The sequence below is a fragment of the Ruegeria sp. C5 genome, assembly GCF_056537605.1.
Genome location: NZ_JBQFRX010000002.1, coordinates 739249 through 796148 on the forward strand (window position 1 = coordinate 739249; position 56900 = coordinate 796148).

Annotated in this window: 54 protein-coding genes (2 of these 54 only partly in view); 20 read left to right on the forward strand and 34 right to left on the reverse strand. The window is 58.2% G+C overall.

Translation table 11 applies throughout. The annotated features are described in order from the left end of the window. Window positions 1-1183, forward strand: the 3' portion of a protein-coding gene (pncB, locus tag ACR0AW_RS11325) for a nicotinate phosphoribosyltransferase (protein WP_170733937.1). Its footprint begins 110 nt before the window's first position; only the last 1183 of its 1293 coding nucleotides appear in the window; its start codon lies off the left edge, out of view; it ends in the stop codon at window positions 1181-1183. Here pncB and ACR0AW_RS11330 read toward each other — a convergent pair. The 5 genes from ACR0AW_RS11330 to ACR0AW_RS11350 form a co-directional block, all read right to left on the reverse strand. After that, window positions 1180-2631 carry an aldehyde dehydrogenase family protein gene (locus ACR0AW_RS11330; protein ID WP_170733938.1) on the reverse strand — a complete coding sequence of 484 codons (1452 nt, stop codon included), beginning with the start codon at window positions 2629-2631 and terminating at the stop codon, window positions 1180-1182. The two genes, pncB and ACR0AW_RS11330, sit on opposite strands and share 4 nt — an antisense overlap. A gap of 36 nt (window positions 2632-2667) precedes the next feature. Beyond that, window positions 2668-4266, reverse strand: coding sequence for a dipeptide ABC transporter ATP-binding protein (locus ACR0AW_RS11335; RefSeq protein WP_170733939.1), 1599 nt, complete (start codon window positions 4264-4266; stop codon window positions 2668-2670). After that, window positions 4263-5078, reverse strand: coding sequence for an ABC transporter permease (locus ACR0AW_RS11340; protein ID WP_170408556.1), 816 nt, complete (start codon window positions 5076-5078; stop codon window positions 4263-4265). Before ACR0AW_RS11340 ends, ACR0AW_RS11335 begins: the two co-directional genes overlap by 4 nt. Beyond that, the gene (locus ACR0AW_RS11345) at window positions 5075-6022 is read right to left on the reverse strand and encodes an ABC transporter permease (protein ID WP_170426057.1); all 948 of its coding nucleotides are present in this window, start codon (window positions 6020-6022) and stop codon (window positions 5075-5077) included. The genes ACR0AW_RS11340 and ACR0AW_RS11345 overlap by 4 nt, the downstream gene beginning before the upstream one ends. A gap of 155 nt (window positions 6023-6177) precedes the next feature. Beyond that, window positions 6178-7665 (reverse strand): ABC transporter substrate-binding protein, encoded by a 1488-nt coding sequence (locus tag ACR0AW_RS11350; protein WP_170408558.1) that lies wholly within the window; start codon window positions 7663-7665, stop codon window positions 6178-6180. Between the two features lie 171 nt (window positions 7666-7836). Here ACR0AW_RS11350 and panB point away from each other — a divergent pair, with 171 nt between their 5' ends. The 3 genes from panB to glpK all read left to right on the forward strand — a co-directional run bounded on the left by panB (window position 7837) and on the right by glpK (window position 11073). Further along, entirely contained in the window at window positions 7837-8676 is an 840-nt protein-coding gene (gene panB / locus ACR0AW_RS11355) for a 3-methyl-2-oxobutanoate hydroxymethyltransferase (protein WP_170733940.1), read from the forward strand. Further along, window positions 8673-9524 carry a pantoate--beta-alanine ligase gene (panC, locus tag ACR0AW_RS11360; RefSeq protein ID WP_170514138.1) on the forward strand — a complete coding sequence of 284 codons (852 nt, stop codon included), beginning with the start codon at window positions 8673-8675 and terminating at the stop codon, window positions 9522-9524. Before panB ends, panC begins: the two co-directional genes overlap by 4 nt. Before the next feature lie 70 nt (window positions 9525-9594). Beyond that, complete coding sequence (gene glpK, locus ACR0AW_RS11365) at window positions 9595-11073, forward strand: glycerol kinase GlpK (protein WP_170514141.1); 1479 nt, start codon at window positions 9595-9597, stop codon at window positions 11071-11073. Here glpK and smpB read toward each other — a convergent pair. From smpB to ACR0AW_RS11415, 10 genes are all read right to left on the reverse strand, one after another. Beyond that, window positions 11070-11552: an SsrA-binding protein SmpB gene (smpB, locus tag ACR0AW_RS11370; RefSeq protein WP_170394914.1), complete on the reverse strand. Its 483-nt coding sequence runs from the start codon at window positions 11550-11552 to the stop codon at window positions 11070-11072. The two genes, glpK and smpB, sit on opposite strands and share 4 nt — an antisense overlap. 44 nt (window positions 11553-11596) lie before the next feature. Beyond that, the gene (gene idi / locus ACR0AW_RS11375; protein ID WP_170394917.1) at window positions 11597-12139 is read right to left on the reverse strand and encodes an isopentenyl-diphosphate Delta-isomerase; all 543 of its coding nucleotides are present in this window, start codon (window positions 12137-12139) and stop codon (window positions 11597-11599) included. A gap of 144 nt (window positions 12140-12283) precedes the next feature. After that, the gene (locus ACR0AW_RS11380) at window positions 12284-12697 is read right to left on the reverse strand and encodes a c-type cytochrome (protein ID WP_170394920.1); all 414 of its coding nucleotides are present in this window, start codon (window positions 12695-12697) and stop codon (window positions 12284-12286) included. A gap of 112 nt (window positions 12698-12809) precedes the next feature. Beyond that, window positions 12810-13823 carry a P1 family peptidase gene (locus ACR0AW_RS11385; protein WP_170733941.1) on the reverse strand — a complete coding sequence of 338 codons (1014 nt, stop codon included), beginning with the start codon at window positions 13821-13823 and terminating at the stop codon, window positions 12810-12812. 82 nt (window positions 13824-13905) lie between these two features. Next, window positions 13906-14652 (reverse strand): SDR family oxidoreductase, encoded by a 747-nt coding sequence (locus tag ACR0AW_RS11390; RefSeq protein WP_170733942.1) that lies wholly within the window; start codon window positions 14650-14652, stop codon window positions 13906-13908. A gap of 60 nt (window positions 14653-14712) precedes the next feature. Continuing rightward, window positions 14713-15132 (reverse strand): alternative ribosome rescue aminoacyl-tRNA hydrolase ArfB, encoded by a 420-nt coding sequence (gene arfB, locus ACR0AW_RS11395; RefSeq protein ID WP_170394928.1) that lies wholly within the window; start codon window positions 15130-15132, stop codon window positions 14713-14715. 263 nt (window positions 15133-15395) lie between these two features. Continuing rightward, complete coding sequence (locus ACR0AW_RS11400) at window positions 15396-16043, reverse strand: queuosine precursor transporter (protein WP_170733943.1); 648 nt, start codon at window positions 16041-16043, stop codon at window positions 15396-15398. A 91-nt stretch (window positions 16044-16134) separates the two neighbouring features. Then, window positions 16135-17019: an esterase-like activity of phytase family protein gene (locus ACR0AW_RS11405; protein WP_170733944.1), complete on the reverse strand. Its 885-nt coding sequence runs from the start codon at window positions 17017-17019 to the stop codon at window positions 16135-16137. Continuing rightward, window positions 16992-17855 (reverse strand): penicillin-insensitive murein endopeptidase, encoded by an 864-nt coding sequence (mepA, locus tag ACR0AW_RS11410; RefSeq protein WP_170733945.1) that lies wholly within the window; start codon window positions 17853-17855, stop codon window positions 16992-16994. Before mepA ends, ACR0AW_RS11405 begins: the two co-directional genes overlap by 28 nt. After that, window positions 17852-19219, reverse strand: coding sequence for an MFS transporter (locus ACR0AW_RS11415; RefSeq protein ID WP_170733946.1), 1368 nt, complete (start codon window positions 19217-19219; stop codon window positions 17852-17854). Before ACR0AW_RS11415 ends, mepA begins: the two co-directional genes overlap by 4 nt. A gap of 133 nt (window positions 19220-19352) precedes the next feature. Here ACR0AW_RS11415 and ACR0AW_RS11420 point away from each other — a divergent pair, with 133 nt between their 5' ends. The 3 genes from ACR0AW_RS11420 (at window position 19353) to yaaA (ending at window position 22562) form a co-directional block, all read left to right on the forward strand. After that, complete coding sequence (locus tag ACR0AW_RS11420) at window positions 19353-19640, forward strand: YggT family protein (protein WP_170394943.1); 288 nt, start codon at window positions 19353-19355, stop codon at window positions 19638-19640. A gap of 78 nt (window positions 19641-19718) precedes the next feature. Further along, complete coding sequence (gene recQ / locus ACR0AW_RS11425) at window positions 19719-21758, forward strand: DNA helicase RecQ (protein ID WP_170733947.1); 2040 nt, start codon at window positions 19719-19721, stop codon at window positions 21756-21758. 33 nt (window positions 21759-21791) lie between these two features. Next, window positions 21792-22562: a peroxide stress protein YaaA gene (yaaA, locus tag ACR0AW_RS11430; RefSeq protein WP_170426033.1), complete on the forward strand. Its 771-nt coding sequence runs from the start codon at window positions 21792-21794 to the stop codon at window positions 22560-22562. Here yaaA and ACR0AW_RS11435 read toward each other — a convergent pair. The 6 genes from ACR0AW_RS11435 to ACR0AW_RS11460 form a co-directional block, all read right to left on the reverse strand. Further along, window positions 22553-23014 (reverse strand): VOC family protein, encoded by a 462-nt coding sequence (locus ACR0AW_RS11435; protein ID WP_170733948.1) that lies wholly within the window; start codon window positions 23012-23014, stop codon window positions 22553-22555. The genes yaaA and ACR0AW_RS11435 overlap by 10 nt on opposite strands. Before the next feature lie 9 nt (window positions 23015-23023). Next, window positions 23024-25237, reverse strand: a complete 2214-nt coding sequence (locus ACR0AW_RS11440; RefSeq protein WP_480439070.1) for a response regulator — start codon at window positions 25235-25237, stop codon at window positions 23024-23026. A 67-nt stretch (window positions 25238-25304) separates the two neighbouring features. Then, a complete protein-coding gene (locus ACR0AW_RS11445; protein ID WP_170733950.1) occupies window positions 25305-27347 on the reverse strand; it encodes a hypothetical protein in 2043 nt (680 codons plus the stop codon). Then, on the reverse strand, window positions 27344-30106 hold the full coding sequence (locus ACR0AW_RS11450) for a DUF4159 domain-containing protein (protein WP_170733951.1): 2763 nt from the start codon (window positions 30104-30106) through the stop codon (window positions 27344-27346). The genes ACR0AW_RS11445 and ACR0AW_RS11450 overlap by 4 nt, the downstream gene beginning before the upstream one ends. Then, entirely contained in the window at window positions 30103-30978 is an 876-nt protein-coding gene (locus ACR0AW_RS11455) for a DUF58 domain-containing protein (protein ID WP_170733952.1), read from the reverse strand. Before ACR0AW_RS11455 ends, ACR0AW_RS11450 begins: the two co-directional genes overlap by 4 nt. Next, a complete protein-coding gene (locus ACR0AW_RS11460; protein ID WP_170394959.1) occupies window positions 30975-31982 on the reverse strand; it encodes an AAA family ATPase in 1008 nt (335 codons plus the stop codon). Before ACR0AW_RS11460 ends, ACR0AW_RS11455 begins: the two co-directional genes overlap by 4 nt. A gap of 64 nt (window positions 31983-32046) precedes the next feature. On the opposite strand from ACR0AW_RS11460, the gene ACR0AW_RS11465 reads away from it, so the two are divergent. Beyond that, window positions 32047-32625, forward strand: coding sequence for a DUF1285 domain-containing protein (locus ACR0AW_RS11465; protein WP_480439072.1), 579 nt, complete (start codon window positions 32047-32049; stop codon window positions 32623-32625). On the opposite strand, the gene ACR0AW_RS11470 is transcribed toward ACR0AW_RS11465, so the two are convergent. Beyond that, a complete protein-coding gene (locus tag ACR0AW_RS11470; RefSeq protein ID WP_480439074.1) occupies window positions 32550-33557 on the reverse strand; it encodes a DMT family transporter in 1008 nt (335 codons plus the stop codon). The two genes, ACR0AW_RS11465 and ACR0AW_RS11470, sit on opposite strands and share 76 nt — an antisense overlap. A gap of 179 nt (window positions 33558-33736) precedes the next feature. Between ACR0AW_RS11470 and ACR0AW_RS11475 the strand changes: the two genes are divergently transcribed. Together ACR0AW_RS11475 and ACR0AW_RS11480 are read left to right on the forward strand one after the other, a co-directional pair. Continuing rightward, complete coding sequence (locus ACR0AW_RS11475; RefSeq protein ID WP_170733954.1) at window positions 33737-34492, forward strand: TIM barrel protein; 756 nt, start codon at window positions 33737-33739, stop codon at window positions 34490-34492. A 73-nt stretch (window positions 34493-34565) separates the two neighbouring features. Next, window positions 34566-34796, forward strand: coding sequence for a DUF2798 domain-containing protein (locus tag ACR0AW_RS11480; protein WP_480439076.1), 231 nt, complete (start codon window positions 34566-34568; stop codon window positions 34794-34796). Between the two features lie 45 nt (window positions 34797-34841). Here the strand turns inward: ACR0AW_RS11480 and polA are convergent, their stop codons facing one another. From polA to ACR0AW_RS11495, 3 genes are all read right to left on the reverse strand, one after another. Further along, the gene (gene polA, locus ACR0AW_RS11485) at window positions 34842-37643 is read right to left on the reverse strand and encodes a DNA polymerase I (protein ID WP_170515226.1); all 2802 of its coding nucleotides are present in this window, start codon (window positions 37641-37643) and stop codon (window positions 34842-34844) included. A 104-nt stretch (window positions 37644-37747) separates the two neighbouring features. After that, window positions 37748-38410 carry a YrbL family protein gene (locus ACR0AW_RS11490; RefSeq protein WP_170408578.1) on the reverse strand — a complete coding sequence of 221 codons (663 nt, stop codon included), beginning with the start codon at window positions 38408-38410 and terminating at the stop codon, window positions 37748-37750. Window positions 38411-38454: 44 nt separating this feature from the next. Then, the gene (locus tag ACR0AW_RS11495) at window positions 38455-38640 is read right to left on the reverse strand and encodes a zinc-finger domain-containing protein (RefSeq protein ID WP_170648930.1); all 186 of its coding nucleotides are present in this window, start codon (window positions 38638-38640) and stop codon (window positions 38455-38457) included. An 87-nt stretch (window positions 38641-38727) separates the two neighbouring features. Between ACR0AW_RS11495 and ACR0AW_RS11500 the strand changes: the two genes are divergently transcribed. Further along, entirely contained in the window at window positions 38728-39720 is a 993-nt protein-coding gene (locus ACR0AW_RS11500) for an ABC transporter ATP-binding protein (RefSeq protein WP_170395098.1), read from the forward strand. On the opposite strand, the gene ACR0AW_RS11505 is transcribed toward ACR0AW_RS11500, so the two are convergent. Further along, complete coding sequence (locus ACR0AW_RS11505; RefSeq protein ID WP_170566845.1) at window positions 39717-40184, reverse strand: DUF1203 domain-containing protein; 468 nt, start codon at window positions 40182-40184, stop codon at window positions 39717-39719. The two genes, ACR0AW_RS11500 and ACR0AW_RS11505, sit on opposite strands and share 4 nt — an antisense overlap. Before the next feature lie 196 nt (window positions 40185-40380). Between ACR0AW_RS11505 and ACR0AW_RS11510 the strand changes: the two genes are divergently transcribed. Next, window positions 40381-41319, forward strand: a complete 939-nt coding sequence (locus tag ACR0AW_RS11510; RefSeq protein ID WP_170408579.1) for a DMT family transporter — start codon at window positions 40381-40383, stop codon at window positions 41317-41319. A gap of 54 nt (window positions 41320-41373) precedes the next feature. Here ACR0AW_RS11510 and ACR0AW_RS11515 read toward each other — a convergent pair whose 3' ends face one another. Beyond that, window positions 41374-42486: an S-(hydroxymethyl)glutathione dehydrogenase/class III alcohol dehydrogenase gene (locus tag ACR0AW_RS11515; RefSeq protein ID WP_170394983.1), complete on the reverse strand. Its 1113-nt coding sequence runs from the start codon at window positions 42484-42486 to the stop codon at window positions 41374-41376. A 129-nt stretch (window positions 42487-42615) separates the two neighbouring features. Between ACR0AW_RS11515 and ACR0AW_RS11520 the strand changes: the two genes are divergently transcribed. After that, the gene (locus ACR0AW_RS11520) at window positions 42616-42903 is read left to right on the forward strand and encodes an I78 family peptidase inhibitor (protein ID WP_170733955.1); all 288 of its coding nucleotides are present in this window, start codon (window positions 42616-42618) and stop codon (window positions 42901-42903) included. A gap of 2 nt (window positions 42904-42905) precedes the next feature. On the opposite strand, the gene ACR0AW_RS11525 is transcribed toward ACR0AW_RS11520, so the two are convergent. Next, window positions 42906-43631 (reverse strand): SDR family NAD(P)-dependent oxidoreductase, encoded by a 726-nt coding sequence (locus ACR0AW_RS11525; RefSeq protein ID WP_170514197.1) that lies wholly within the window; start codon window positions 43629-43631, stop codon window positions 42906-42908. Between the two features lie 185 nt (window positions 43632-43816). Between ACR0AW_RS11525 and ACR0AW_RS11530 the strand changes: the two genes are divergently transcribed. From ACR0AW_RS11530 to ACR0AW_RS11550, 5 genes are read left to right on the forward strand one after another with little or no spacing between them, the layout of a single operon-like run. Further along, window positions 43817-45145 (forward strand): FAD-dependent oxidoreductase, encoded by a 1329-nt coding sequence (locus tag ACR0AW_RS11530; RefSeq protein ID WP_170733956.1) that lies wholly within the window; start codon window positions 43817-43819, stop codon window positions 45143-45145. Beyond that, complete coding sequence (locus ACR0AW_RS11535) at window positions 45102-45641, forward strand: hypothetical protein (RefSeq protein WP_170733957.1); 540 nt, start codon at window positions 45102-45104, stop codon at window positions 45639-45641. Before ACR0AW_RS11530 ends, ACR0AW_RS11535 begins: the two co-directional genes overlap by 44 nt. Then, complete coding sequence (locus ACR0AW_RS11540) at window positions 45641-46864, forward strand: MFS transporter (protein WP_170733958.1); 1224 nt, start codon at window positions 45641-45643, stop codon at window positions 46862-46864. The genes ACR0AW_RS11535 and ACR0AW_RS11540 overlap by 1 nt, the downstream gene beginning before the upstream one ends. Further along, the gene (locus tag ACR0AW_RS11545) at window positions 46861-47478 is read left to right on the forward strand and encodes a DUF3833 domain-containing protein (protein WP_170426000.1); all 618 of its coding nucleotides are present in this window, start codon (window positions 46861-46863) and stop codon (window positions 47476-47478) included. The genes ACR0AW_RS11540 and ACR0AW_RS11545 overlap by 4 nt, the downstream gene beginning before the upstream one ends. Continuing rightward, window positions 47475-48017 (forward strand): DUF3833 domain-containing protein, encoded by a 543-nt coding sequence (locus tag ACR0AW_RS11550; RefSeq protein WP_170733959.1) that lies wholly within the window; start codon window positions 47475-47477, stop codon window positions 48015-48017. Before ACR0AW_RS11545 ends, ACR0AW_RS11550 begins: the two co-directional genes overlap by 4 nt. A gap of 36 nt (window positions 48018-48053) precedes the next feature. Here the strand turns inward: ACR0AW_RS11550 and ACR0AW_RS11555 are convergent, their stop codons facing one another. From ACR0AW_RS11555 to ACR0AW_RS11565, 3 genes are all read right to left on the reverse strand, one after another. Continuing rightward, window positions 48054-48842: an ATP-binding cassette domain-containing protein gene (locus ACR0AW_RS11555; protein WP_170395006.1), complete on the reverse strand. Its 789-nt coding sequence runs from the start codon at window positions 48840-48842 to the stop codon at window positions 48054-48056. Window position 48843: 1 nt separating this feature from the next. Continuing rightward, complete coding sequence (locus ACR0AW_RS11560) at window positions 48844-49968, reverse strand: ABC transporter permease (RefSeq protein WP_170395008.1); 1125 nt, start codon at window positions 49966-49968, stop codon at window positions 48844-48846. Window positions 49969-50055: 87 nt separating this feature from the next. Next, window positions 50056-51006, reverse strand: coding sequence for a sugar ABC transporter substrate-binding protein (locus ACR0AW_RS11565; protein ID WP_170395010.1), 951 nt, complete (start codon window positions 51004-51006; stop codon window positions 50056-50058). Window positions 51007-51193: 187 nt separating this feature from the next. Between ACR0AW_RS11565 and ACR0AW_RS11570 the strand changes: the two genes are divergently transcribed. Beyond that, window positions 51194-52198 carry a LacI family DNA-binding transcriptional regulator gene (locus tag ACR0AW_RS11570; protein WP_170733960.1) on the forward strand — a complete coding sequence of 335 codons (1005 nt, stop codon included), beginning with the start codon at window positions 51194-51196 and terminating at the stop codon, window positions 52196-52198. Here ACR0AW_RS11570 and ACR0AW_RS11575 read toward each other — a convergent pair. From ACR0AW_RS11575 to ACR0AW_RS11585, 3 genes are read right to left on the reverse strand one after another with little or no spacing between them, the layout of a single operon-like run. Further along, window positions 52195-53328 (reverse strand): Gfo/Idh/MocA family protein, encoded by a 1134-nt coding sequence (locus tag ACR0AW_RS11575; RefSeq protein ID WP_170514214.1) that lies wholly within the window; start codon window positions 53326-53328, stop codon window positions 52195-52197. The genes ACR0AW_RS11570 and ACR0AW_RS11575 overlap by 4 nt on opposite strands. 13 nt (window positions 53329-53341) lie before the next feature. Beyond that, window positions 53342-54235 carry a sugar phosphate isomerase/epimerase family protein gene (locus tag ACR0AW_RS11580; protein ID WP_170515248.1) on the reverse strand — a complete coding sequence of 298 codons (894 nt, stop codon included), beginning with the start codon at window positions 54233-54235 and terminating at the stop codon, window positions 53342-53344. Window positions 54236-54254: 19 nt separating this feature from the next. Beyond that, window positions 54255-55358 (reverse strand): Gfo/Idh/MocA family protein, encoded by a 1104-nt coding sequence (locus tag ACR0AW_RS11585; protein WP_170733961.1) that lies wholly within the window; start codon window positions 55356-55358, stop codon window positions 54255-54257. A 129-nt stretch (window positions 55359-55487) separates the two neighbouring features. Between ACR0AW_RS11585 and iolD the strand changes: the two genes are divergently transcribed. Continuing rightward, window positions 55488-56900, forward strand: the 5' portion of a protein-coding gene (gene iolD, locus ACR0AW_RS11590; protein WP_170733962.1) for a 3D-(3,5/4)-trihydroxycyclohexane-1,2-dione acylhydrolase (decyclizing). It continues 456 nt past the right edge of the window; 1413 of the gene's 1869 nt are visible here — the first part of the coding sequence; its start codon is at window positions 55488-55490; its stop codon lies off the right edge, out of view.

Consider the following 56900-nt stretch of genomic DNA (forward strand, 5'->3'; position numbering starts at 1 on the left):
TCGAAATAAGCCCCAAACCGATGTGGTGTTTTCGCTGATCAACCGGTCGAATCACGTGCCATTGGCCCGTTTGATCGATGAAGGCGAGCTGCGCGAGCAGTTGGATCACATCCGCTCGCTAAGTCTGAGTCGTGGGGAAAGCACGTGGTTGCGGGGCAATACATTCTACGGCAAGCGTCAGATGTTCCGCCCGGATTTCATGGAATGGTTCGAGAACCTGCGCCTGCCCCCTTACCACCTGGAGCATAAGGGTGATCAGTATGAGCTGACCTTTGAGGGTAAGTGGCACGAGGTCATGCTATGGGAGATCCCGGCGCTGGCCGTACTGATGGAATTACGCTCACGCGCGGTTCTGAACGATATGCGCCGGTTCGAACTACAGGTGCTCTATGCCCGTGCAATGACACGCGTATGGGAAAAGATAGCCCAGCTTCGCACTATTGAGGGGCTTGGGATCGCGGATTTCGGCACGCGGCGGCGGCATTCCTTCCTTTGGCAGGACTGGTGTGTGCAGGCCATGATTGAAGGTTTGGGCTCGTCCTTTACCGGAACGTCCAACTGTCTGATCGCAATGCGACGCGAAGTTGAGGCTATTGGCACCAACGCACATGAACTACCTATGGTGTATTCTGCGCTCGCCGAAGACGACGCCGCGCTTGCGCAGGCGCCCTATGACGTCCTTAGCGACTGGCACGAGGAACATGATGGAAATCTGCGCATCATTCTGCCCGACACGTATGGCACCAAAGGGTTTCTGGACCGCGCGCCTGACTGGCTGGCAGGCTGGACCGGCATTCGCGTTGACAGCGGCGACCCCGCAACCGGCGCAAAAATCGCAATAGACTGGTGGAAATCACGCGGCGAAGACCCGACGCAGAAGCGGGTTATTTTCTCGGACGGGTTAGATGTGGACAAGATACGCGAATTGCACGCTCAGTTCGCGGATCAAACCAATGTCTCGTTCGGCTGGGGTACGTTGCTGACCAATGACTTCCGCGAACTTGTACCGAATGACGCATTGGCTCCCTTTTCGCTAGTCTGCAAGGCGGTCTCGGCCAATGGCTACCCGACGGTCAAACTATCTGACAACCCGGAAAAGGCGATGGGACCCGCCGAGCAGATTGAGCGGTACAAGCGCGTCTTTGGCGTTGGAGCGCAGGAGCCGATCGAAGTGATCGTTTAGCCGTGGTAGGCCGCAACCGTCTTGAGCTGCGAGAACCCATAAAGCGCCTCGAACCCTTTTTCGCGGCCATGGCCGGATTTTCCAACGCCGCCAAAAGGCAGCTCGACACCTCCGCCCGCGCCGTAGTTGTTAATGAACACCTGCCCCGAACGCAAACCCTTAGCCAGCCGCATCTGACGCCCACCATCTCGGGTCCAGACGCTAGCAACAAGGCCATATTCGGTGCTATTTGCTATGGTTAGAGCCTGTTCTTCGGTGTCAAACGGGATCAGAACCTGTACGGGGCCAAAGATCTCATCCCGCGCCAAGGCATGATCGGGCGGCACATCCGAGAACAGTGTGGGCCTGACATATGCGCCGGATTCGGGTGCGCCAGCCGCAATCTGGCCCTCGGCGGCAATCGCCAAGTCCGAGCCTTGGTGAAGGAAACCGGTCACGATTTCTTTTTGCCGTGTTGAGATCAGCGGACCGACGCGCAAATCCCGGATCGCCGGACCAACGGTGAGTTCTTGATAGGCAGTCGCCATACGGGATTTCACCGCATCATAAACACCGCGCTGCACCAGAATGCGCGAAGAGGCCGAGCAGGTCTGGCCCGCATTCTGTATACCCGCATTCACCAGATACGGCAGCGCGGCATCCAGATCGGCGTCATCGAAAACCAGTTGCGGCGACTTGCCGCCCAGTTCCAGTGTCACCGGAACAACGTTTCGACCCGCCGCCTGCTGAACCAACGCGCCAGTCGCGACCGAACCGGTGAATGAGATGTGATCCACACCCGGGTGTGCCGACAGGGCCGCGCCCGCCTCAGCCCCCAGGCCGGGCACCACATTCAGGGCACCAAGCGGAAGGCCCGCCTGTATCGCCAGATGCGCGAAGGCCAGTGCGGTCAGGCAGGCCTCTTCCGCCGGTTTCAGAACACAGGCGTTACCCATTGCCAGCGCCGCCCCGACAGAACGGCCAATGATCTGCATCGGATAATTCCACGGCACGATGTGGCCGGTCACACCGTGGGGCTCGCGCAACGTGTAGACGGTATAGCCATCCAGATAGGGAATGGTCTCGCCCATCACTTTATCCGCAGCACCACCATAAAATTCGCAATACCGCGCCAATGCTACCGCATCTGCCCGCGCTTGGGTCAGCGGTTTGCCGACATCCATCGCCTCTAGCTGTGCCAGTTCATCCACTCGGTCCAGAACCAGTTGCCCCAGTCGGGTGAGAATACGCCCTCGCTCCAGGGCCGTCATGCGACCCCAATCGCCATCGCACGCGGATCGGGCGGCCCGCACTGCAGCGTCGATATCGGTTTCGCCACCTCGAGCGATCTGGCAAATTTCGGAACCGTCCGAGGGATTCACCAGCGGCAAGGTTTGACCTGACGCGGGCATTTTCCATTCTCCGCCGATCAGGCAAAGGTTGGGATCGAACCAGAGGGGGTTAGTCATCGGAAGCTCCAATATCAGGATCTATACAAGGGTTTTTCATGCAGCGCCTCGTCCAGTCTCCGGCAATTTCGGTGCCGCATTGATCAGAGTTCTTGTGTAAGGATGCTGAGGCTCTGTGAAGACTTGCTCGGTTTCACCCTGTTCCACAATCTTGCCGGCCTGCATCACCAACACACGGTCGGTGATGGTTCGAACCACGCTCAGGTCATGGCTGATGAACAGGTAAGTCAGATCGTAAGCCGCACAAAGCTCGGCCAGCAGGTCGAGAATTTGGGCGCGGACCGAGACATCCAGCGCCGAGACAGCCTCATCAAACAGGATCAACTCGGATCGAATAATCAGAGCGCGCGCAATAGCGATACGTTGCCGCTGCCCACCCGAGAATTCGTGAATGTAGCGGCCCGCATCATCGGGGCTTAGGCCAACGGCGGTAAGCATCTCAGCGACGCGATCCTGCCGTTCAGAACCGGTTGGCGGGGTGTCCAGCAAATGAAATGGCTCGGTGATCAGGCGCGCGACCCGGTGGCGAGGATTGAAGCTGCCATAAGGGTCCTGAAACACCACCTGCATCTTGCGTCGCACTGCCAGATTGGGTTTGTGGCCGGTGAAAACAGGCTGACCATCAAGGGAAATGCGGCCTTGCTGCACCTCCTCCAAGCCCAAAATAGCTCGTGTTAGGGTCGATTTTCCACAACCGGACTCTCCTACCAGCCCTAAACGCTCCCCCCGATTCAGGGTAAAGCTGACATGATCGACGGCCCGATGATGACCGGGCGTGGCAAACAGGCGCGTTCGGGGCAGACGGTAGTCCCGCACCACGTTCTCGACCTCAAGCAACGCTCGCGGTGCAGGAGAGGTCGGCAGGTTGACTTGATGCCCCGAAGCTTCGAACAGCATACGGGTGTAAGGGTGCTGCATATGGCGCAGGAGATGATCTGTTGCGCCCGTTTCAACAACCTCCCCATGCCGCATGACCACAATCTGATCCGCCATGTCTGCAACCACCGCCAAATCATGCGTGATCATCAGCAGACCCATGCCATACTCCGACACGAGCCCTTTTAGCAGATCAAGGATTTGCGCCTGCGTGGTCACATCAAGCGCCGTTGTCGGCTCATCCGCGATCAACAGTCGGGGGCGCAGTGCAATCGCCATGGCGATCACCACTCGCTGGCGCTGACCGCCTGACAGTTCGTGAGGATAACGCTTCAACGGAAACCTGTCGGTTGGCAATCCAACCCGAGCCAGAACCTCTTCGGCCCGAGCGCGCGCTTTGGCCGGGGGCATGGCCTTGTGGATCAGGATAGTCTCCATAACTTGATCGCCGATGGTCTTCACCGGGTTCAGGGCAGTCATCGGCTCTTGGAAAACCATTCCGATCGCAGCGCCCCGCAGCGCACAAATCTCGGCCTCAGACCGGTTCAGCAGGTTCTGGCCCTCTAACTCTAGCACCCCATCTACTTCGGCATCGTTTGGCAGCAACTGCATCACGGCAAAGGCTGTCATTGATTTGCCCGAACCGCTTTCTCCGGTCACAGCCACGATCTGCCCAGGGGCAATCGACAGGTTAATCTTCTTTAAAATCGGCGTGCCGTGGATAGCCAACGAGAGGTCCTTGATCTGCAAAAGACTCATGCGCGGGCCACCCGTATCCGAGGGTCCAACCAATCGCGCAAGCCATCACCCAGAAGGTTCAGGCCAAGAACCGTCACGATGATGGCAAGACCCGGAATCAGAGCCAAATGCGGGGCAAAACTAACCATCGTCTGCGCATCGGCCAGCATTCTGCCCCAGCTTGGCGTAGGGGGTTGCGCACCAAGACCGACATAGGACAGCCCAGCCTCGGCCAGAATGCCAAGTGAGAACTGGATTGTTCCCTGAACAATCAGCAGATTGGCGACATTGGGCAGGATATGTTCAGCCGATATCCGTGCCGCGCCTTTGCCTGACACGCGGGCGGCAAGGATAAACTCGCGCTCCCAAAGAGACAAAGCTGCGCCTCGGGTGATGCGGGCAAAAACGGGGATGTTGAAGATACCGATGGCGATGATCGCGTTTATGGCCCCGGCACCAAAGACGGCGGTGATCAGAATGGCGATGACGAGAGAGGGGAATGCAAAGACCAGATCATTGCCGCGCATGATGAATTCATCTAGCCACGATCCACTGCGCGCAGCGGCAGCCAGACCCAAGGGAACTCCCAGCGCCATGCCAATCCCGACCGCGACCAGCGCCACCGCTATCGAGGTGCGCGCACCAACCATGATCATCGAGAACATGTCGCGTCCGAAATGATCGGTACCGAACCAGTGCTGTGCGCTGGGTGGCTGCAGCTTGGCCGGAATGCTCAGCGCGGCGTGGTCGTATGGGGTCCAGACAAAGGACACCAGCGCTGCCAGCACCACCAGTGAGGACAGCGTTGCGCCAAGGATCAGGTTGCGGCTCATGTCCTGCTCCTCAGCCTTGGATCGACTGCGGCATAGGCCAGATCGACAAAAAAGTTCACCATGATGACGGCAAAGACCAGCAGCATAACGACCGATTCCACGACGATCAGATCGCGCGCCGATATGGCCTGAAAAACCAGCCGCCCGAGGCCAGGTAGATAAAACACCTGTTCGATGATGATCGAACCCGCCAGCAGGAAGGAAAATTGGAGTCCAATGATCGTCAGTACCGGGATCAGAGCATTCCGCACTCCGTGTCGCCAAAGCGCCTGCCGACGCGAAAGGCCCTTGGCGCGTGCGGTGCGCATAAAATCCTCGGCCAGAATATCCAACAGAGCCGAGCGCATAACCCGCGCAAGGATCGCCGCTTGCGGCAGGGCCAATGCAATGGCTGGAAGGGTCAGCGAATGTAGACCGGTCCAAATGCCGTTCTCCCAACCCGCGAAACCGCCGGCATTGAACCAGCGCAAATTGATGGCAAAGACCAGCACCAGCATCATCGCGAACCAGAAATTCGGCACCGCGATACCAAGCTGAGTCGCACCCATCACGGTCAGATCACCCGGTTTGCCGCGCCGTGAGGCTGCGTAGATACCGGCGGGGAAAGCAATCAGCGTGGACAGGGTTAGCGCGTATAAAGCCAGCGGCAATGACACCCACAATCGATCTGCGATCATCTGCGACACGGGTGTGCGATAGGTGTAGGACGTACCAAAATCCCCAACCAGCATCCCGCCGACCCAGTTAAAGTACCGCTCGATCTTCGAGACATCGAGGCCCAGTTCAGCTCTCAGCGCAGTCAATGTATCGGCCTGCGCGTTCACGCCCAGCATGAACGACGCCGGATCACCGGGCGCGACCTCGATCACTGCAAAGATGACAACCGAGGCGACAGCCAGGCTCAGGATCAGCGACAGCAGACGTTTGAGGGCGTAGCGGAGCATTTGAAAACGTTAGGGTCACATCCCGTGTGGGTCCAGCGCCTAAGGCACGAGAAGATAGACAAAAAGAAACCCGCCAAACCAGAATCCTTGTGGGTTTCATGGTGCAACAGTTCGCGCCGGGGCGCTGGCCATCGCCCCGGTCCAACTCTGCTCTTCTATTCGGACCAACTGATCCCGGTCAGATCGATCGCTGCCGTGGGTGCATTTTCCCATAGCCCCTCAACACCGGCCTTGGCCACGCCAAGTTTGGCAAGTTGAAACAGGTACCCGTTGACGTAATCGGTCGAAATCAAGCGCTGTGCCTCACCCAGCAAACGTGTGCGCTCATCAGGGTCCGTGGTCGAATTCAGCGTGTCCATCAATGCCTGAAAGTCGGTGCTGTCATATTGGAAGTAATAGTCGGGCCGTGCATAAATACCGATATCCATCGGCTCGGTATGGCTGACGATGGTCAGGCCAAACTCCTTGCCCTTGAACACGCTTTCCAGCCACTGCGCCCATTCCACATTGATGATCTCGGCGGTGATGCCAATATCGGCCAGTTGCGCAGCGATGATTTCACCCCCGCGTCGGGCGTAGGAAGGCGGCGGCAAGTGCAGCGTGGTCTCGAACCCATCGGGATACCCGGCCTCGGCCAGCAGCGCCTTGGCTTTTTCCGGGTCATAGGCCGAATTGCCGGTCAGATCGACGTAAGCCGGGTTATGCGGAGCAAAATGCGTACCGATGGGTGTGCCATAGCCGAACATAGCCCCATCAATGATGGCCTGCCTGTCAATCGCGTGGGCCAATGCCTGTCGGACCAATATGTCATCAAACGGGGCTTGTTTGTTGTTGGTCGACAGAATGGTTTCCCCCTCGGTCGAGCCGACAAGAACCTGAAAGCGCGGATCAGCCTCGAATTGCGGCAGATTCTCGGGTGCGGGGAAGTTGTCGAACACGTCTACATCCTCGGCCATCATAGCGGCAAAGGCGGCGGTCGGATCCGAGATAAACTTAAACGTTGCGGTCTCTAACGCGGGCTGTTCGCCCCAATAGTCGGGGTTGCGATTCAGGATGATGCTGTCACCCTGCAGCCAGTCAGAGAAGGTGAAGGCCCCCGTGCCAACCGGATTGGTCTTGATATTCTCGATGCTTTCGGGCGCAACGATCACCGCGTCACCCCAGGCGAGATTGAAAAGGAAGTTCCCGTTCGGCTCATTCAACGTCACCTGAACGGTCAGGGGGTCCACTACCTCGACACTTTTAATGCCCGCAAACAAAGCCTTCTGCGCATTGGCGCTGTCTTCTGCCGTGGCGCGATCAAGGGTAAACTTGACGTCCTCGGCATCCATCGTTGTGCCATCGTGAAATGTCACACCGTCGCGCAGCTTGAATGTGTAAACGGTACCGTCATCCGAGATTTCCCAGCTTTCGGCCAGCCCCGGCACCACCGAGCCATCCCCCATGAACCGGGTCAGGCCTTCGAAGATATTGGTGTAGACAACCGAATCGATAGCCTGCGCCGCAGCGCTGGTCGGGTCCAGATGCGGTGGCTCAAGCTGCATGGCGATGGTGATGTCAGATTTGGCCATGGCCTGCGTGGCAAACAGGCCCGCGCCAAGGACCAGGGCCGACGCGAACGAGCGAAAGCGCTGCTTTGTCATGAAAATCTCTCCCCACTGAAATTGGCTAGCCCTGCTTTTTTCGGGCCGATCTGCGACCAATGTCCTCGCAAACCCGAGGTCAATCAAGGAATTGTTGGCGCAACCGGGGTTTCTTTGCGCCTGCCGCATCTGCTATGCCGCGCTGCAACATGAACCCTGCGAGGAGCGAGCATGAGCGCCACCGCCCGCAAGAAAGCCCCGAACGCCGAGGATATCCGCGCCCGGAAAGGTACTGATCCTCTGGTCTCGTTGACCGCCTACACAACACCGATGGCGCAGTTGATGGATGCGCATTGTGACTTCGTTCTGGTCGGTGACAGCGTCGGCATGGTGTTGCACGGGTTGACGTCGACTCTTGGTGTGACGATGGAGATGATGATCATGCACGGTCAGGCCGTTGCCCGTGGTCTGGACAAGGCAATGATGGTGATCGACATGCCTTTCGCCAGCTACGAGCATGACCCGGCTCAGGCATTCCGCAACGCAGCCCGGCTGATGTCGGAAACAGGAGCTGGGGCGGTTAAGCTGGAAGGTGGCGTCGAGATGGCTGAAACCATCCGGTTTCTGGTCAAACGCGGGATCCCGGTGATGGCACACATTGGCCTGACACCGCAGTCGATAAACACTTTGGGTGGCTATAAGGTACAAGGGCGCGACGAACAGGCCGATGCCGTATTGGCCGACGCCCGGGCCGTCGCCGAAGCAGGCGCGTTTTCGGTCGTGTTAGAGAAAGTTCCGCAGGGTTTGGCCAACCGGATTACCGCTGAGATTGCGATCCCCACAATCGGCATTGGTGCCTCGGCCGGGTGCGACGGGCAAATTCTGGTGGTGGACGATATGCTTGGCTTTTTCACCGCCTTCAAACCGAAATTCGTCAAACGCTATGCTGATCTTGGCCCGCTGGCCGAAGCCGCCATTGCTGAATACGCAGCCGAGGTTCGTGCGCGAAGCTTCCCGGCAGACGAACATGTCTTTGCCGATGCCGTACCCGACAAAGGACCCAAGTCATGACCGCGCCTATTCTGCGTCGACTGGCAGACTTGCGTGCGCTGACTCGTGATTGGCATCTGAATGGTGAGGTGATCGGAGTTGTCCCCACCATGGGTGCGCTGCACCAGGGGCATCTGTCGCTGGCCGAAGCCGCGAAGACGGCTTGCGACCGGGTTATCGTGACGATCTTTGTAAACCCCAAGCAGTTCAACAACCCCGAAGACCTCGCCAACTATCCGCGCACCGAACAAGAAGACGCGAAAAAGCTCGCGCCTTACAACGTCGATGCGATATACGTGCCCGACCCGGATGAGATTTACCCAGATGGCTTCGCCACCACAGTCTCGGTCTCGGGTCTGACCGACGCGATGGAGGGAGAATTCCGCCCGGGTCATTTCGATGGTGTGGCAACCGTTGTCGCCAAGCTGTTCCTGCAAACGCAAGCGGATCGAGCCTATTTCGGGGAAAAAGACTATCAGCAGCTTATGATCGTCCGCCGGATGGCCCGCGACCTCGATATCCCTATCGAGGTGATTGGTTGCCCCACGGTGCGTGAACCTTCGGGCCTCGCAATGTCTTCGCGCAATCAAAGGCTATCCGAGGATGGTCTGGCCATCGCAGCCGAAAAACATCGTATCATGCGTGCAGTTGTTCAGGCGCTGGAAAACGGCGAAGAATTCGAAGCTTTGGCTTCTCAGGCACAGGCCGATCTTTTGGCCGCCGGCTTCAACGAAGTGGAGTATCTGCAACTACGCTGCGCTGAAACGCTGGAGCCTATGACCCATGCCAAACGACCCGCACGACTGTTTGCGGCAGCCTTGGTCGACGGCGTGCGGCTGATCGACAATCTACCGGTGTCTCCGGTCTGATTTCCCCTCTGGTACGTTTGGTTGTGTTTGCGCTAAAGTCCTGCAAAACCAAAGCGGGAGGGGCGCAGGAATGACCTATATACTGGCAATCGATCAGGGCACCACATCGTCTCGTGCAATCCTGTTCGACGCGCAAATGCAGCGCGTCGGCACTGCGCAGCACGAGTTTACACAGCATTTCCCACAGGAAGGCTGGGTTGAGCATGATGCCGAGGAGATATGGGACAGCGTTCTGACGGTTTGCCGTGAAGTGATGCAAAGGACAGGTGTATCCGCGGCACAGATCGCTGGCATCGGGATTACCAACCAACGCGAAACCACTGTCATCTGGGATCGCGCCACCGGGGCCCCCATTCACAACGCAATCGTCTGGCAGGACCGTCGCACCGCTGAGATTTGCGAGCGTCTTCGCAAAGCGGGATGCGAGGATGACGTAACTGCCCAGACCGGTCTGCTGCTAGATCCTTATTTTTCAGGCACCAAGGTCAAATGGTTGCTTGATACCGTCCCCGGCGCACGCGACCGTGCTGCCGCCGGAGAGCTGCTGTTCGGCACAATCGATACCTTCCTGATCTGGCGACTGACAGAAGGGCGCGTGCACGCCACCGACGCCACCAATGCGGCCCGCACATTGCTATTCGATATTCACAAAGGGGAATGGAGTACCGAGATCTGCGACTTGCTGGACATCCCCCAAGCTTTGTTGCCCGACGTGCGCGATTGCGCCGCAGACTTCGGATCGACCTCCCTGTTTAACGGTAATATTCCAATTCTCGGCGTGGCGGGGGATCAGCAAGCTGCCACCATCGGACAGGCCTGTTTCCAGCCGGGCATGATGAAATCCACCTATGGCACGGGCTGTTTCGCACTACTCAACACCGGTACGCAGCCAGTTGAATCGAAAAACCGGCTGCTAACGACAATTGCCTATCAGTTGGACGGGCAGAAAACCTATGCGCTTGAAGGCTCGATTTTCATTGCCGGTGCGGCGGTGCAATGGCTGCGCGATGCGTTGCAAATCATCGAAACCGCACCGCAAAGCGGTGAACTGGCCGCCAAAGCTGATCCAAACCAGCACGTTGTTCTCGTCCCTGCCTTTACTGGGCTGGGCGCGCCTTATTGGAAACCCGATTGCCGGGGCGCAATCTTTGGCCTGACTCGCAATTCAGGCCGCGCCGAAATCACGCGCGCCACGCTGGAAAGCATCGCGTTCCAGACCCGCGACCTGTGGCACGCCATGCAGGGCGATTGGGGCGCAGAGACTGACGTGATCCTGCGCGTCGACGGCGGAATGAGCGCCTCGGACTGGGCCATGCAGGGGCTTTCCGACATTCTGGGCGCCCCGGTCGACCGCCCGGTGATGCAGGAAACCACCGCGCTTGGTGCCGCATGGCTGGCGGGCATGAAAGCGGGTGTCTACCCGGATCAGGCCGGATTCGCCGAAACCTGGGATCTGGATCGGCGGTTTGAGCCTGCAAAACCCGTAGCTGACCGAGACGCGGCCTATGCACGCTGGCAACGCGCGGTTCAGGCGGCCATGGCGTTCTAACTGTGGTCCTTCATCAAGCGCTGTTTCTGCCGTGACCAGTCGCGCTTGGCCTGCGTTTCGCGCTTGTCGTGCAGCTTTTTACCTTTGGCGATGCCGATCTTCAGCTTCGCCCGACCCTTGTGATTAAAGTAAAGTACCAGCGGCACCAGCGTCATGCCTTTGCGTTGGGTCGCGTTCCACAGGTTCGACAGTTCCTTGCGTGACACCAGCAGTTTACGGCGGCGGCGTTCTTCATGTTTGAAGACCTTGGCCTGCTCATAGGGCGCGATATAGCTGTTGATCAGCCATAGCTCTCCATCATCGACGGACGCATAGCTTTCAGCAATGTTCGACCCACCGGCACGCAGGGATTTGACCTCGGACCCTTCCAGGACAATACCGCATTCGAGATCGTCTTCGATCGCATAATCGAAGCGCGCACGCCGGTTTTCGGCGATCACTTTGTAATTCGGGTCAGTATTCTGCTTCTGCTTGGCCATGACGCGTTGATTTAGGCCGCTTGCGTCCGCCTTGCAAGGCAGGGTTACGAATTGGCCGAGATTATCAGGTCAGGTCCAAATATCGTGTCAGCGTGATTGTGCAGATAAATCTTGAGCCACGGGGTAAAACGGTCGGGATGCCGTTTCACCTCGGCCAGCAGATCGTGGTAATCGACCCAGCGGATATCCATCACTTCTTCCGGGTTAGGCTCGATTTTTAGGGCCCCACGCACATGGGCCAGAAAGACATCGACCACCTCGTTCTCGACCATTCCGTTGCCGACATCGGCGTGATACTCCAATCGATGCCGGTATTCGGGGTAAAGTCCGGTGATGCCCAATTCCTCGCGCAGGCGCCGGACGGCACAATGCGAAGCGCTTTCGTCCCAATCCGGATGCGTACAACAGGTATTCGCCCATAGACCCGGCGTGTGGTATTTGCCCATCGCCCGGCGTTGCAGCAATATCTCGGTCCCGCGCACGGCAAACACGGACACAGCCTTGTGTCGCAGCCCCTTTTCATGCGCCTCCAGCTTGTCGACGGGTGTCAGTTCGCCCTCAACCCAAGCCGGGATCAAGATTCCCATCTGTCGTCTCCTGTTGGCGATCTCCGGTGCACATGGCCTTACCGGTTTTCCCCAAAGTGGCGCTGATTACAATGTCAATCAATCGCACGAAAGGCCGCAGGGGCTGCGGCATTTCGAAGTTCGTCTGTAAACCTGTTGGCGGAGTTACTCTCCCGAAACGCTCACGATATAGGCGTAAACGTCTTCGGCGCCCTTCTTCAGCTTGAAGGTCATTTTCGACTTGGCCGAGGTTTCCCCCAAATAGTCTTTCAAGAATGCTTTGGGGTCTTGGGCGTAGGCCACGAAAGTCTCTTCATCCCAGACCAGACCATTTTCGCCCGCGGCCACGATGCTATCGCCGTATCTGAAGCCTTCTTCAGTGCCGGCGGTGCGGCCTGCGATTCCGTACAGGTTCGGACCCGTCTTACCGCCCTTAACGATAACTTCACCCGCAGGGTCAGCAATCATGTGACAGGATTTACATTTATTGAAGGTCTTCTTACCCGCTTCGGCATCACCTTCTGCATAGACAGGAAGGGCCAGCAGACCGGCAATTGCGGTGGCAAGGATACGATTCATAGCTTTTGCTCCGATATGAATTGGCTGCACCGAATGGATCGCTGGCACAGCAGAGAGTCAACGCGCAGATTGCCGCGCGACGGCACTGTGTCACAGGCGATCGGTGTCGTACTTAACCGAAGTCATGTAACTGCGACCAGCAGGGCAGCAGGTCGCCAGCGCGGGGGGAAGCCAGATAGATAGCCCGTGCAATCGCGCGCGCAAGACAGATCGAGGCCGCATGGCCGATCATCGCCATCGCCTCGGGGCCAACCGTGCGCGCGCAGGTGCTGAGACCGAATACCAGATCCCCATCGCCAGGCGTGTGCGCAGGCACGATGGCGCGGGCGATGCCGTCATGGGCTGCTACCGCCAGACGCTGGCATTGCGGTTTGGTCAGCGCTGCATCAGTTGCAACTATAGCAATCGTGGTGTTTGCGCGATCTGGCGGAGCAGAATGCATCATCTGCGCCTTACGGCTGACAAGAGAAGAACCGAGGCCCGAGGTCGGATCTGGCCCCAATCCACCGAACTCGTCATCGATCTCAAACGGCGCAGCCCAAAAATGCCGATCACCCGGTGTGGTTACGCTGCCAAGCGGATTGGCCGCAACCAGCGCGCCGACGGTTACGCCACCCTCAAGCTTTAACGAAGCCGAGCCTAAGCCACCCTTGTGCATCGCGGCCAATGCGCCGGTACCAGCCCCCACCGAGCCCAGTTCAAATTCTGGTGAGGCGGTCAGATACGCAGACTTCCCTAGATCGCGATAAGGATTTTCGGTCCAGTTCTTATCTCCACCATTGAGTAGATCGAACAGAATCGCGCCCGGCACGATGGGCACGACGGCCGAACCGACCTGAAATCCGCGCCCCTGAGCGCGCAATGCGTCTGAAACGCCCGAGCACGCATCCAGTCCAAAGGCCGAGCCGCCGGACAAAGCAATCGCGTCGACCCGATCAACAGTTTTGTCGACCGCCAGAAGGTCGGTCTCACGCGTGCCGGGGGCGCCGCCCATCACATGAACCGAAGCTGTGAACGGGTTGTCCGCCGTCAGGACAGTTGTGCCTGATTTAAGCGTATCATCGTGCGCATTGCCAACCTTGAGGCCAGCGACATCAGTGATCAGGTTTCTGGGTCCGGGGTTCATTTTCGTCTCGCACACTGGGCCGGAAATCGCGCTGGCGCGCGCTGCCTCCGGCGGAGATATTTATGGCCAGATGAAGGGCGGATCAGATGCATCGGCCTCCGTCCACTTCCAGGGCTGTGCCGGTGATCATGCTGGCCTCGTCCGAGCAGAGGAAACAGGCGGCGTTTGCCATATCTTCGGGGGTTGAGAAGCGACCAAGCGGGATCGTCGACAGGAATTTGGCGCGGATTTCCGGGGTGTCTTCACCCATGAAGGATTTCAGCAGCGGGGTTTCACCCGCCACCGGGCAGATCGCGTTGACGCGCAGGCCCGAGGGGGCAAGTTCGACGGCCATCGTCTTGGTCGCGGTGATCATCCAGCCTTTGGAGGCGTTGTACCAGTTCAGATTGGGCCGCGGCGACAGGCCTGCTGTTGAGGCCACGTTCAGGATCGCCCCCGCGCCACGTGTCTTCATCTGCGGAACAAAGGCGCGCGCGGTCAGGTAAACGGATTTCATGTTCACGGCGAAGACGCGGTCGAATTCATCGTCATCGACGTCCTCAAGTGGGGCCGGCAGGTGCGTCACGCCCGCATTATTCACCAGAATATCAAGCTTTCCGAATTCTTCCGACACCGCATTTGCCATTGCCTGAACCGATGCCGCATCCGAGACGTCAACGTGCTGTGCGATGGCATTCGTGCCGACCGCAGACGCCATGTCGGAAGCCGCTTCGCCATTGATATCTGCGATCATCACGCGGGCGCCTTCGGTCAGGAATTTTTGCGCAATCCCAGCGCCGAACCCGGATGCGCCGCCGGTTACGATGGCGGTTTTTCCCTCAAGCCTCATGGCTTTACCTCCCCTGCGTCTTGCACCGGCAGAGTAGCAACGTGCAGCGAAACTGCCAGATCAATCTTCGGACACTTTGCCTCGCAGGGCTTTGACATCCGCGCGGGCTTTCTTAGCAGCAAGCCTTCGCTTGACCGAACCATAAGTGGGTTTGGTCGCGATCCTGCGCTTGGGATTGACCAAAGCCCGCGTGATCAGTTCAGCCAACCGGGCGCGCGCGATGTCGCGGTTGCGGGCCTGAGAGCGTGTTTCTTCACATTGAATGATGATGGCGCCGTCCTTGGTCCAGCGACGTCCGGCCAGCCGTTTCAGACGTGTCTTGACCGGATCAGGCAAGGAAGGTGAGCGCGCGGCCTCGAACCGCAGCTCAACGGCGGTGGAGACCTTGTTGACGTTCTGCCCACCCGGACCAGAGGACCGCACGAAGCTTTCGGTCATTTCCCAGTCTTGCAGGGCGATATCGTCGGTGATGCGCAACATGGATCGGACCTTACAGGGCGCAGTTGAAAACAAAAAGGGCCGCCCCGGCGGGACGGCCCTTCGAAAGCTCAGGAGGTTGGGTCGGTTAGATCAATCGACCAGCCGGAGCGAGCGCTCCGCCAAGGGCTGCCTTAACAGGCGATCCCCCCGGTTGTTCCAACACCTCTCTCCAATCTCTTTCTCGACACTGGATCACCTCCTTTTCTATCTGTTGCGGTTAACTTTGAGCCTGACACAAGATGCGCCAATCTCAAAGCACTTTTTTATGCAGGCTGCGCGGCGGTCAAACGGGCAACAATCACCTTGAACGGAATCAGGGCGATTAGCGCCAGCGACAGTTTCACCAGCCAGTCGGCGAAGGCCAGCGTTACCCAGAGTGGGGCCATCGGGCCGGACAGCATGAAGGGCACAGGCTCCCACGCCCAGTTGATCGCTGCATCTGCATTGGCACCAAAGACGGTAACCGAGGCCGAGAACGCCAGGGTAAAGAAGATCGCGGTGTCCAGCGCCGAGCCAACCAGTGTCGACACCAGCGGCGCGCGCCACCAGCGGCCACCACGCAGTGAGTTGAACACAGTGACGTCGGTCAATTGCGCAATCAGGAAGGCGGTGCCCGAAGCCACAGCAATGCGCAGCGGTACGGCTGCATAGATAAACCCGTCACCCTGCAGCATGATCTGGCTGCCGATCAGCGAGCAGATGATACCGGTGACAAAACCGGCGAATACGACCTTGCGGGCCGGACCCACGCCATAGACGCGGTTCATGATGTCGGTGACCAGAAAGGCCAACGGATAGGTGAAGGCACCCCAGGTCAATAGGCCATCAAGGATCAGGAACTGGACCAGGATGTTTGAGGCCACGACGATCGAGGCCATGGCAAGGATGCCGGGAATATAAGAGCGTTGCATTTTCAGATGCCCGTTTTGACAAGGTAGCGGCGACTTGGCCCCAGGCTCATCCCGAGGCAGGCCGTGCGTTTAGACCTTTGTATGCGGCCTGTCAATCAGGCAGCAAGTATTCCACCAACTCGGTACGTTGCAAGGAACGAAAATTGTCGTCCGAAACCATGGTTGCGCGCAACCGCCCGTTCTGATCGCGCCAGACCGAAAGACCCTCCAGATTGTCATGGGCCCCGGTAGCGGTTTCAAACAGCGTTTCTTCGGCCTTGGGCACGTCGCCAGAGATCACCCAGCGTCGCAGGCGTGAGCGGAAGCCGATGAAAGCCACCGCACGCTCTAACACATAGAGCCTCCCGTCGGGCCCGAAATCCGCTGCAACCGGTAGGAACTTTCCACGGGGCGGCAACACAAAAGGCGCTGACCAGCGTGCGCCATCCCAGCGATAGACCGGTATATCGCCTCGAACAGTGCGGGTCTTTTCGGTCAGCGTATACAACCGCCCGCGACCATCTATCGCCAGCGCTTCAAATGAGCCGTTGAGGTCCATATTCAGGAACTCTCGCGGGCGCGGCAGAACCCGTCCATTGGCGTCGGGGGCAGTGTAATGCACGACTCGGTGAACGCCTTCGAACGAGACGTAAACGCTGCCATCTGCAGCAACGGCGAGCCCTTCGGAATCCCCTGCCCTCCCCTTCAAGATACGGCCTTTGCTGGACAGAATCGGCCACTGGTCAAGGATTTGGATGTTTCTGATCGTATCTTGATCTCGTTCAATCCGCGCGGTGATCAGTGTTGACCGGTCACTGATAGCGACCATGTTCCGCCCGTTTTCGGAGATATGAATCGCCGAAAATCCACCGAACCAGTTGGCGGTGTCGCGCCAGACATAGCTGTCCAGCAGCGAAGCCTGCTTAAGCTCCATCGCCTGAACAGTCCCTGCCAGCAGAAGCGCCGTGATCAGTTGGATTGCAGAACGGCGGTACATTGCTGGGGTAGATCAGCCAGGCGAAACTCACGACGCTTTTTCGGTGCTGGCGCATTTGGATCAGGTGGCGGTGGGTTCAGAATATTGCGCACCCATTGCTGCGCCTCGGCGCAACCATCACCCTTGGGTGGCGGGTCCTGATTTACACAGCCTTTCGATCCTTTCGGGCATTTCAACCGCACGTGGAAATGATAGTGATGTCCCCACCATGGCCGGATCTTGCGCAGATATGCTTTGTTGCCCTTCTCGTTATTGCACATCTGCACCTTTGCACCCGGGAATACGAAGATCCGGGCAACGCGCTTGTCCTTAGCGGCTTCGCGCAATACCGCATGGTGCTGCTTGGTCCAGTTGCCGTTTACATACGCGCCGTTCGCGCGGCGCAAGGATATAGACGAGATATTCTCGCGTGCTTTGCGGCTTAGGCGCATGTTATCGCCCGGCAGCATCCAGATATCGATATCCAAACCCAACTGATGCGAACGATGGCCCGAGGTCATCGGCCCCCCCCGCGGTTGGCTGATATCCCCGATATAGAGACCATTCCACCCCGGTTGTTTCGCGGCAAACCGGCTGAGATCCTGCACATAGTCGATCGCCTGAGGATGCCCCCAATTGCGATTGCGCGACAGGCGCATGGCTTGCCAAGTTGGCCCGGTTTCAGGGAGTTGCACCGCCCCGGCGGCGCACCCGCGCGAATAACTGCCGAATGCGGCAGATTTTTGCTGCGACCCAACCTTCTGGGCTCCGAATAACTGTTTGGCCAAGGGCTGTGCCGTGGCCGTGCCTGCCAGTTCTATTGCGGCCAGAACGGCCAAAAAACGTAGTAAAATCATCTGCTCTGATCCCCTTCCGGTTTCACCCAGCGCATCAGGACTAGGCCCAGAATAAACAACAGAATGATCGGTGACACCCCCAGTCTTGCACTACCGGTTGCTGCTGTTGCTATTCCGATCAATAGCGGCGCTGCAAAGGCGGTCGCCCGACCCGAAAGCCCGTACAGCCCAAAACTCTCGACCGGGGTGGCGGGATCAGTATGGCGTACCATCATTGAACGGCTGGCGGATTGCAGAATACCTCCCATGCCGCCGATCAGAACTCCGCACCCGAAGAACGCCATGTCCGGCAGGCCCGAGCCTACGGGTAATGAAATTCCGTAGATCTGTGTTCGATCCATCGACACAACCGTTACGCAGACAAAGATCAGAACCCAAATCGCAACCAATATCACCGGTTTAGGGCCGTACTTGCGATCCATCTTGCCCCCGATCCACGCAAAGATGGCCGAGGCCAGAACGCTGACGATTCCAAATACGCCGATTTTTATCAGGTCCCATTCAAGCACCAACCGCGCGTAGACGCCTCCGAAACTGTATAGCCCGTTCAACGCGTCGCGATAGAACATCGACGACCCCAGATAGGTCGCCAGACTGACCCGGTGACGCAAAGCCGCCACGGACTTGCCCAGCAAGCGCAGCGCCTCACCCACGCTACCCTGTTTGTTGGTCTCAGGATCATCCCGAACCCACAGGAAATACGGCACCATGAACAACACGAACCATCCAGCGGTGAAGGGGCCGACAAACCGCGTCCCTTCACGCGTTGCCGCATCCAGCCCGAACAACGGATCCACACCAATCAAGGTCTTGCCGTTGGGCTGTTCAACAAACAGCGCCAGCATGATGGCCAGCGACAGCAGGCCTCCGAAATAGCCGAAGGCGAAGCCCGAACCTGAAATCTCGCCCACTTCTCTATCGTCACCCAGATCGGGCAGCTGAGAGTTGATGAAGATCAGTGCATATTCTGCGCCCACAAAGCCCAGACCAAAAGCCGATAGCATCAACCACATGTTCGAGCCATCGGGCATCGTATACCACAACGCGGCAGACCCCACCGCGTACATCACCGAAAACCCGAGAATCCACGGGATGCGCCGACCCGAAACATCCGCCATCGCGCCCAACAGGGGCGCTCCGAACGCGATGATCAGCCCAGTTATGGTCAGGCAATTCGCCCAGACGGTCTGCGCCTGCGCCGCCGCAGCATCGGTGTCTAATCCGGTATTCGCATAGTATTGAGCCGCCACCCCGGCGAAATAGGGGCCAAAGACAAAGGTCACCAGCAATGTATGGAACGGCTGGCTGGCCCAGTCGAAAAACCACCAGCCCCAGATGCGCTTACGCTTGGAAATCTCCGCCATCTCTGCCCCATATTATTATTGTTGCGATCATAAGACGGGGCTTTGGGTCAATTCGCAAGCGTTCTGTTGGGGCGCACTTGCTCTTTGCGGCTGTGACGCTTAGGTCTCAGGACAATTGACGAACGGAGTGCCCATGCTGTCGCTGATCCAAATCCTTCTGCTGATCCTGGACATTGTCTGGTTCATCATCCTTGCCCATGTGATCATGAGCTGGCTGATCAACTTCCAGGTGCTGAACCTGCACCAGCAACTGGTGGCGCAAATCTGGTACGGACTGAACCGTTTGTTAGAGCCGATCTACGGCCCCATTCGCCGCATTCTACCCGCCATGGGCGGTCTGGATCTGACCCCTCTGGTGGTGCTGATCGGGGTCTATGCGTTGCGGATCATTCTGATCAACAACGCGGTCTATTTCTACTGACCTCTTGTTCACCGAATCTTAGTATGTGATGGTCCTGTCTTAAGAGCAGATAAACCATAAAACAGGACCCTCCGTCGCATGTTCGACTCCGCACCCTTGTTGCGAGACGTTTTCGGATTCGACGACTTCCGCCCCGGTCAGGAAGAGATCGTCGACGCCGTGACCGCAGGTGAAAACGTGCTGGCGATCATGCCCACTGGTGGGGGCAAGTCCTTATGTTTTCAGTTACCTGCGTTGCTGCGAGACGGCGTGACTGTTGTGATCTCTCCGCTGATCGCCTTGATGCGCGATCAGGTGCGTGGGCTGCAGGAAGCCGGTGTCGAGGCGGGCGCGCTCACCTCGGGCAACACCCCCGAAGAAACTGATGCGGTATGGGACGCATTAGAGGCTGGGCGGCTCAAGCTTCTGTATATGGCGCCCGAGCGTCTGGCCGCCGGGTCGGCGCTGGGGATGCTGCGCAGGATTAACGTCAATCTGATCGCGGTGGATGAGGCCCATTGTGTCAGCCAATGGGGCCACGATTTCCGCCCTGATTATCTGCGGATCGGAGAGCTGCGGCGCGCTTTGAATGTGCCCCTCGCCGCGTTCACCGCGACAGCGGATGCGGAAACGCAGGACGAGATCGTCGAAAAACTGTTCGACGGTGTTGAGCCGCGCAAGTTCCTGCGGGGGTTCGACAGGCCCAATATCCATCTGGCTTTTGCCGCCAAGGATGGACCGCGCAAACAGATCCTCGATTTCGCTGCCGCGCGCAAAACCCAATCCGGCATCGTCTATTGCGGGACCCGCAACAAGACCGAGGTGCTGGCGCAAGCCCTGCGCGCCGAAGGTCACACGGCCTGCCACTATCACGGCGGGATGGACGCCGAGGATCGCCGCATCGTGGAAGCTCGGTTTGCGCGCGAGGACGGGCTGATTGTCGTCGCTACGGTCGCCTTTGGCATGGGTATCGACAAGCCGGACATCCGCTGGGTCGCCCATGCGGATTTGCCGAAATCGATCGAGGCCTATTATCAAGAAATCGGTCGCGCCGGGCGCGATGGTGGACCAGCCGAGACCCTGACCTTGTTCGGGCCTGACGATATCCGACTACGACGCTCACAGATCGACGAAGGGCTGGCCCCACCTGAACGGCGCATGGCGGATCATGCGCGTCTTAACGCGCTGCTGGGATTGGCCGAAGCACTGAAATGCCGCCGCCAGAGCTTGCTGGGGTATTTTGGGGAACAGACTGAACCCTGCGGCAAGTGCGATCTCTGCGACAACCCGCCTGAAGTCTTCGACGGCACAACGCCCGTCCGCATGGCTCTGTCCGCCATTCTACGCACCGAGGAATGGTTCGGCGCAGGTCATCTGATCGACATTCTGCTTGCCAACGAGACCGATAAAATTCGCGCACGGCGACACGACAATCTGTCCACCTACGGCATCGGCAAGGACTGGTCGCGCCCACAATGGCAAGCGATCTTCCGGCAGATGATGGGCCATGATTTGGTGCGCCCCGACCCTGAACGCCACGGCGCGCTGCGTATGACAGAAACCGCCAAACCCATCCTGAAAGGTGAGGCGCAGATCGATCTGCGCAAGGATACCATCCGCAAAGCCACCCGACGACCCGCTGTCAAATCGATGGTGTCCGAGGAAGACGCGCCGCTGCTCTCGGCGCTCAAGGCCAAGCGGCGCGCACTGGCCGAGGCCGCTCGGGTCCCGGCTTATGTCATTTTTCCTGATCGCACCCTAATCGAGATGGCAGAAACCCGACCTGCAAATCTGGATGACATGGCGCGGATCAGCGGTATCGGGTCAAAGAAACTGGAGCGCTATGGATCCACTTTCCTTGAGGTGCTGACCGGCGCGGTAGAAGAATTGCACCCGGCGCGGCGCAAGCTTGCCGGCCGCAATCAGGGCGACATTTACGATCAGTTGCTTGAGGTTCAATCACAATTGTCGCGTGGCCCCGACGGGATCGACAAACCGCTAAGCTGCACGGCCTCGCAATTGGCGAAAGTGGCACAACTGCACCCGGATGATCCACGAGCGATGGAGCAGGTTCTGGGTGACCGTCGTCACGAAAGGTTTGGCGCGGCGTTTCTGGACGTGCTGCAACAGGCGGGCTAGATACGCCTGAGCAGGCGAGAAACGAGGGCGGATATGCTGGTAGTGATTTCCCCGGCCAAGCGGCTGGATTGGGCTGAACGAAACGTCGAAGTGACACAACCCGATTTTCAGGATGACGCGATCCGCTTGTCGAAGACCGCACGCAATCTGACATTGGGCGATCTGAAAAAATTGATGGATCTGAGCGATGATCTGGCTCGCCTGAACCGCGACCGGTATCGTATGTTCTCGGACGCGCCCGATGCGGAGACGACGCGCCCTGCCGCACTGGCTTTTGCGGGCGATACCTATCAAGGGCTTGAAGCCGCATCGCTGGATGCCGACGAAATGGCCTGGGCACAGGATCACCTGCGCATTCTGTCCGGGCTTTATGGCGTATTGCGCCCGCTGGATGCCATACAGGCCTACCGGCTTGAGATGGGTAGTAAACTGAAAACCAGACGCGGGAAAAACCTGTACGAATATTGGCGCGATCAGCTAAGCAAGGTGCTGAACGCGCAGGCCGCCGAAACTGACAGCAAGGTTCTGGTGAACTGCGCCAGTCAGGAATACTTCGGCGCGGTCGACCTGAAGGCACTGAAGCTGCCCGTTGTGACCCCGGTCTTCATGGAGGACAAGGGCGGCACCCCCAAGATCGTCAGCTTCTTCGCCAAGAAAGCGCGCGGTGCGATGGCACGCTACATCATCCAGCACCGCCTGACCGATCCCATTGGCCTGTTGGATTTCGACAGCGGTGGTTATGAATACAGGGCAGATCTGTCTGACGACTACAAACCTGTGTTTGTTCGCCCCTATCAGGCCTGATCGAGCAGTGAAGGGTCGTAGGCTACAAGCTCAACGGTGTTCCCTTCGGGGTCTTGGGTGAAGATACCGCGCCAGCCGATCCAGCCGAAATGCTCGACCCGATAAGGCTGGTCGATCTGGTCGTACCAGCGCATGACAGCATCCTGTTCGACAAAGGGCAGCGACAGCGCGATATGGTGCAGGGCCGAGGCGCCCCCTGTTACTGGCACTGCCGCGCCAGTCTGGCCCGATCCACGCTCAGAGCCAACAGATTGGTGAAACAGGGCCAGCACCTGTGTATGTCCACCAAACCCTTCGGCAATCCGAAAAAAGGTGATGGCGCTGTTATGGTCGCCTTGCAATCGCTGCAACCCGATCACCTTCTCATAGAAATACACCATTGCCGCCATATCGGCGCAGCGAATTGCAATCTCACCCAATCCCCGGGGGCGAAAACCGCGCTCATCTGACATAAATCGATCCTATTCCGTACTTTCACCTTCTGCACCGACCAATTGGGCATCGGCTGGACGATGTTCCAGTATCATCTTGTGGATCAGTTTCTTGTGCAACGGTTTGGTCATGTAATGATCAAGCCCGGCTGCCAGTATGCCCTGATCATCCCCTGTCATGGCATGGGCCGTCAGGGCCACTATGGGAACATGTCGATCCGTTCCGATCTCGCGCCGCCGGATTTCACCCGTCGCCTCTTTCCCATCCATCTTGGGCATCGAGATATCCATGAAAATCAGGTCCGGGTCGAAACTGGCGAAGGTTTCGATCGCCTCCAACCCATTGGAGACGAATCTCAAATCGATATTCAGATCTTTGGTCATCTTTTGAAGGATCAGTTGATTGGTTCGATTGTCCTCGGCTGCCAGAACCCGCATCAGCCTCTGATTCTGCGGAACTTGCGCATGAGTCTCGGGATCAGCGACGCAGTCGTCACTGCGATCCGACTTGAATACAGGAGCACCCAGCGCCATCAGCCGTGAATACAGCTCGGCGCGAGGAATGGGCTTTTGCAACACGCCGTCAATCAAGCGATGGGCCGGGTCGGCATGAATCACACCCGGATTGGCCGACATCACCACAATTGGCAGATCACCCCATCCTTTGTCGCGCAGTGTTGTGGCGAGTTCCAGACCGTCCATGTCCGGCAGATCGTGATCGCACAGCACCAGATCAATAGTTTTGTCCATTGCAGAAAGCGCTTCAGCCCCTGTTGAACAGGTGAGCGCCTGAGACCCAAGGCGGCTCAGTTGCTTGGTCAAAATGGCGCGGTTGACGGCCATATCCTCGACCACCAGAACCTGGCCCAACTGCCCCGCCAGATCGGGCGGAACGGGCTGCGGACCTTCGGCCGTGGGCAGCGTGATACGAAAACCAAAGCAAGATCCTTTGCCCGCGTCACTTTCGACCCAGACGGCACCGCCCATCATCGAGATCAGCCGCTTGGTGATTGCCAGCCCCAAACCCGTGCCTTCGAATTGGCGGTTCTGAGCATCCTCAACCTGATTGAATTCACCAAAGATGTGCGGGACCTTGTCGGCTTTGATTCCGATACCCGTATCCTCGATGGCCACGTGGATGTCGCAGGTTTCAGTTGTCGCGTCAGGAACACCGGTCACCCGGATAAGGACATGGCCCTGCGCGGTAAACTTCACTGCATTGCCGACAAGGTTGGTCAGAATCTGCCGAATCCGCCCCGGATCACCCACAAAAAGCGTCGGCAGGAACAGGTCATAGTCCACCAGCAAGGTCAGGCCCTTGTCGCGTACGCTGGGTTGCAACAGCATCGCAACCTCAAGGATACAGCGCTCCAAATCGAACTGTTCGGGGTGCAGCGTCAACTTGTCGGCCTCGATCTTGGAATAGTCGAGAACATCGTTGATGATGACCAGCAAAGCCTCGCCCGAATTGCGAATTGTGCTTACATAGAGCCTTTGTTCTTCGTTCATCGGGGTTTCGGTCAGCAGTTCGGTCATACCGACGATCCCGTTCATCGGCGTGCGAATCTCATGGCTCATATTGGCCAGAAAGGCGGATTTGGCGCGGTTTGCGGCCTCGGCCCGTTCACGTGCAGCGTTTAGCTCGGCCTCATGCCGGACCGAGGCTGTGATGTTCAACGCCAGGCTCAGCACGTCACCGCCGTGGCCCCGCTGATCAATCAGCCGGATATACTGGCCGTTCCACAACTGGATCACCTCGGGTTCGGGGTGCGGTTGCGCCCAGCGTGCAAGCATACGCGCCTGCCAGTCCGCGATATTCTCCGCGCCGATGTCCACGATACCTTCATGGGTCAGAATTTCGAGAATACGCGTGTAGCTGATCCCCGGCGCGACCTCTTCCAGCCCATCGAAAACGCTTAGGTAAGCGGCGTTGGCACCGATCAGTGTGTTGTTGCCGTCGAAAAAAGCAAACCCGTCAGGGATGGTCTGGATCGAATGCCACAGGCGGCGTTCAGCCACTTCGATCTTGGCATTGGCTACGGTCAGATCGGATTTGACCTTTTCGTTTTCATCGCGAACCGTCGCAACCTCGGCCTGAGTCTCATCGATCTGACGTGTCAATGCGATAGCATGACGTCCCAATTTGCGGTTGGCAGCAGACAACTCGGCCTGTTTCAGATGCAACAACCGCTCGGCCGCCAGTCGTGCGCGCCGTTCCTGCGCCAGTTTCTCAGCAAGACTCATGTAAAGTTTTCCCGCGATAATCTGCTCAGAGCATCGCGGTAGAGCATGAAAAAGTGCTTAAGCAGCGTTAGCGACGTCCCTCACGCAACCAACCGACCAAGAGGAACCCGCCGGCCAGCAACAGCACCAGCCAGGGTGGAAGCAACCCGGCCTGTGTAACATCGCGGGTTTCATAGGCGTCGCGCGGGGTCAGACCAATCCAGCCCCGACCTGCTGCCGGTCGGCCCGCACGGACATTCCGGATTGAGGGCAGACCCTCTTCCAACCGGATCGTTCCTCCGCGCAGGCTGGCCAGAACGGGGCTTAGAATCTCATCGGTCGCGATCGTGCGCTCGAATTCCTTTGGTGCAGCAGGGCCAAGACCGATCACGGCAGAATGCGCACCCTCTTCCAGACGGTACAGGCCAATTTCAGGGCCGAAGTACTGCGCCTCGAACCGACCGGGCGAGACTTCGTTTAGCGTAATCTCCAAGGTGTCGCCATTGGGGGGGGTGACGGTGACTGGGCCAACCTCATCCTCCAGCGTTTGACGGATAATGCGCATGGACTGGCCGTTCGCTTCGGCCCACAGCGCCTCTTCCTCAAGCTCGGGTTCTTTCATCATCCAATGCGCCAGCCTGCGGAGTAGTTCCAGCTGCGGGCCACCGCCCTCAAAGCCGCGGCTCCATAGCCAGGCGTGGTCTGATGCCATCAGCGCCACACGGCCTTCACCCACGCGATCCAACAGCAGCAACGGACGATCATCCACGCCGGTCATGAGCATATTGCCGGACAGCTGGCTGACATCGATCTGGCGCAGCCAAGCGCCCCAAGTCTCAGCATCGCCCAGATCAGCGGTAACCGGATGACGCTGGCCCAGATCGGTGACCATGGGCACGTACCGTTCCTCGTAAACCCGCGCACTGGGTTTTGCGGGCAGGACCGGCCCAAGCGGGGATCGGTACAGGCTGTCAGCCGTGGCAAAATCAGGGCCAGCAGCGACCAGCACCGCGCCACCATTGACGATATAGTCGCCAACATTATCCAGATAGATCGCAGGAAGGATGCCGCGCCGTTTGTAGCGGTCAAAGATGATCAGGTCGAAATCATTGATCTTCTCTAGAAACAACTCTCGCGTTGGGAAGGCAATCAGTGAGAGCTCATCCACCGGTACGCCATCCTGTTTTTCCGGCGGCCGGAGGATGGTGAAATGGACCAAATCAACCGAGCTGTCAGATTTCAGCAGGTTGCGCCAAGTACGCCCGCCCGGATGCGGCTCGCCCGATACCAGCAGAACACGCAGGCGATCCCGCACACCGTTCATCTGGATCAGAGCCGTGTTGTTGCGGTCGGTCAGTTCGCCCTCGGCCTGCGGGACCGTGAACTGGATGACGTTCCGACCACCATGCGGCAGCGTGATCGGGAGCTCGACGTCCAGACCGATTGGAATGGTGAACTGCTCGGGTTCACCTCCGTCGACGGAAATCTCAAGCGGAGCGTTAGTAACTCCAGCAGGCGCAGCGCCAGTATCTTCGACGCGCAGGGTCAGGGTCACGGGCTCACCGATAATGGCGAAGGCTGGGGCGTTACGCACGATCAGGCGCCGATCCCAATCGCCTTCGCGCCCGGTCTGCAACAGATGCATTGGAGCAGGCAGGTCGGGTGCCAGGTCTGCATCATGAACGATGCCGTCTGACACCACGATAATGCCCGCAATCCGCGCACGGGGTTCTTCGGCCAGTGCCGCGTTCAGCGCAGCCATGACCTGCGTGCCCTCGTCACCATCGCCGTCACCAACCTGGATGCGGCGCAGCTCGGTATTGTCTCGGGCTTCGATCTCGGTCGCGAGGTCGTTGGCAGCCTGAGCAGTCTGTTCGGCACGATCCGATAGGGTTTGACTGGCGCTTTCATCTTCGATCATCAACACGATGTCGGTAAGCGGCGCGCGATCTTCGACCTGATAGACAGGACCGCTAAGCGCCCCGAGGATGACCAAGGCCGCCAAGCCGCGCAGGGCCCAGCCCGACAGACCGCGCCAAAGCGCCAGAACCACACCTGACATGGCAATCAATGCCACGGCTGCCAGAAACGGCCACGGGATTAGCGGGTCAAAGATGACGGTTCCGGTCATTGTCCCAACCTGTCCAAAAGCGCGGGCACGTGAACCTGATCGGATTTGTAATTCCCGGTCAGCACATGCATTACCAGATTAACCCCAAACCGATTGGCCAACTCGCGCTGTCGTTCTCCGGCATAACCGCGACCCACGGGCAACAGGGACTGACCGTTGCGATCCACCGCCCAGGCCCCGGCCCAGTCATTACCGCCGATCACCACCGGGGTCACGTTATCGTTGAGGTTTCGGAAGGGCATTCCTTCGATCTGCTCGGCATCGGGTGGCGCGGCTTCGACCCAGACCTCGGTGCCAGAATATCGTCCGGGAAAATCCTGCAACAGGTAGAAGGCGCGAGTCAGCACGTGGTCACGCGGAACAGGCTCTAACGAGGGGATATTCAGCGGTGCCGCCAGCTGTTGTAGCTTGCGCCCATTGGGACTGGAGGCCCCGAAACCGGCGATATCGGCATCGCGCGTGTCAAACAGGATCATCCCACCCGACCGCAGATAGGCGTTCAGCTTTGCATAAGCTTCAACCGAGGGCTGCGGCTGGTCCGGAGTGACAGGCCAATAGAGCAGCGGAAAGAATGCAAGCTCATCACGTTCGAGGTCGATGCCAATCGGGTCGGCGGGTTCGACCGAAGTGCGAAAATGCAGCGTCTGCACCAACCCACGCAGCCCGGCCAGCGCGATATCGTCGACCTGAGCATTCCCGGTAAGTACATGGGCCAACACAAGCTCATGCGTCGCGTTCAATGCAAAATCGGTGTCTTCAGGGGTCTGCGCCCGCGCCTCGGGGGCAAGGAACACGGCAGTAAGCGCAAATGCAACAGGGGTTGCCTTGGCCAAGCGCCCCGACAACGCCAAAGACGCAATCACATCGATTGTCAGCAACAACAGTGCAAGGCCAAGCAACAGCCCTTCCAACGGAGTCTCATTGCTGATCTCCTGACCCCGGATTGGGACGTCAGACGGCCAGACCACCGGGGATAGTACAGCATCCTCGGCAAGAACATTCCGCGCCAGTTTCTGCTTGCCGTTTTCATAAAGCCCCGGGCGCAGGTCCGGCCCGATTTGCCCAGAAACCAGTTCGACTCCATCGACACCGGGCAGCGTTCCTGCGTCAGTCAAAACACCGAAGCCATCCATTATTTGAATCGGCTCCCATACGGTGCCCTGCATCTGAGCCTCTTGACGCGATTTGGCAGCAGAGGCAACGGCAAGCCGGTCGAGCATTTCGACAAACAGCCCGGACAGCGGCAGGCTGGACCATTCCGCATCAGCCGTGACATGGAACAGAACCACCTGCCCCAGCCCCAGCGGTTTTCGGGTCACCAATGGTGTGCCATCCGACAGTGACGCAATGACCCGATCCGCCAAATTAGGATCTGGTTGTGCCATGACCTGAGTGCTCACAGAGACGTCCGCAGGAATCTCCAACCCATAGAACGGCGAGTTTTCAGTGAACGGAGCAAGCCCCTTCGCTTCACCCCAGCTCATGGCGCCGCCGACCGAGCGGCCACCGCTACGAAGTCGAACCGGCAACAGTGCATCCTCAGTATCGCGCCCCAGATCGCTGGCGGCCATGCGTGGGCCGGCAAAGCGCAGCAGTAGGCCGCCCTGTTCAACCCATTCGACGACTTCAGCCTGTTCCGACTCGGACAGCTTGGCCACATCCGCCAATACGATCACATCCGGGTTCGCGGGGAGAACCTCGGCCAGGCCGCCTTCGACAAAATCAGCGGTCGGAATCAGCACCTGTGTCAGGTAGTGAAGCGGCGACAGTAACTCTAACCCTTCGCGGTTCAGGGTACCTGCGATCAATGCCACTTCGCGCCGACGCAGGCTGTCATCTGTCAGTGTAATGGCACCGGCAGAGCGCTGGCCTTGAATCTCGAACCGTGTAATGCGTGCGCGCAGTTCCGATGGAAGCGCAAGATCAATTTCCGCCTGCGTAGAGCCGTTTTCGAACTCAAGATTGGTCGATTGCAGCACCCGCATTGCTCCTGCCGGGTCGCGCCCTTGCGCCAGAACGGTGACTCTTTCCTCTGGTCCTGGATTAGCGCGCTGTACGCTGAGTCGGATTGCGCCGTCCTGATAGGTGGCGGGCAAGATCGCGGTAACGGGTGCAGAGGATTGGTAGACAATCACGTCCCCACGCGCCTGCAGGGCAGAAGTCAAACGATCATGGCCGACATAGGACAGACGGTCGCTGAACCAATGGGTGTCGAAGCCACCTTCGACCTGTCCCAACGCGATCAGAGTTTGGTCAATCTGCGCTTCGGTTGGCTGCCACGGCATCGGTGTAAGGCCCGGCAGACGACCACGCCACGCCTCGGCGGCCTGAAACACAGGTGCCTCAGGCTCAGTCAGACGCAAGATCGACACAGGACGACCCGCCCGCCCGGCTTCCGTCAATTGCGCATCAATCTGATCAAGTGTCGAGGACCAACGTGTCGCGCCCCCCCAGCTTGCATCCAGCACCAGCAGAAGCGGCCCGGATCCGGTCTCATCGCGTGAGGGGTTCAGCACCGGCCCTGCCAGCCCGATGATGATCGCTGCGGCTGCCAGCATCCGCAGTAGCAGCAACCACCATGGTGTACGGTCCGAAACGCTTTCATCATCCTTCAATCCCAGCAGCAAGGTGACCGCCGGGAAAAGACGTCGGATCGGTGCAGGTGGGACGGCACGCAGAATCAACCACAAAATCGGAAGGGTCAGAAGACCCAGCAGCACCCAAGGCGCGGTAAATCCGATTCCTGCAAGAACCGTCATTGCGCACCCCCATCTAAGGCGCGATAAAGCCACAACAGAGCCGATTGAGCGCTGTCATCGGTGTGATGGAGCCCCATCTGCCAGCCAGTCGCGCGGCACAGGTGGGTCAGCGCATCCTTGCGCGCCGCTAAGCGATCCAGATAACGATCGCGCAAATCAGCGGCCTTCAAGGTTTCATGTCGAGCGGTGCCACCAACACTTTCAAAAATGGTACGTCCCGAATAGGGAAAGGACTCCTCGCTGGGGTCCAGAACCTGCAGCAACACGCCGCGCACGCCCCGGTCAGCGGCTTTGGTAAGGGCCAGCTCGACCTCGTCCAGCGGCCCAAGAAAATCCGAGATAAACACCGCACGCGCATGCGGGATCATGGCGCGGTGTTCGGGTGGCGCGTAATCGGTTTGCGCATCTTCAGACCAGGCTTGGGCCAGCCGAATGATCTGAGCATTCCCCCTGCGCGGGGGCAGCGTCGTGCCAGTCAGACCAACGCGCTCGCCACCACGCACAAGCAGGATAGCGGACGACAGCCCCAGCAGGCGCGCACGATCGGCCTTGGTCGGCAAGTTCTTGTCCGAAGCAAACCGCATCGACGCGCCCTGATCGACCCAAAGCATGATCGACTGTGCAATCTGCCATTCGCGCTCACGTACAAACTGCTGATCACCACGGGCCGAACGGCGATGGTCGATCAACCGGCGACTGTCGCCAATCTGCGCAGGGCGGTACTGCCAGAAATCATCCCCCAGACCCGAGCGTCTCCGCCCGTGATCGCCCAATAAAACGGTTCCGGCCAGATGCTCGGCCCGCGCCAATAACGGCGGCAACCGGGACGCTTCGGCCTCGGAGCGTTCGCGTAGGGTCTGGGCGGCGCTCACGCCGCGGCCTCAGTTCGGACCAGCCCAGTAGCGGTGGACTCAATCAGGTCAGAGAGGCTGTCACCACGTGCCCGCGCCGCGAAGTTCAACGCCATACGGTGGCTGAGAACCGGACGCGCCATGGTCAGAACATCCTCGGCATTGGGGGCCAAACGGCCTTCCAGCATCGCATTTGCGCGCACGGTCATCATCAGAGCCTGCGCAGCGCGCGGTCCGGGACCCCAGGCAACAGTTTCCTTCACCCGCTCTGACACACCTGCCTCATCCGGGCGGAAGGCGCGGACCAGATCGAGGATCAGTTCGACAACCGACTCTCCTACAGGCATCCGGCGCAACAGAACCTGTGCGGCCAGCAATTCTTCTTTGGTGAAAATCTGATGCGCCTCGGCTTCCTCAACACCCGTGGTAGCCAGCAGAATATCACGCTCGGTCTGGCGATCCGGATATTCCACGTCGACCTGCACTAGAAACCGGTCCAGTTGAGCTTCGGGCAATGGATAGGTCCCTTCCTGCTCAATCGGGTTCTGCGTTGCCAGCACATGGAACGGTACGCCCAATTCGCGGTCTTCGCCCGCGACTGTCACCGTACGCTCTTGCATCGCCTGCAACAGCGCCGATTGGGTCCGGGGACTGGCACGGTTGATCTCGTCCGCCATCAGCAACTCACAGAAAATCGGGCCGGAGATGAACCGGAAATGGCGGCTGCCATCTTCGGCAGTATCCAGCACTTCCGAGCCCAGAATATCAGCAGGCATCAGGTCCGGCGTGAACTGGATGCGGTTGCCATGCAGGCCCATCACGGTCGAAAGCGTCTCGACCAACCGCGTCTTGCCCAGCCCCGGCAGACCGATCAGCAGCGCGTGACCGCCGCACAAAAGCGCGGTCAGGGTCAGGTCCACGACCTTCTCCTGCCCGATAAAGCGGCGGGTGATCGAGGATTTGGCCTCTTGCAGCTTGTTTTCCAGCGCTTCGATCTCGGACACGAGGTCGGCAGGTTCGGACATGAGGTTCCCTTCCGTGGACTGTTATGATTGAAGTGTATCGCGCTGAGAGGAAATGGCAAAAGCAATGAGCGGACAAAAACCCGTGACCCCTTCACCAGACGGTCTGGCGGCTTCGGTCAAAGCGGCCAAAACGCGGGGTTTGCCGCCCGTTCACCTATGGAATCCTCCGTTTTGTGGCGATCTGGACATTCGGATCGCCAAAGATGGCACTTGGAGTTATCTAGGGTCACCGATCAACAGGGTCGAGCTTGTTAAGCTATTTTCCTCAATTCTTAAGAAAGAAGAGGGTGGGTACTTTCTCGTCACTCCCGCTGAAAAGGTGGGAATCACCGTCGAGGATGCGCCGTTTGTTGCCGTTGATTTTGAGCATGAGGGACAAGGCGAAGCCCAACGTCTGACTTTTACGACGCAAGTGGGCGATACAGCCATCGCCGGGCCCGATCACCCGATCCGCATTGTCCTAAATACGGAAACTGATGAGCCCTCACCCTACATATTGATGCGCGCGAATCTTGAGGCGCGCATTGATCGCAAGAGCTTTTACCGGTTGGTCGAGATCGCCAGACATCACGACGGTTGGTTTGGTGTCTGGTCGGACGGCCAGTTTTTCCCACTGATCGCATCTGATGTGCTAGAGGATTGAACCGGTCGCGGCTTGCGGTCCTGCGCCAGCACGACTGCAAGCGCCACCAGCGACGCGCCCAGCGCGCGGGTCCAGTTCCAGTCCTCGCCCAGCGCCATCATGATCACCATCACATAAAATGGTGCGATATTGATGTGGAATGACGCCAGGGCGACCCCTAGTTTTCCCACTGATGCTATGAAGAAAAATTGGCTCAGGCCCAGTGAGAACAGTGCGTAGAACACCAACATACCCATCTGCGCCACATCTACGGGGCGTGTAGGCAAGACCTCTAGCCCCAGCAATCCGGCTAACGGCACCAGAATGGCTGCGGTCGACAATCCTCCGACCAATGTAATGGTGCTACGGCCCAACTGGCTAAGCTCGGGGAAGTCGCGCGCAGTGGCCATGCTGGCCCAACAGAACAGCGCGGTAGACACCACTGCGCACATCGCGCCCAGTCCTAATTGTGCCGGTGCCACCGCGCTGGTGGCAATCAGGCCGCCAATGATTGAAATCACCAATCCCAGCGCAAAACTCCAGCGCAATCGCCGCGTTCCCGCCACAAGCTCCATGATCGTAGCGATCAAAGGCGCACACGAGGCGATAATGGCAACGGTAACTGGGTCGGTCAGCTTCTGCGCTACAAGGATCAGGAACATCCCCGACCCTAGCCCCAAACCGCCGACCAGGAGGGCATGGCCCCAACGGGCGCGCAATACCTGAGCCGGTCCGTCCAGAATCAGCCAGATTGGTACCATGACCAACACCGCAAGAGACATCCGTGCCGCGAACAGTGCGATAGGTGGCCAGCTTTGCAATAGGATCTCAGCCGCCGGGAACCCCGCCGCCCACGTCAGCATCGAAGCCACCGCCAGCGTATTTCCGGTGAACGCGGTCTGTCGACCGTCAGATACAGCTATAGCGGTCCCGCGCGCGGGTTCAGGGCTCATGGCCATCGTGATCAGACCTTATTGTTGGCGCGGCCCTCGCAACGGGATACCGCTTGAGCCTGATGGTCCCTGATTCGAAAGCCTTTATCTGGCCGATTTTCGACAATCTGTCGTTTTCAGTCTCTTTCACGTGGCCGTCGTGATCGCTAGGCTCTGCAAAGTTCGACACCGGATGCCCGATGCCCAGATTTGCCGCCAATCTTTCACTGCTGTTTGCAGAACTGCCCTATCTCGACCGGTTTCAAGCCGCCGCGCAGGCCGGGTTTACGGCTGTTGAAATTCTCTTCCCCTACGACCTCGCAGCCAAAGAGACCCGCCGCGCGCTGCTGTCCAGCGGGCTTGATCTGGTGCTGATCAACGCCCCGCCCCCGAATTATACCGGCGGTGAACCGGGTTACGCCGCCATGCCCGGCAGCTCCGACCGGTTTAAGTCCGATATCCGGCGCGTTCTGCGCTACGCGGATGTGTTGCGGCCAGAGATGATTCACGTTATGTCCGGATTTGCTTCTGGTCCCGAGGCCCTGCGTTGTTTTGTCGAGAACCTGCAATGGGCGGCAGATCTTGCGCCGGCACAGCGGTTTACAATCGAACCGCTCAACCCCGTATCGCAACCTGGTTACTTCTTGAACAATTATGATCTGGCCGCCGAAGTGCTGGACCGCGTCGACCGCGCAAATGTCGGCCTACAATATGACAGTTTTCATGCACAGATGATCCACGGCGATGCGCTGGCGATTTGGCACCGTTTTCAGCCCCGTATTGTCCATGCACAGATCGGGGCTGCGCCGGATCGCTCGGAACCCGGGCTGGGTACAATGGACTTTGCCGCGTTGTTTGCTGCGATGGACCACTCGGATTACAGCGGCTGGGTCAGCGCCGAATACAACCCCTCAACTCGGCGGACTGAGGACTCACTGGCTTGGATACAGTATTAAACCCTATATGAACGCTGGATTTTCAGACTGAAATGGCGCAATTGAGGGCATCGACACGCCAAGGATGCCCCGCATGATATCTGCCCGCTATGCCAATGCCCTGTTCGCCTTGATCATGTCCGGCCTGATGTCCTGCGTCGTCACCGGCATAGCCACGCTAAAAGCTATCGGCTTCAGCCCTTCAACACTCGGAGACTGGATGGCCTCTTGGGCCTTTTGCTGGCCTATCGCCTTTACCGTCATCCTGACGCTGGGCCCTTGCGTAAAACGCCTGATCGCCCGCCTGGTCAGGCCAGAAGCCTGACCCGCTGCAAAGAGGGCCCGCAGGGCTTGATAAGCTGCGCCGCCCCTAATGGGCCTCGGCCCAGTTCGCGCCTTGTCCGGCATCCGCGACCAGCTTGATATCCAGCTTCACTGCCGGATCAGCCGCCCCTTCCATCACCGCGCGCGCGACCGAGATGGTCTGATCCACGGCCTCTTCGGCCACTTCGAACAGCAATTCGTCATGCACCTGCAACAGCATCTTGGCGGGCAAGCCGTTGATCGCATCCGGCATCCTCACCATCGCGCGCCGGATCACATCTGCTGCCGTCCCTTGGATCGGAGCATTGATCGCAGCACGACGCGAGAACCCCGCATGCGGCCCCTTGGCATTGATCTCAGGTGTATGGATTTTCCGGCCGAACAGGGTCTGGACATAGCCATTCTCTTTGGCAAACGCGATCGTGTCGTCCATATAACGGCGGATACCGGGGAAACGTTCGAAATAGCGATCGATGAAACCCTGCGCATCCGCCCGGGGAATGCGCAGATTGCGCGCCAGCCCAAAGCCCGAAATGCCGTAGATCACACCAAAGTTGATCGCCTTGGCCTGACGACGGATATCCGGCGTCATCTCGTCCAACGGAACATCAAACATCTCGGACGCCGTCATTGCGTGAATGTCCAAACCATCCGCAAACGCCTGTTTCAGGGTCGGAATATCGGCGATATGGGCCAGAATCCGAAGCTCAATCTGGCTGTAATCAAGGCTGACCAGCACATTGCCCGGCTCGGCAATGAACGCCTCACGTATGCGCCGACCTTCCTCAGTCCGCACCGGAATGTTTTGCAGGTTCGGATCGGTCGAGGCCAAACGGCCCGTATTCGCCCCCGTAATCGAATATGACGTATGCACCCGGCCCGTATCAGGATTGATATGGGTCTGCAGCGCGTCCGTATAGGTCGATTTCAGCTTGGAGAGTTGCCGCCAGTCCAGCACCCGGCGCGGCAGTTCATGTTCGGTCGCGAGGTCCTCAAGAATGTCCGCCCCGGTCGAGTACTTACCGGTTTTGCCCTTCTTGCCACCCTCAAGCCCCATTTTGTCGAACAGGATTTCACCCAGTTGCGCTGGCGAACCGACGTTAAAGTTCTCACCCGCCAATTCGTGGATTTCAGCCTCTAACCCGGCCATCTTCTGCGCAAATGCATTTGACATTCGGCTGAGAACATCGCGATCGACCTTGATGCCATGCATCTCCATTTCTTTGAGAACCGGCACCAATGGACGTTCAAGTGTTTCATACACCGTCGTCACCTGCACCTGATGCAACTGCGGCTTGAACAATTTCCACAGGCGAAGGGTGATGTCCGCATCCTCGGCAGCGTAGGCCGTGGCCTTGTCAATCGGCACCTTGTCGAAAGTGATTGCAGACTTGCCCGAGCCAAGCAGAGGTTTGATGGGAATCGGCGTATGGCTCAGATAGCGTTCAGATAGCGTATCCATGCCATGCCCATGCTCACCGCCGTGCATGGCGTAGGACATCAGCATCGTGTCGTCGATGGGGGCAACGTCGACGCCGTATCGCTTAAAGATTTTGGCATCGTATTTCATGTTCTGTCCGATCTTCAGGATCGACGGATCCTCAAACATCGGTTTCAGAAAGTTTAGAGCCTCATCCAGCGGCATCTGTCCATCGGCCAGCGCATCCGATCCGAACAGATCATCGGTCGCGCTTTCACGGTGAGTCAACGGGATGTAACAAGCCTCACCCGCCTCGACACATAGCGAAATCCCGACCAAATCGGCGATCATCTCATTCAGGCCAGTGGTCTCGGTATCCACCGCAACCCAGCCGCGCTCGTAGGCCTGATCGATCCATTTCTGCAAAGCCGCAGCATCGCGCACGCATTCGTATTTCGTTGCATCAAATGGGACGTCTTCGGCCTGTGACTCCGCCTCGGGCGTGGATATATCGGGGATGACAGGGGACTCGACGCCCAGCTTGTCAGCAATGCGTTTGGTGAGCGTCCGAAATTCCATCTCTGCCAGAAACTTCATCAAAGTCTCAGCATCGGGATCCTTCACCTCAAGGTCATCCAGAGTGAAATCCAACGGTGTGTTTTCATCCAATTGCACAAGTTTCTTCGAAAGCTCGATCTGGTCGCGCTTTTCGATCAGAGTCTGGCGGCGCTTGGGCTGTTTGATCTCTTCAGCGCGATCCAGCAGGGTTTCCAGATCGCCATATTCATTGATCAACAGCGCTGCCGTCTTCACACCAATGCCCGGAGCGCCCGGTACGTTATCCACCGAATCCCCGGCCAAAGCCTGCACATCGACAACCCGCTCGGGCCCAACGCCGAACTTCTCAACCACCCCGTCGCGATCGATGCGCTTGTTCTTCATCGCATCCAGCATCTCGACACCGCCACCCACAAGCTGCATCAGGTCTTTGTCAGAACTGACGATGGTCACCCGCCCACCGGCCTCACGCGCCTGAACGGCGAGGGTCGCGATGATGTCGTCGGCTTCATAGCCTTCAAGTTCTTTGCAGGCGATGTTGAACGCCTTGGTGGCTTCGCGAGTCAGCGGCATTTGCGGGCGCAAATCCTCGGGCATCGCTTCACGGTTGGCCTTGTAGAGATCATAGAGATCATTACGGAACGTATGCGAGCCCTTGTCGAAGATCACCGCAACATGGGTCGGCGCATCCGGCCCGGCGTTTCCTTCGACATATTTCTGCAGCATGTTGCAAAAGCCCGACACGGCCCCAATCGGTAGCCCATCCGATTTCCGCGTCAACGGCGGTAAAGCGTGATAGGCGCGGAAGATAAAGGCTGATCCATCAATCAGATGCAGATGGCAGCCTTTTCCGAATTGGGTGGTGGTCATATGAGGCTCCTGCGCTGGGTTGCGCCAAGTTGTACAGAAGGGCTGCACGAAAGACGAGGCCACCTGGCCAATTCGTTGCGACCTAATTTGCCCGTGGTCTGGCCTTAGCTATTCGAAAAGGTGCGCTTATCCGCATTCCAAGCCAAGCCTGCTTTTTGCGCGATCAACGAGAACTGTTTGTTCAGCGAGCGATCATTCAGACGTTGGGACAGGCTGCGCAGTGGGATGAGGTTCCGCTCACCATATCCATCGATCAGGAAGCAGGCCGGACCAGCGCCCCTTGTCCCGTAGACAATATTCGAACTTTTGACGTCGCGCGCGACGATGTGAAGGTCAAACATCTGCCCGACGAATGCATTCAGCGCATCTAAAACCGGGGCGTCCAATCCACTACGGCAGACTTCATACAGCTTTGGTGCAAGCCCGCCATCAAGGCCAGAAATGCGCTCAACCACAACCCCCGCCCCATGCGTCGTCTGAACCACGCCCAACATCCTGGACAGGGGTGAACGCTCAATTTCTGTCCCGAGTTTCAGCGATACCCGCAGCTCGCATTCCAGCTCTTTTAGCGTGCTGCGATACTGCGCCTCGGGGAACAGTTTCCATGCCAGTCGCTTGCCAAGCCTGTGCGAGACACGATCTTGGGACCGGGTAAAAACTTTGATCAGTAAGTCAGGATGACCGGGAAAGTCATAGACACTGCGCACAGTCCCGTTCGCGATTGGCTGACTGTCGGAAAGGTCAATCGTTTTGGCTGTGAACAGCATTATCCATCCTCGCCAGTTACGACCGCCTGCCGTCCTGGTCGCCCTTACGCGTCCTGACCAGAGTCCTCACCGCGCAGCACGTATTTGCAATCGCAATAGGGGCACTCGACCCAACCATTTTCTTCGGGAATCTGCAGCCAGACGCGCGGATGGCCCAGCGCACCCTCGCCACCATCGCAGGCGACACGGGTATTATCGACAATCTTGGTTTCCGGCGCTTCGATGGTCACGGCTGGCGATCCTTCTTTGGTTGTCGGCCTCGCGGGCATGTATTAGGTGCGTTTATGGGCGATGAGCAAACCGGGGGCAAGGGCCACATGTCCGATGCGGCAATCACAATCAGATCACTGCGCAAGACCTATCGCGGCGGCAAGGGCCAGCCCGAGAAACAGGCTTTGAAAGGGATCGACCTGACGGTGCCGCAGGGGTCCGTTTTCGGTCTGCTTGGCCCGAATGGAGCCGGCAAATCGACCCTGATCAACATTCTGGCGGGGCTGGTGGTCAAAACGTCTGGCAGCGTCTCGATCTGGGGCTTCGACCAGGATCAAAACCCGCGCCAATCCCGCGCCGCCATCGGCGTGATGCCTCAGGAATTGAACCTTGATCCGTTCTTTACACCTCGAGGCGCATTAGAAGTTCAGGCCGGGCTGTACGGTGTTCCCAAGTCTGATCGGCGAAGCGATGAGATCCTCGACCTCGTTGGCCTTGCCGACAAGGCCGAGGCCTATGCGCGCACGCTTTCGGGCGGAATGCGGCGGCGCCTGCTGCTGGCCAAGGCGCTGGTGCACCATCCCAAGATTCTGGTGCTCGACGAACCCACGGCGGGTGTGGATATCGAACTGCGACAGATGCTTTGGGCCAATGTGCGCAAGCTGAACGAACAGGGCATGACCATCATCCTGACCACGCACTATCTGGAAGAAGCGCAAGAGATGTGTGACGAGATCGCCATTATCAATCACGGCGAAAAGATCGCACAAGACAGCACGGCCAATCTGCTGGGCCGCATGGACAGCCGAACCATGGTGATCGTGCCGGATAGCCCCATACAGACTCTGCCTGTAGCGGATAACGTGATTGCAGCGCAACGTGAGAACGGCGACCTTGTGCTGCAATACCACAGCAACCTAACTACAGCCGAGCAGGTGCTGGAATCTGTACGTCAGGCCGATATTCGCATCCAGGACGTCCGCACTGAAGAAGCTGATCTTGAGGATGTGTTCCTTGCGTTGACCTCCAGTCGGGTCGACGACGCAACTGTCAACGACCCGAACCAACCACATCGGGGGATGCACCGCGTCAAGCTTTAGACACGATCGATCCGTGCGTGATAACAGTTGTTCAGAGCAGATCGGATGTGGATGTAAGCGACATCAGCGCGGGAGAAGATTTTTTTAGCCGCCTCATGCAACTGCGCCTGTGGGGTGATGATCCCGGTTCCATAGACAATTCGGTCGTCCGGACCATACCCTTTGATCAGGTAGTTGGGCGAGTCGGTCAACGCCTCGGGCAGCACATCCTCACTTTCATAGCGTGCGCAGGGGTCGGCACAAAGGAAGATCGGTCCAGTCTCTGCATAAGGCTGCGTTTCCGGGAAGGGTCGGTGCGCCAACACCAGCATCTCTTTGCCTTCCGGTATGTATTTCAAACAATGACGGCATGGGTTGCCCGCCCCATTGGAAATCGCACGCTCTGGTGGGTTTCCATATCCATCCGGCGCACCGGCGCGATATGCCTGAACCTGCTGTGTTGGTAGGGCTGAAATTCCGTGCATGATGTTTCTCCTTGATTTGAGATGATCATGGCAATCGCTTGTTTTGGACTCGACCCGTTTCCTGCGTATTGCAAAATCTGCAACCCTGCCTGCAAAAGAATGTTAGCGATAAAATAAGGGCTACCCGTCAGACCAATTTGGGTCTAAGCAAACATCAAACACCCCAAACGATCCATCTATGATTGAGGCTTTTGTCATGAGCGCTCAGAACTCCACCCTTCGTGGGCTTGCCTTTGCGTTCTTAGGCTTTGCCGTCTTCGCGACGCATGACGTGCTGATCAAGGTGCTGGGTGGCACCTATTCGGTTTTGCAGATCATCTTCTTTGCGACGCTGTTTTCCTTTGTCCCTATGGCAGTAACAATTCTAGCCGATCGGACCACTGGGAATTTCCTGCCGCGGCATCCGTGGTTGGTGCTGTTGCGATCAGCGACGATGATCATGGCCATGTCTTGTGCCTTCTACGCTTTTTCGGTGCTGCCGCTGGCCGAAGTCTATTCCCTGCTATTTTCCTTTCCGCTGATCGTAACTGTTCTGTCGATTCCGATTCTGGGTGAGGTGGTCCGTGCCCAAAGGTGGGCGGCCGTGGGCGTCGGCCTGATCGGCGTCCTGATCGTCCTGCGCCCTGGCGCGACCGAAATCACCCTGGGCCATTTAGCGGCTCTGGCAGCAGCCTTCTGCAGCGCATTTGCTTCGGTTCTTGTCCGCAAAATCGGGAATGAAGAACGCTCTGCCGTCCTGATCCTTTATCCTATGCTGCTGGCCATCGCCGTCATGAGCGTCGCCCAACCGGCAGTTTATCAACCACCATCATTGCTGCATCTGGCGATGATGGCGTTTGTCGGGGTGTTCTCGGTAATCGCACAGCACCTGATCATCCTTGCTTATCGCGCCGCCCCCGCCGGCGTCATTGCCCCTAGTCAATACAGCCAGATCATCTGGGCCACGATCTTCGGCGTGATTTTCTTTGGCGAGCACCCGGATATCTGGGTCGCCGTTGGCGCAAGTATCATCATCGCATCAGGTGTTTTCGTGGTTTGGCGAGAGAGCCGATCAAACACTACCTCTGCTAATACGCCTGTGCTGCGCGTCAGGTCGCCCCGGTCAGATACTGGAGCGACGAGGCCCGGAGAATAAGAAACGGCGCGCATTGCAGCGCGCCGTGCAATCCATTTCAGCCCTTATAGAGCCTTAGTAGACGACCACTGATCGGATACTCTCGCCCTTATGCATCAGGTCGAAACCGTGGTTGATGTCATCCAGGCCCATGGTGTGGGTAATCATGGGGTCGATCTCGATCTTCCCGTCCATGTACCAATCCACGATTTTCGGGACGTCGGTGCGTCCACGCGCTCCGCCAAACGCGGTGCCACGCCATGAGCGGCCAGTAACCAGTTGGAACGGTCGAGTCGAGATTTCAGCGCCCGCAGGTGCCACACCGATGATGATCGATTCACCCCAGCCCTTGTGAGCCGATTCCAGTGCCGCTCGCATTACGCCGACATTGCCTGTGGCGTCAAAGGTATAATCCGCGCCGCCCTTGGTCAGGTTGACCAGATACGGCACCAGATCACCTTCGACCTCAGAGGGGTTCACGAAATCCGTCATGCCGAACTTGGTCGCCATTTCCACCTTGGCTGGATTCAAATCAACGCCCACGATCTGATCCGCGCCAGCCAGACGCAGGCCCTGAATCACGTTCAGGCCGATACCGCCCAAACCGAACACGATGGCACGGCTGCCAATTTCTACCTTTGCAGTGTTGATCACCGCGCCAATTCCGGTGGTCACGCCGCAGCCGATATAGCAGATCTTGTCAAAGGGCGCGTCCTCACGCACTTTGGCGAGCGCGATTTCAGGCAGAACCGTATGGTTCGAGAAGGTCGAGCAGCCCATGTAGTGTAGGATCGGATCGCCATCCAACGTAGAAAAACGCGAGGTGCCATCCGGCATGAGGCCCTGGCCTTGGGTTTCGCGAATTGCCTGGCACAGGTTGGTCTTGGGATGCAGGCAGTATTCGCACTCACGGCACTCGGGCGTATAAAGCGGGATGACGTGATCGCCGGGTTTCAGGCTGGTTACACCCGGGCCGACCTCAAGCACGACACCTGCGCCTTCATGGCCCAGAATGGCGGGAAACAAGCCTTCAGGGTCGGCGCCCGACAGTGTGAATTCATCGGTATGGCAAATGCCTGTCGCCTTGATCTCGACCAGAACCTCGCCCGCTTTGGGGCCTTCAAGGTTTACGTCCATCACTTCCAAAGGTTTGCCTGCCTGAACGGCGACGGCGGCACGGGTACGCATGGTGCTTGTCTCCCTGTCTGTTTTGCCCGACCCTGCGTCAAATACAGGGTTTTTTCAACTGCGCTTTCATGACAGGTTGGCTAAATCTTTGATATTTCAGAAACGACATCACCAGAAAGCCCTGCGCCAATGTACCGTTTATTTCCGATCCTAATTCTTCTGACCGCATGTTCTGAGACCTCTGAACCGCAGGACGCGGCGCTTGAACTAGAGGAGGCACCGGTTGATCTTGCATTTTGTAAGGGAGAACCGTTTGCGAACACCATTGGTGAGCCGGTTTCAACCATACAAGCCCAACTGCCTGAACGGTCGCGCGTTCTGGGCCCGGATGATATTGCCACGCAGGATTATCGCATCGACCGGCTGAACGTTTATGTGAACGGCGCAGGCACAATTCAGAGGCTTACCTGCGGATAGGGTCACTTTCCCCGGTACACCAGAATATCGGGCAAATAATCGATCAGGCGCACAACCCATGAGAACGGTACCGGGAAATCGGTTCGAAACCGGCGACGGGACATGGCGCGCACTACGCGATCGGCCGCATCTTCGGGTGTCATCAGCATCGGCATTTTGAAACTGTTCTTGTCGGTCAGACGGGTCTTGATGAACCCCGGATTGACAATGCGCACCGTCACGCCTGACCCTGCCAGATCGTGCCGCATGGTCTCGGCCAGCGAGATCAGCGCAGCCTTGCTGGCCCCGTACGAGATCGCATTGGGAAGCCCATGATACCCGGCAAGCGACCCGATCAGCGTGATATCACCACTGCCTGAGCCCACAAATCCTGGGACGGTTTCACCCAACACCCGAAGCGCACCGGAATAGTTCACATCGCTGATCGCCAAAGCAGCATCGGTGTCCCAATCTGACGTACTGATCGGCTCATAGGCGCCTGCGTTGTAGACAAGCGCGTCAATTGAGCCAGCCTCCACCACAGCGCGGCGCACAGTGTCGAGATCAGTCACATCCATCGGTACAGCACGTGCATTAGGCAAGGTGCCACAGATTTCATCCAATCGCTCGGCATTGCGAGCAGAAAGGATCAGATGTGCGCCTTCGCGGCTCAGCTTTTCGGCCAAGCAACGACCCAGCCCTTCGCTGGCGCCAATGATCCAATAGGTTTTTCCGTCAAAACTGCTCATGCGTAAGTCTTTTTTCGTACTACTAGGTCGAATACGTTCTGACAGCAGCAATGGATCACGCCCAGCGCTCGTAGCATTCGGCCAGATAACACTACATAGAGCGTCGGAAAAAAACTTCTAACGCGGTTGATCCAAAGCCTCATTCCCTGCGTATCTTGTTGTAAATACCGAATAACGAGGATGGAATGTTCGACGAAACCCGGGGCGTACGCAAGAAAATCGCAGTCATAGGCGCAGGCATTTCAGGTCTCTCCGCAGCTTATTACCTTTCCGAAGACAACGATATAACCGTGTTCGAGGCTGAGCCCCGACTGGGCGGCCACGCCCGCACGGTGATCGCCGGAAAGAACGGAGATCAGCCGGTAGATACCGGTTTCATCGTCTTCAACTATGTCACATACCCCTATTTGACCCGGCTGTTTGATGAGCTGAACGTGCCAGTTACCAAAAGTGAGATGAGCTTTGGCGCAACTATCGACAATGGCCGCATCGAATATGGGTTGAACAATCTGCGCACTTTGACCGCGCAGAAACGCAACCTCGCGCGTCCAGCCTATTACAAGATGATCGCCGATATCCTGCGGTTTGGCAAAGAGGCCCCCGAAGCCGCGCAGGACGACGACACCACGATCGGTGAGCTTGTGGATCAACTGCGTCTCGGCCACTGGTTCCGGCACAATTATCTGATGCCGATGTGCGGCGCGATCTGGTCAACTCCGGTCGAGTTCGTCGATCAGTTCCCAGCCCGCTCGCTGGTGCAGTTCTTCCGCAATCACGCGCTGCTGGCCTCGGGCCGTGCCAATCAGCACCAGTGGTACACCGTGAAAGGCGGCAGCATCGAGTATGTCCGCCGGATCGAAACTGCGCTACGTGCGCGCGGTGCTGACATCAGACTGTCCGCACCCGTGCAGCGGATCGAGCGGCATGATCTGGGCGTCACCGTCCATGCAGGAGGTGAGGCCGCTCTGTTTGACGAAATCATACTGGCAACCCATTCCGATCAGTCTCTCGCCATCTTGGGTGATGCAGCGACCGAAGCGGAAAAAGCGGCGCTCGGCGCGATTAGATATCAACCGAACAAAGCTATCCTGCACTGTGATCCCCGCCAAATGCCCAGGCGGCGTGCTTGCTGGTCCAGTTGGACCTATCGATCGCAAAAGGGCAATGTTGGGGTCACATATTGGATGAATCGGCTTCAGAATATCCCCGACAGTGACCCACTGTTTGTGACCCTGAACGCCGCATCAGACATTCCCGCGGGCAAAATCTATGACGAGGTCGAGTTCGCCCATCCGGTGTTCGACAAAGCCGCCCTGCGCGCGCAAGGGCAAATCCGCGAGATGCAGGGACAGAACCGAACCTGGTTTGCCGGGGCGTATAATCGGCATGGTTTCCACGAAGACGGGATTGCCAGCGCAATGCATGTTGTCGAGCGCCTCACCGCCATCCCGCAGAGCATCGGAGCTGACAATGGTATCCCTGAAACGGACCTCGCTGTTTCGGCCAGCGTATAGAACCTGTTGCGCTGCGCTGCTGTCACTGGCGCTGATGGTCCCCGGCGGACTGGCGGCTTCGCCTTTGTCGGATGCAATCAAAGACCCTAAGCTGCGCGGCACCGGGACATTCCGTTTTCTGGGGCTGCCGCTCTATGACGCCAAGCTTTACACGCCCGGCGGTGCCGCATTCAGCTGGAATCAGAATTTCGGACTGCAACTGACCTACCGAAAAAACCTGAAACAAAAAGCGCTGGTCGAGTCGACCCTGGAAGAGATGGCCCGACAAGGCAATTCTGCGCCGACGGAAGCCCAATTGCAGGGCTGTTTTCAGGCGGTCAGCAAAGGCGATAGCTATCTGGCCATCGCACAAGGCCCCAACAGCGTCAGCTTCTGGCGCAACGGAAGCAAAACCTGCACCCTGACAAATCCGGGTATCACACGCAGCTTCATGTCAATTTTTCTGGGTAACAATACACGATCCGCCTCGTTCACACAGCAGTTGAAGGGGCAGTGATGCTGTACCCGCGTGTCAGCCTCTATGCGCTGATGCTTGCTGCAGCAGGTATCCCGCTTTACATCCACCTGCCGCGCTTTGCCGCCGTGAATCTCGGTATCGGGCTGGGGGTCATTGGCACCATTCTGCTGGTCATTCGGCTCGTCGATCTGGTCCAAGATCCACTGATTGGCTGGGCCATTGATCGCTGGCCCGGTGGGCAAATGTTGTTTGCCGCCGCCTCTGCGCTGGGTCTGGCGATTGGATTTCCATTGCTGTTTGGTTTGCCAGAAGGGGCAAGTATCGCTGTATTAGTGTCTATTCTGATCCTGTTATTCTCGGCCTACAGCCTCGGGACCATCTTGCTTTATGGCCGCAGCGCCACGCTGGCGAAACAGGCTAGCGCGAAGGAACTGATGACACTGGCCGCCTTCCGCGAAGGCGGACAACTGACCGGAGTTATCATAGCAGCCGCAGCACCCGCTGTGTTCGTGGCGCTTGGCGCAGCCGCGCAAGGGTATCCGGCCTTTGGAATGTTTCTCGGGCTTCTGAGCGTTGTGACTCTGGCTGTTACGCTGCCAATTTGGCGACGCACGCCGATCACCGGTCAAGGGCTGTCCTTTGCAGGCTTAGGACAGGCGGGGGCTTTACGTCTGCTTGCCCTTGCGTTGGTCAACAGCCTGCCCGTCGCCATCACCTCGACCCTGTTTCTGTTCTTTGTTGAAGATCGGCTGCAACTACCAGGCAAAGCGGGGCCATTGCTGATCCTGTTCTTCCTCAGCGCCGGGCTCAGCGTTCCGTTCTGGGCCAGGCTCAGCAACCGAATTGGCCCGAAACAGACTCTGATGATCGCCATGCCGCTGGCCATTCTCGGCTTTGTCGGGGCCGCTCTTCTAGCCCCTGGGAATCTCATCGGTTTCGCCATCATATGCCTCGCATCCGGCGCGGCGCTTGGGGCGGACATGGTTGTCCTGCCCGCTATGTTCTCGGTCGTTCTGACCCGGGCCGGGCTGAACGCATCTGCTGCGTTCGGCATCTGGTCTTTCGCAGGTAAGCTGGGTCTAGCTCTGGCCGCCTTTTTCACACTGCCGCTACTGGAACGCAGCGGCTTTACACCTGGACAGGCCAATTCTGCCGAGGCTTTGAATACACTCACCCTCGCCTATGCGGTGCTGCCCTGCATCTTGAAACTCGGAGCGTTTGGCATGGTCCTGACTCTCCCGACAGAGGTCTCTGCCAAATGAAAACGCTCCTGATCTGTCTGCTTGCGATTTTTGCGCTGTTTGCTGTGAAGAACCGGTTCCTCAGTTTCCGCTCGCAATCACCCTCCGACTACAGCGGAACCGGGCCTGAGTTTTCGCTGAAGAAGAACCTGAATGGAGAGATCCTGTCGGAAGGGCTGATCTATGGCCCCAACGGCAAGATGTCGAACAGCTTTGTCGCGCGTATGGTCGGCGAATGGGATGGCAACACCGGTACGCTTTCCGAGTATTTCACCTATTCCAACGGCAAACAGATGACCCGCAAATGGCATCTGACGTTAGGCACGGGTAACACATTCACCGCAACAGCGGACGATATAGTCGGCGAGGGCAAAGGCGTGATTTCGGGCTCAACCGTCAAGCTGACCTATCGCATCATCCTGCCCGAGGACGCGGGCGGGCATACACTGGATGTGACCGACTGGATGTATCTGACGGAGAACGGTGTAATCATGAACCGGTCCGAGATGCGAAAATTCGGGATCAAGGTGGCCGAGCTGGTCGCCACGATGCGCCCTGCGCCTGAAGTGAAATCCACCCATCTGCATGGCGCAAACGGCCACGATGCAGACTCTGAGCTGAGGGTATTGCAATGATCGCCCGCCGTACCCTTATTGCAGGTGTCGCGATCGCGGGGTTGGCCATCCTCGCCGCATGCTCGGCCAAACCGCGTATACCAAAAACGTTTCTGTCAGATCGTCAGCTGAACCTTGAAGAGTTCTTCGAAGGTAAGACTGTCGCTTATGGTCAGTTTCAGGATGTACTAGGTAATGTCCCGCGTCGCTTCCAGGTCGATATTGCCGGCACATGGGACGGAGAGACTCTGACGCTAGTTGAAGATTTCGTCTATGACGATGGTGCGACTGAACAACGGATCTGGACCCTGACCAAGACCGGCGATGACACCTGGACCGGCACCGCTCCCGGTGTGCTGGGCACAGCCAGTGGGGTCGAAAGGGGCGATACGTTTAACTGGAAGTACAAAATCGACCTGCCCGTCAAAGACGGCACCATGCGTGTCAATTTCGATGACTGGATGTGGTTGTTGTCGGATGACCGGTTATTGAACCGAGCCTATGTTTCGCGTTTTGGCGTAAGGCTGGGTGAGGTCATATTGTACTTCGAGAAGAAGTAGCCACCCCGCCAGCACAGCCAGCGGGGCAAGAATGTATCAGACGGTTCCGCCCAGACTGCCTTCAAGCTCGACCATCTCCTGACCACCGGCCATCAGGTCCTGCAGCTCTTCCGGGGTGATCTGACCGCGCTGCGCCGTACCCAGCGTCTGCCCGCGATTGAGTACCGTGAACCTGTCACCAACCGCCAGTGCATGGCGGACGTTGTGAGTAATGAAGACCACCGCGATCCCCTGCTTGCGCACCTTGTCGATGGTCGCCAGAACGTTGGCTGTTTGGCGCACCCCAAGGGCCGAGGTCGGTTCATCCAAGATCAGAACCTTCGCCCCGAAATGCACCGCCCGCGCGATGGCGACGGTTTGGCGTTCACCACCTGACAGCGTGCCCACCGCCTGATCAGGGCCGCGCAAGTTGATCCCCATTTTCTTCATCTCTTCCATCGTGACCTTGTTGGCATAGTCATGATCAAAAAAGTGAAGAGGTCCGACCTTCTTTACCGGCTCATTGCCCATGAAGAAGTTGCGCGAGACCGACATCAACGGGATCATGGCCAGATGCTGGTGCACGGTTGCGATCCCGGCCTCGATGGCATCACGCGGGTCGGCGAAATGCATGGGGTGGCCTTCGAACAGGATTTCTCCGTGGGTGGGCTGGTGCACGCCCGACATGGTTTTGATGAAGGTCGACTTGCCCGCACCGTTGTCGCCGAGAAGGCAGTGACATTCACCGGGAAACACGTCCACCGAGACACCCGCCAGCGCGATCACGCTGCCGAAGTGCTTTTCGATGTTTTTCATCTGGATGATGGGTTCATGTTCGGGATTCATATCAACGCTCTCCCGTGATGATGCGGCGAATATAGGTGTTGAGGATCACAGCCCCCAGCAGGATCACCCCAAGGAAGACCCGGAACAGCGAGCTTTCGACACCGGCAAAGAACAACCCCTGTTGCACCACGCCAAAGATCAACGCGCCCAGCGCCGCGCCCAGTACCGAGCCGTATCCTCCGGTCAGAAGCGCGCCGCCGATGACCACGGCGATGATCGCCTCGAACTCTTTTAGCAGACCCCGGTCAGCACCAGCCGATCCGAACTCCATCACCTGGCAGACAGCGAAGACAGTGGCGCAGAATGCCGTGAACATAAACATCAGAATCTTGACCCGGTTCACAGGCACACCCGAGTTGCGCGCCGCCTCAGCATCCCCGCCCGAGGCGAAGATCCAGTTGCCGAACCGCGTTTTGGTGAGCAGCACGTGACCAAAGATGATCAGTGCGATCGCCCAAACGATCAGCATTGGAATACCATCCACAACTGGCTGACCGGCGCGAGTGCCACGCTCGAATACGGCGATGATCCCGGCATCCCCGAGCCATTGGAACAATCCCTGCAAAATTTTACCACCAAAGATCGGCGCCAGCCAATCGCCTTCGGCCGCGTCCTTTACGCCGCCAATGATAGTTTTACGCTCGATCACCTGCGGCAGGAAGATGGTGAAGCCGCGCAAGATGAACAGGAAGGCCAGCGTTACGATAAAGCTAGGCAGCCCAGTCCGGATCACGATCCAACCGTTCAGCGCGCCGATTGCCACCGCCATCGCAAACGTGACGATAATGGCCATCCAGACCGGCCACGCCAGCGTGACCGAAAAAATTGCGATCATCATGCCCGAAAAGCCGATCATCGATCCGACTGACAGGTCAAACTCACCCGCGATCATCAGAAGGCAGGCACCCACGGCGATGATCATGAACTGCGCCGAGACAACCGACCAGTTCATCATGCCCTGTGCATTGAACATGCCGCTGTCAAAAGCGAACAAAAGGAAGAAGGTGAAGACGGCAACGGTGCCGACCATCCCGCCAAGTTCAGGCCGGATCAAGGCCTTGCGCAGCGGCGATATTTCTTTAATCCGTTCGTCGGTTACAGCCGTGTTTTGAGCAGACTCGCTCATTAGAACGCCCCTCCGAGTTAAGCAGTGATTTTGCGTCAGATAGTTGTTGGCGGGCGCCGCTTTGGCGGGGCGCCCGCGCTGTAAGAATCAGCGGTACTCGCCAGCAAATTCTTCGATCTTGGTCAGACCATCAGCAGTTACGAAGCCGGGACCCGAATTGATGTTGTTGCCCGGCAAAACGCCATAGCGGTGGTAGTTGGTCATCACAACAACCGGCAGGTAAGCCTGCAGGAAGGGCTGCTGATCAATTCCCCACTGGATCACGCCAGACTTGATGCCTTTGACAATCTCACCACCCAGATCGAAGGTGCCGAAATAGATGTCACCGGCCATACCATTTTCTTCCAGCGCCAGAATTGTCGGATCAGCCGAGGTTGGACCCAGTGTCAGAACCGCATCAGTATCCGGGTTCGCCGACAGATAGGCCAGCACGCGGTTCTTGATCTCGGCTGGGTCCTGGCCGGCGTCGATCATCTGATCCCCCAGTTCAATGCCCAAGCCGTCTGCAAAGCCCTGACAACGTTCCTGGCTTGAGGGCTGAACGATATAGTGGTTCACACAAAGGAACGAGCCGATGCCGTCACCCTTGGCGCGCTGGCCTGCAGCAAATCCGGCATCATATTCGGGCTGACCCACATACATCAGGGCACCAACTTCCCGTGCCTGATCCGGCGTACCAGTGTTCATGATGATGACATCAACGCCCGCATCGACCGCTGATTTGATCGGTCCGCTCAGCACATCATAATCCGCCAACGTGGTAATGATCCCGTTCGGACCCGAAGCAGCCGCCTGATCGATAATCCGCGCCATATCGGCAAGGTCGCCAGTGGGCGGATTGCGGTATTCGACTTCGACACCCATCTGGTCGCCTGCCAGCGCGATGCCGTTCTTGATCGTGTTCCACCAGCTATCGCTGTCTGGCGCGTGGCTGACCAGAATGTATTTCTCACCTTCCGCCGCAGCGCCCGTAGCTGCGATCAGAGGCGTCGCAGCTACCGCCGCCGCCAGCGCCAACTTCTTCGTCAGTGAAGTCATGATGTCCTCCCAAAACTCATGTTATCGCGGATTGAGGCAGTCCTTCGCACCTCTCCGACTCGAGTTAGAGCATATCTGTCAAAATTTTGCAACCGGTTGCAAACGGTGTCAGATGTGTTTCATACTGTATCTGCCAAAGAATACAGGTAAAAGGACTGCCACTAAACGCAGGAAGGTCAGACGGATCATGGCTGTCACATTGAAAGAGGTTGCAGAACGCGCCGGCGTTTCACGCTCGGCGGTGTCGCGCACTTTCACCGATGGGGCCTCGGTTTCTGACAAGATGCGCCGAAAAGTCGAGAAGGCCGCGCGTGAGCTGGGATACAGCCCAAATGCACTGGCTTCATCTCTGACCACAGGCCGAACTAAGCTGATCGGGCTGGTCTCGAACAACTTCCACAACCCGATATTTCTTGAAGTTTTCGACCTCTTTACCAGGGGGCTGCAGGACCGAGGCCTGCGCCCGTTGCTGGTGAATCTGACCGACGAGGTTGAACCCGAAAATTCGGTACGAATGCTGCGCCAGTATTCGGTCGATGGCGTTGTCGTAGCGTCGTCGACCTTGCCGCCCGGCTTCGCAAAAGCGTTTCGGGATGCCGGCGTACCAGTGGTGCACAGCTTTGGCCGGTCATCCTCTTCACCGCAGGTTCATGTGGTCGGGATTGACAATGTGGAATGCGGACGCATGGCGGCCCGCGAGCTGGTCGCGCGTGGTTATACGAAAGTAGCCTTTCTAGGCGGGCCCGAGGCGGCGACCTCGACTCAGGATCGCCATGCGGGCTTCATGTCAGAGATGGCCCGGCATCCTAGCATTGACGTGACCTGCTCGTTTGCTGAGGCTTACTCATTCGATGCAGGTCGTCAGGAAATGCTACGCTTGCTCCAATCTGAGCGGGCTGATGCATACTTCTGCGGCGATGACGTGTTGTCCATCGGGGTGTTGTCCGCGATTCTGGATAGTGGCCTAAAGGTGCCCGAAGACATCGGCATCATCGGCCTGAACGACATGGAAATGGCACGGTGGGAGAATATCGATCTCACCACCATCCATCAGCCGATCCGGCAAATCGTGAGTTCTTCGATCGAGCTGATGGTGGCAACCCTGAACGAACCCGACCGATATCCGGAGGCACGGATATTCCCATGCTCGGTGGTGGAACGGGGCACATTGCGCCCCGTATCTAAGAGTTAACGAAACATCGGTGGCCGGGCATCCATCCACGCGCTGCCCTGTTTCGCCGACTCGACCGCTGTATGCACAGCCGCCATCGACCGCACGCCGTCTGCCGCATTGGGCAAGCCGTCGCGGGTTTCCCCGGCAATTGCATCTGCGAGATCGCAATAGATATTCGCAACCGCCAACGGGAACCCTTCGGGATGCGCAATCGCCACCCGGCTGAGACGTTGCGCGTCTTCATGCAGCCCGCCTTCGCCTTTTTCTATGATCTGCAGGCGACCACCAACAGGCGTGTAGATAAGCTGGTTCGGCTGCTCCGACGCCCATCGAAGACCGCCGGTTTCTCCGAACACCTGAATGTCGAACCCGTGCTGCCGACCGATGGCGACCGAAGAGGTCCACAACCGGCCAACAGCGCCTTTTGTCGTGCGGAAGTTGACCATGGCATCATCTTCAAGTTCACGGCTGCCAATGGTTGAAGCAAAATCTGCAGACAGGGTCTCAACCTCATCATCCGCAATGAATCCGGCCATGTGCATCGCGTGGATACCGCAATCAGCGAACTGCCCGGAAACACCCGCCATCGCAGGATCATAGCGCCAGCGCACGCGTGGATTGTCAGCATCAGTGGCGTCTCCGTGATGGCCGTGACTGAAATTGGTAACGACCAGACGGACTTTGCCGATCTCACCTGCGCGCACCATCGCGCGAGCCTGACGCACCATCGGATAAGCCGAGTAACAGTAGTTTACCGCGCAAATCTTCCCTGATTTCTCGGCGACTTTGACAATCTCTTCGCCCTCTTCCACCGTCATGGTCATGGGCTTTTCGCACAGCACGTTGAACCCGGCCTCAAGGTACGCTTTGGTGATCTCGAAATGCGTCGCATTTGGAGTGGCTACAGTGACCAGATCAATCCGATCCTCGCGCCCGCGCTCACCTTCCAGCATCTCGGTCCAGTCGCCGTAGGCTCGGTCTGCCGCGATACCCAATCGTTGGGCGTATTCGCGACCAATGTCAGGCCTGTGATCCAGCGCTCCGGCGGTGAATTGGAAATGCCCGTCCGCCAGCGCCCCCAACCGGTGCGCCGGTCCGATCTGGCTACCTTCGCCGCCTCCGATCATGCCCCATTTCAGCTTGGTCATGGTCTGGACCTCCTTAACTGAAACCGATGGATTCAAGGTATTCACGATTCTTCCGCGCGTCCCCTACAGGGTCGGGATCAAGCGTCGGGTCGCAATCCTGCTCGACCGTGCACCATCCTGTGAAACCAGCGTCCAGCAGCACCTGGCGAACGGTCGGAAAGTCCACGTCGCCGTCGCCCAGATTGCAGAAAATCCCCTGCCCGCAAGCATCATAGAAGCCGGTCCGATTGGCAATTACATCCGCTTTCACTGTCGGAGAGATATCCTTGAAGTGCATGTACGAGATCCGATCAACGTAGCGCTTCATGAAGCCGACCGGATCGAACCCGGCATAAGAGTGATGCCCCGTATCGAAGCAAATTTTCAGAAGGCTTTCATCGACCTCGTCCAGCAAACGGATAAGTTCAGGTTCAAAGTCCATGAAGCCCGCAGCATGAGCGTGCATCCCAACGGTCAGCCCGTATTCCTCGGACCCGATCCGCGCGCTTTCAGAAATCCGATCCCGGAACGCCGTCCACTCGGCCTTGTCCATCTGCTCAGCCTCATCGGCGCGACCAGCGGTTGGCGCGCGGCGGGGTGAGATCGCATCGATCAGCACCATGTGCTGCGCCCCATGCGCTTTCAATGCGCGAGCGGTGCGGTGGGTGGCGTCCAGCACGTCTTCCCACGCGTCGGGGTCGTGATAGTTGCGGAACACAACGCCGCCGATCAGTTCAAGATCATGCTCGGCCAGCGCATCGGCCAGCACCGCAGGGTCTTCGGGCATGAAACCCACCGGGCCGAGTTCGATACCCTTATACCCGGCCGCAGCGCATTCGCTAAGAACGGTTTTCCAATGCGGATTGCGCGGGTCCTGCGCAAATTCCACGCCCCAGGAACAGGGCGCATTGCCAATTCTGATGCTCATCTTGTCTTGTCTCCGATGCTCAGAAATCTTCGATATTTTTCCAGCTTTCATCCGCTGACGATGCCAATGCCGCAGCGACGACCCGGTTGACCTCATGCCCGTCGTGGAAGGTCGGCCAGACCGGTTTACCTGTCTCGATCGCGCGCAGGAAATCTCGCGCCTCGATGATGATCTGATCCTGATAGCCCGTGCCATGGCCCGGCCCTTGACAGAACGGCTCATAGTCCGGGTGCGCAGGGCCGGTCAGGATCTTACGAAAGCCACGCTCAGCTTCGGGACCCTCCATACGGTAGAGCCACAAAACGTTCTGGTCTTCCTGATCAAAGCGGATCGCACCCTTGGTGCCACTGATCTCATAGGCATAGCCCATCTTGCGCCCCGTCGCGATTCGACTGATATAGATCGATCCCATTGCTCCGTTCGCGAACCGCACCATCATCTGAGCGTGGTCGTCATTGTCAACTTCGCCACCCGGGCGGCTATTGTGCACGGTTTCGACCTCGGCCATCACGCGTGAAATCGGGCCGATCAAAGCCAGTGCAGCATTGATCATATGAGGCGCAAGATCACCCATCGTTCCGTTCGACATTCCTGTTGTACGCCAGGTTGCCGGGGCTTGAGGGTGCGCGTAGAAATCTTCGGTATGCTCACCCCGAAACCATGTGATGTCGCCGATCTCTCCTTCGGCTATCAGAGCGCGAGCGTATTGGCTGGCCGGGGTGCGGATATAGTTGAAACCAACCATGTTGGCCAAGCCCGAGGCCTCGGCCGCTGCTGACATCGCCGCACCATCCTCCAGCGACGCGCCCAAAGGCTTTTCACACAGCACCGGTTTGCCCAGCGCAAACGCTGCCTGAGCGATCTCGCGATGTGTTTCCGGAGGCGTGGCGATCACGACGGCCTCGACCTTCGGGTCGTTCAACAACACACGCCAGTCATCCGTCGAGCGCGCGAATCCATAGGCCTGACGATACCGCTCAGCGCTTTCCGGTGACGAGGCGCACACCATCTCTAACCGTGGTCGCAAGGCCGTGTTGAACACCGCCCCAACCGAGGACATGGCGACCGCATGGGCCTTGCCCATATATCCGCCGCCTAGAATGCCAATGCCGATCTCTGCCATTCCGACGCCCTCCCTCGCTTTTTCTTGAAAACCATTTGCAACCGGTTGCAAAACTTGTATCGTGAGAATAGGACTCTCGCAAGCTGCATTCGGCACTGCATCTTAATTTTCCTAAAGGAGCCCGCAGACATGTCCGCGCAACACGACACTGTTTACCTGACAACGGCGCAGGCGATCATTCGCTGGCTGTCGAACCAGTTCATCGAGATCGATGGTCAGGAATATCGCCTATGTGGCGGGGGTTTCGGAATTTTTGGTCATGGCAATGTGACCTGCCTGGGCGAGGCACTGAATACTGTCCGGGATGAACTGCCGTTGTATCGCGGACAGAATGAACAGAGCATGGGATTCGCCGCTGCAGGCTATGCCAAGCAGTGGCTGCGTCAGCGATTCATGTTTTGCACCGCTAGCGCAGGCCCCGGCACTGCGAATCTGTTGACTGCTGCTGGACTGGCCCATGCGAACCGACTGCCAATGCTGATGTTGTGCGGGGACACGTTCATCACCCGCTTGCCGGATCCGGTTCTGCAGCAGATGGAGAACTACTATGACCCGACGTTTGGTGTGAATGACGCCTTCAAACCGGTCAGCCGCTATTGGGATCGCATCACGCATCCGGCACAGGTCATTCAATCTCTGCCCGCCGCTATAGCGACAATGCTGGACCCGGGTGATTGCGGGCCTGCGTTCCTGGGGCTGCCGCAGGATGTGCAGGGTTGGACCTATGACTACCCGGTTAAGTTCTTCGAGAAAAAAGTGCATCGCATTCGCCGCCAATCTCCCGATGCTCATGAAATCGCCGATGCCGCTACCGCGTTGGCCGGCGCGAAACGCCCGATGATCATCGCGGGTGGGGGCGTGCAGTATTCCAAAGCCGTGACCGATTTGACCGAATTCGCCGAAAAGTTTCAGATTCCGGTCGTCGAAACCATCGCGGGCCGCGCCAATATGCTGGCGACCCATCCGCTGAACATTGGCCCGATCGGCGTCACTGGATCGGACAGTGCCAACGCAATTGCGGAACAAGCCGATGTGATTGTCGCCGTCGGGACGCGCTTGCAGGATTTCACAACCGGCTCGTGGACTGCCTTTGCCAAGGACGCTCAGTTCATCTCGATCAATGCTGCGCGGCATGATGCGGGTAAGCACATGTCCTTGCCAGTTGTTGGGGATGCCAAGCTGTCGATTCAGGCTCTAACACAGGCTGTTGACTATACCGCCCCGCCCGACTGGGTGGCTCTGGCACAAGTCGAACGGCGCAAGTGGGATGCCTACGTGGCCGAAAATGTGTCTTACGGGAACCGTCCAAATTCCTATGCTCAAGCCATCGGCGTTGTGAACGAACTTTGCGACCCGCGTGACCGCGTGGTCGCCGCTGCCGGAGGTCTGCCCGCTGAAGTCACCGCCAACTGGCGCACGCTGGATATTGGCACCGTTGATGTTGAGTTCGGATTCTCCTGCATGGGCTATGAGATCGCAGGCGCTTGGGGCGCGCGCATTGCCCAATCTGAGCGTGAGCCGGATAAGGACACGATTACGTTT

Coding starts and splice junctions, on each gene's coding strand:
- ACR0AW_RS11505 (WP_170566845.1), bottom strand. CDS start 40,184: ATGCACGGAATTTCAGCCCTACCAACACAGCAGGTTCAGGCATATCGC.
- ACR0AW_RS11440 (WP_480439070.1), bottom strand. CDS start 25,237: ATGAGTCTTGCTGAGAAACTGGCGCAGGAACGGCGCGCACGACTGGCG.
- ACR0AW_RS11405 (WP_170733944.1), bottom strand. CDS start 17,019: ATGTACCGCCGTTCTGCAATCCAACTGATCACGGCGCTTCTGCTGGCA.
- ACR0AW_RS11575 (WP_170514214.1), bottom strand. CDS start 53,328: ATGACCAAGCTGAAATGGGGCATGATCGGAGGCGGCGAAGGTAGCCAG.
- ACR0AW_RS11475 (WP_170733954.1), top strand. CDS start 33,737: ATGCCCAGATTTGCCGCCAATCTTTCACTGCTGTTTGCAGAACTGCCC.
- ACR0AW_RS11510 (WP_170408579.1), top strand. CDS start 40,381: ATGAGCGCTCAGAACTCCACCCTTCGTGGGCTTGCCTTTGCGTTCTTA.
- polA (WP_170515226.1), bottom strand. CDS start 37,643: ATGACCACCACCCAATTCGGAAAAGGCTGCCATCTGCATCTGATTGAT.
- ACR0AW_RS11390 (WP_170733942.1), bottom strand. CDS start 14,652: ATGAGGCTTGAGGGAAAAACCGCCATCGTAACCGGCGGCGCATCCGGG.
- ACR0AW_RS11515 (WP_170394983.1), bottom strand. CDS start 42,486: ATGCGTACCCGTGCCGCCGTCGCCGTTCAGGCAGGCAAACCTTTGGAA.
- ACR0AW_RS11380 (WP_170394920.1), bottom strand. CDS start 12,697: ATGAATCGTATCCTTGCCACCGCAATTGCCGGTCTGCTGGCCCTTCCT.
- ACR0AW_RS11340 (WP_170408556.1), bottom strand. CDS start 5,078: ATGAGCCGCAACCTGATCCTTGGCGCAACGCTGTCCTCACTGGTGGTG.
- ACR0AW_RS11465 (WP_480439072.1), top strand. CDS start 32,047: ATGAGCGGACAAAAACCCGTGACCCCTTCACCAGACGGTCTGGCGGCT.
- ACR0AW_RS11385 (WP_170733941.1), bottom strand. CDS start 13,823: ATGAACCCCGGACCCAGAAACCTGATCACTGATGTCGCTGGCCTCAAG.
- ACR0AW_RS11420 (WP_170394943.1), top strand. CDS start 19,353: ATGCTGTCGCTGATCCAAATCCTTCTGCTGATCCTGGACATTGTCTGG.
- ACR0AW_RS11400 (WP_170733943.1), bottom strand. CDS start 16,043: ATGCAACGCTCTTATATTCCCGGCATCCTTGCCATGGCCTCGATCGTC.
- arfB (WP_170394928.1), bottom strand. CDS start 15,132: ATGTTGCGCATCACCGACGATATCGCCCTGCAAGACTGGGAAATGACC.
- ACR0AW_RS11525 (WP_170514197.1), bottom strand. CDS start 43,631: ATGAGCAGTTTTGACGGAAAAACCTATTGGATCATTGGCGCCAGCGAA.
- ACR0AW_RS11345 (WP_170426057.1), bottom strand. CDS start 6,022: ATGCTCCGCTACGCCCTCAAACGTCTGCTGTCGCTGATCCTGAGCCTG.
- ACR0AW_RS11500 (WP_170395098.1), top strand. CDS start 38,728: ATGTCCGATGCGGCAATCACAATCAGATCACTGCGCAAGACCTATCGC.
- idi (WP_170394917.1), bottom strand. CDS start 12,139: ATGGGAATCTTGATCCCGGCTTGGGTTGAGGGCGAACTGACACCCGTC.
- panB (WP_170733940.1), top strand. CDS start 7,837: ATGAGCGCCACCGCCCGCAAGAAAGCCCCGAACGCCGAGGATATCCGC.
- ACR0AW_RS11535 (WP_170733957.1), top strand. CDS start 45,102: ATGGTATCCCTGAAACGGACCTCGCTGTTTCGGCCAGCGTATAGAACC.
- mepA (WP_170733945.1), bottom strand. CDS start 17,855: ATGATTTTACTACGTTTTTTGGCCGTTCTGGCCGCAATAGAACTGGCA.
- ACR0AW_RS11350 (WP_170408558.1), bottom strand. CDS start 7,665: ATGACAAAGCAGCGCTTTCGCTCGTTCGCGTCGGCCCTGGTCCTTGGC.
- ACR0AW_RS11565 (WP_170395010.1), bottom strand. CDS start 51,006: ATGACTTCACTGACGAAGAAGTTGGCGCTGGCGGCGGCGGTAGCTGCG.
- ACR0AW_RS11570 (WP_170733960.1), top strand. CDS start 51,194: ATGGCTGTCACATTGAAAGAGGTTGCAGAACGCGCCGGCGTTTCACGC.
- ACR0AW_RS11540 (WP_170733958.1), top strand. CDS start 45,641: ATGCTGTACCCGCGTGTCAGCCTCTATGCGCTGATGCTTGCTGCAGCA.
- recQ (WP_170733947.1), top strand. CDS start 19,719: ATGTTCGACTCCGCACCCTTGTTGCGAGACGTTTTCGGATTCGACGAC.
- ACR0AW_RS11580 (WP_170515248.1), bottom strand. CDS start 54,235: ATGAGCATCAGAATTGGCAATGCGCCCTGTTCCTGGGGCGTGGAATTT.
- ACR0AW_RS11585 (WP_170733961.1), bottom strand. CDS start 55,358: ATGGCAGAGATCGGCATTGGCATTCTAGGCGGCGGATATATGGGCAAG.
- ACR0AW_RS11445 (WP_170733950.1), bottom strand. CDS start 27,347: ATGACCGGAACCGTCATCTTTGACCCGCTAATCCCGTGGCCGTTTCTG.
- ACR0AW_RS11520 (WP_170733955.1), top strand. CDS start 42,616: ATGTACCGTTTATTTCCGATCCTAATTCTTCTGACCGCATGTTCTGAG.
- ACR0AW_RS11480 (WP_480439076.1), top strand. CDS start 34,566: ATGATATCTGCCCGCTATGCCAATGCCCTGTTCGCCTTGATCATGTCC.
- ACR0AW_RS11335 (WP_170733939.1), bottom strand. CDS start 4,266: ATGAGTCTTTTGCAGATCAAGGACCTCTCGTTGGCTATCCACGGCACG.
- ACR0AW_RS11530 (WP_170733956.1), top strand. CDS start 43,817: ATGTTCGACGAAACCCGGGGCGTACGCAAGAAAATCGCAGTCATAGGC.
- ACR0AW_RS11560 (WP_170395008.1), bottom strand. CDS start 49,968: ATGAGCGAGTCTGCTCAAAACACGGCTGTAACCGACGAACGGATTAAA.
- ACR0AW_RS11460 (WP_170394959.1), bottom strand. CDS start 31,982: ATGTCCGAACCTGCCGACCTCGTGTCCGAGATCGAAGCGCTGGAAAAC.
- ACR0AW_RS11450 (WP_170733951.1), bottom strand. CDS start 30,106: ATGACGGTTCTTGCAGGAATCGGATTTACCGCGCCTTGGGTGCTGCTG.
- panC (WP_170514138.1), top strand. CDS start 8,673: ATGACCGCGCCTATTCTGCGTCGACTGGCAGACTTGCGTGCGCTGACT.
- ACR0AW_RS11415 (WP_170733946.1), bottom strand. CDS start 19,219: ATGGCGGAGATTTCCAAGCGTAAGCGCATCTGGGGCTGGTGGTTTTTC.
- ACR0AW_RS11435 (WP_170733948.1), bottom strand. CDS start 23,014: ATGTCAGATGAGCGCGGTTTTCGCCCCCGGGGATTGGGTGAGATTGCA.
- ACR0AW_RS11470 (WP_480439074.1), bottom strand. CDS start 33,557: ATGAGCCCTGAACCCGCGCGCGGGACCGCTATAGCTGTATCTGACGGT.
- ACR0AW_RS11545 (WP_170426000.1), top strand. CDS start 46,861: ATGAAAACGCTCCTGATCTGTCTGCTTGCGATTTTTGCGCTGTTTGCT.
- smpB (WP_170394914.1), bottom strand. CDS start 11,552: ATGGCCAAGCAGAAGCAGAATACTGACCCGAATTACAAAGTGATCGCC.
- ACR0AW_RS11555 (WP_170395006.1), bottom strand. CDS start 48,842: ATGAATCCCGAACATGAACCCATCATCCAGATGAAAAACATCGAAAAG.
- glpK (WP_170514141.1), top strand. CDS start 9,595: ATGACCTATATACTGGCAATCGATCAGGGCACCACATCGTCTCGTGCA.
- ACR0AW_RS11330 (WP_170733938.1), bottom strand. CDS start 2,631: ATGACTAACCCCCTCTGGTTCGATCCCAACCTTTGCCTGATCGGCGGA.
- ACR0AW_RS11490 (WP_170408578.1), bottom strand. CDS start 38,410: ATGCTGTTCACAGCCAAAACGATTGACCTTTCCGACAGTCAGCCAATC.
- yaaA (WP_170426033.1), top strand. CDS start 21,792: ATGCTGGTAGTGATTTCCCCGGCCAAGCGGCTGGATTGGGCTGAACGA.
- ACR0AW_RS11550 (WP_170733959.1), top strand. CDS start 47,475: ATGATCGCCCGCCGTACCCTTATTGCAGGTGTCGCGATCGCGGGGTTG.